At 40.5% G+C, this 57,671-nt stretch carries 52 protein-coding genes, 1 pseudogene and 1 other annotated feature (2 of these 54 cut by a window edge); of the genes and pseudogenes, 34 read left to right on the top strand and 19 right to left on the bottom strand.

Annotated features, from left to right (window positions below; translation table 11 throughout):
* The 3 genes from AAGU76_RS11750 to AAGU76_RS11740 form a co-directional block, all read left to right on the top strand.
* On the top strand, window positions 1–368 hold the 3' portion of the coding sequence (locus AAGU76_RS11750) for an Imm26 family immunity protein (RefSeq protein ID WP_342485678.1). 82 nt of this gene lie to the left of the window's left edge; only the last 368 of its 450 coding nucleotides appear in the window; its start codon lies beyond the left edge, outside the window; the stop codon is at window positions 366–368.
* A gap of 355 nt (window positions 369–723) precedes the next feature.
* A complete protein-coding gene (locus AAGU76_RS11745; protein ID WP_342485677.1) occupies window positions 724–1,689 on the top strand; it encodes an RHS repeat-associated core domain-containing protein in 966 nt (321 codons plus the stop codon).
* Window positions 1,690–2,259: a hypothetical protein gene (locus AAGU76_RS11740; protein ID WP_342485676.1), complete on the top strand. Its 570-nt coding sequence runs from the start codon at window positions 1,690–1,692 to the stop codon at window positions 2,257–2,259.
* 35 nt (window positions 2,260–2,294) lie between these two features.
* Here AAGU76_RS11740 and AAGU76_RS11735 read toward each other — a convergent pair whose 3' ends face one another.
* Window positions 2,295–3,464, bottom strand: a complete 1,170-nt coding sequence (locus AAGU76_RS11735) for a S8 family peptidase (RefSeq protein WP_342485675.1) — start codon at window positions 3,462–3,464, stop codon at window positions 2,295–2,297.
* A gap of 165 nt (window positions 3,465–3,629) precedes the next feature.
* Here AAGU76_RS11735 and AAGU76_RS11730 point away from each other — a divergent pair, with 165 nt between their 5' ends.
* From AAGU76_RS11730 to AAGU76_RS11675, 12 genes are all read left to right on the top strand, one after another.
* A complete protein-coding gene (locus AAGU76_RS11730; RefSeq protein WP_342485674.1) occupies window positions 3,630–4,313 on the top strand; it encodes a response regulator in 684 nt (227 codons plus the stop codon).
* A 94-nt stretch (window positions 4,314–4,407) separates the two neighbouring features.
* A complete protein-coding gene (locus tag AAGU76_RS11725; protein WP_342485673.1) occupies window positions 4,408–6,162 on the top strand; it encodes an ATP-binding protein in 1,755 nt (584 codons plus the stop codon).
* Between the two features lie 16 nt (window positions 6,163–6,178).
* Window positions 6,179–7,567, top strand: coding sequence for a hypothetical protein (locus AAGU76_RS11720; RefSeq protein ID WP_342485672.1), 1,389 nt, complete (start codon window positions 6,179–6,181; stop codon window positions 7,565–7,567).
* A 20-nt stretch (window positions 7,568–7,587) separates the two neighbouring features.
* Window positions 7,588–8,421, top strand: coding sequence for a two-component system regulatory protein YycI (gene yycI, locus AAGU76_RS11715; protein ID WP_342485671.1), 834 nt, complete (start codon window positions 7,588–7,590; stop codon window positions 8,419–8,421).
* Between the two features lie 161 nt (window positions 8,422–8,582).
* The gene (locus AAGU76_RS11710; protein ID WP_342485670.1) at window positions 8,583–9,848 is read left to right on the top strand and encodes a UDP-N-acetylglucosamine 1-carboxyvinyltransferase; all 1,266 of its coding nucleotides are present in this window, start codon (window positions 8,583–8,585) and stop codon (window positions 9,846–9,848) included.
* Between the two features lie 40 nt (window positions 9,849–9,888).
* Window positions 9,889–10,179 carry a zinc-ribbon domain-containing protein gene (locus AAGU76_RS11705; protein WP_342485669.1) on the top strand — a complete coding sequence of 97 codons (291 nt, stop codon included), beginning with the start codon at window positions 9,889–9,891 and terminating at the stop codon, window positions 10,177–10,179.
* Window positions 10,180–10,241: 62 nt separating this feature from the next.
* The gene (locus AAGU76_RS11700; RefSeq protein WP_342485668.1) at window positions 10,242–11,597 is read left to right on the top strand and encodes a transglutaminase domain-containing protein; all 1,356 of its coding nucleotides are present in this window, start codon (window positions 10,242–10,244) and stop codon (window positions 11,595–11,597) included.
* A 114-nt stretch (window positions 11,598–11,711) separates the two neighbouring features.
* Window positions 11,712–13,577 carry a sigma 54-interacting transcriptional regulator gene (locus tag AAGU76_RS11695; protein WP_342485667.1) on the top strand — a complete coding sequence of 622 codons (1,866 nt, stop codon included), beginning with the start codon at window positions 11,712–11,714 and terminating at the stop codon, window positions 13,575–13,577.
* 514 nt (window positions 13,578–14,091) lie between these two features.
* Window positions 14,092–15,390: a diaminopimelate decarboxylase gene (gene lysA, locus AAGU76_RS11690; RefSeq protein WP_342485666.1), complete on the top strand. Its 1,299-nt coding sequence runs from the start codon at window positions 14,092–14,094 to the stop codon at window positions 15,388–15,390.
* A gap of 10 nt (window positions 15,391–15,400) precedes the next feature.
* Window positions 15,401–16,240 carry a diaminopimelate epimerase gene (dapF, locus tag AAGU76_RS11685; protein WP_342485665.1) on the top strand — a complete coding sequence of 280 codons (840 nt, stop codon included), beginning with the start codon at window positions 15,401–15,403 and terminating at the stop codon, window positions 16,238–16,240.
* A 786-nt stretch (window positions 16,241–17,026) separates the two neighbouring features.
* Window positions 17,027–17,818: a hypothetical protein gene (locus AAGU76_RS11680; RefSeq protein ID WP_342485664.1), complete on the top strand. Its 792-nt coding sequence runs from the start codon at window positions 17,027–17,029 to the stop codon at window positions 17,816–17,818.
* 84 nt (window positions 17,819–17,902) lie between these two features.
* Window positions 17,903–18,454: a hypothetical protein gene (locus AAGU76_RS11675; RefSeq protein WP_342485663.1), complete on the top strand. Its 552-nt coding sequence runs from the start codon at window positions 17,903–17,905 to the stop codon at window positions 18,452–18,454.
* Between the two features lie 253 nt (window positions 18,455–18,707).
* Here the strand turns inward: AAGU76_RS11675 and AAGU76_RS11670 are convergent.
* Window positions 18,708–19,863 (bottom strand): annotated as a pseudogene (locus AAGU76_RS11670) (transposase).
* Window positions 19,864–20,029: 166 nt separating this feature from the next.
* Between AAGU76_RS11670 and AAGU76_RS11665 the strand changes: the two are divergent.
* Window positions 20,030–20,269 (top strand): hypothetical protein, encoded by a 240-nt coding sequence (locus AAGU76_RS11665; protein ID WP_342485662.1) that lies wholly within the window; start codon window positions 20,030–20,032, stop codon window positions 20,267–20,269.
* A 363-nt stretch (window positions 20,270–20,632) separates the two neighbouring features.
* Here AAGU76_RS11665 and AAGU76_RS11660 read toward each other — a convergent pair whose 3' ends face one another.
* The 4 genes from AAGU76_RS11660 to AAGU76_RS11645 all read right to left on the bottom strand — a co-directional run bounded on the left by AAGU76_RS11660 (window position 20,633) and on the right by AAGU76_RS11645 (window position 23,864).
* Window positions 20,633–21,055 (bottom strand): hypothetical protein, encoded by a 423-nt coding sequence (locus AAGU76_RS11660; protein WP_342485661.1) that lies wholly within the window; start codon window positions 21,053–21,055, stop codon window positions 20,633–20,635.
* Between the two features lie 58 nt (window positions 21,056–21,113).
* Window positions 21,114–21,818 (bottom strand): DUF4367 domain-containing protein, encoded by a 705-nt coding sequence (locus AAGU76_RS11655; RefSeq protein ID WP_342485660.1) that lies wholly within the window; start codon window positions 21,816–21,818, stop codon window positions 21,114–21,116.
* On the bottom strand, window positions 21,811–22,371 hold the full coding sequence (locus tag AAGU76_RS11650; protein WP_342485659.1) for a sigma-70 family RNA polymerase sigma factor: 561 nt from the start codon (window positions 22,369–22,371) through the stop codon (window positions 21,811–21,813). Before AAGU76_RS11650 ends, AAGU76_RS11655 begins: the two co-directional genes overlap by 8 nt.
* Window positions 22,372–22,943: 572 nt before the next feature.
* A complete protein-coding gene (locus tag AAGU76_RS11645) occupies window positions 22,944–23,864 on the bottom strand; it encodes a LysR family transcriptional regulator (RefSeq protein ID WP_342485658.1) in 921 nt (306 codons plus the stop codon).
* A 100-nt stretch (window positions 23,865–23,964) separates the two neighbouring features.
* Here AAGU76_RS11645 and AAGU76_RS11640 point away from each other — a divergent pair, with 100 nt between their 5' ends.
* Window positions 23,965–25,347, top strand: coding sequence for an MFS transporter (locus AAGU76_RS11640; RefSeq protein ID WP_342485657.1), 1,383 nt, complete (start codon window positions 23,965–23,967; stop codon window positions 25,345–25,347).
* A gap of 35 nt (window positions 25,348–25,382) precedes the next feature.
* On the top strand, window positions 25,383–26,969 hold the full coding sequence (locus AAGU76_RS11635) for a D-aminoacylase (protein ID WP_342485656.1): 1,587 nt from the start codon (window positions 25,383–25,385) through the stop codon (window positions 26,967–26,969).
* A gap of 95 nt (window positions 26,970–27,064) precedes the next feature.
* Here the strand turns inward: AAGU76_RS11635 and AAGU76_RS11630 are convergent, their stop codons facing one another.
* From AAGU76_RS11630 to AAGU76_RS11590, 9 genes are all read right to left on the bottom strand, one after another.
* Window positions 27,065–28,426, bottom strand: coding sequence for a cobalamin-dependent protein (locus AAGU76_RS11630; protein ID WP_342485655.1), 1,362 nt, complete (start codon window positions 28,424–28,426; stop codon window positions 27,065–27,067).
* 11 nt (window positions 28,427–28,437) lie between these two features.
* Window positions 28,438–29,760, bottom strand: coding sequence for a radical SAM protein (locus AAGU76_RS11625; RefSeq protein WP_342485654.1), 1,323 nt, complete (start codon window positions 29,758–29,760; stop codon window positions 28,438–28,440).
* A complete protein-coding gene (locus AAGU76_RS11620; protein WP_342485653.1) occupies window positions 29,760–31,124 on the bottom strand; it encodes a radical SAM protein in 1,365 nt (454 codons plus the stop codon). The genes AAGU76_RS11625 and AAGU76_RS11620 overlap by 1 nt, the downstream gene beginning before the upstream one ends.
* Window positions 31,121–31,741, bottom strand: a complete 621-nt coding sequence (locus tag AAGU76_RS11615) for a class I SAM-dependent methyltransferase (RefSeq protein WP_342485652.1) — start codon at window positions 31,739–31,741, stop codon at window positions 31,121–31,123. Before AAGU76_RS11615 ends, AAGU76_RS11620 begins: the two co-directional genes overlap by 4 nt.
* 8 nt (window positions 31,742–31,749) lie before the next feature.
* Window positions 31,750–33,039: a radical SAM protein gene (locus AAGU76_RS11610; protein WP_342485651.1), complete on the bottom strand. Its 1,290-nt coding sequence runs from the start codon at window positions 33,037–33,039 to the stop codon at window positions 31,750–31,752.
* An 8-nt stretch (window positions 33,040–33,047) separates the two neighbouring features.
* Complete coding sequence (locus AAGU76_RS11605) at window positions 33,048–34,037, bottom strand: hypothetical protein (RefSeq protein WP_342485650.1); 990 nt, start codon at window positions 34,035–34,037, stop codon at window positions 33,048–33,050.
* Complete coding sequence (locus tag AAGU76_RS11600; protein ID WP_342485649.1) at window positions 34,024–35,115, bottom strand: hypothetical protein; 1,092 nt, start codon at window positions 35,113–35,115, stop codon at window positions 34,024–34,026. The genes AAGU76_RS11605 and AAGU76_RS11600 overlap by 14 nt, the downstream gene beginning before the upstream one ends.
* Before the next feature lie 168 nt (window positions 35,116–35,283).
* Entirely contained in the window at window positions 35,284–36,219 is a 936-nt protein-coding gene (locus AAGU76_RS11595; protein WP_342485648.1) for an EamA family transporter, read from the bottom strand.
* 147 nt (window positions 36,220–36,366) lie between these two features.
* Window positions 36,367–37,620 carry an L-serine ammonia-lyase, iron-sulfur-dependent, subunit alpha gene (locus AAGU76_RS11590; RefSeq protein WP_342485647.1) on the bottom strand — a complete coding sequence of 418 codons (1,254 nt, stop codon included), beginning with the start codon at window positions 37,618–37,620 and terminating at the stop codon, window positions 36,367–36,369.
* Window positions 37,621–37,784: 164 nt separating this feature from the next.
* Here AAGU76_RS11590 and AAGU76_RS11585 point away from each other — a divergent pair, with 164 nt between their 5' ends.
* From AAGU76_RS11585 to AAGU76_RS11550, 8 genes are all read left to right on the top strand, one after another.
* On the top strand, window positions 37,785–39,554 hold the full coding sequence (locus tag AAGU76_RS11585) for a sigma 54-interacting transcriptional regulator (protein ID WP_342485646.1): 1,770 nt from the start codon (window positions 37,785–37,787) through the stop codon (window positions 39,552–39,554).
* 346 nt (window positions 39,555–39,900) lie between these two features.
* Complete coding sequence (locus AAGU76_RS11580) at window positions 39,901–41,196, top strand: hypothetical protein (protein WP_342485645.1); 1,296 nt, start codon at window positions 39,901–39,903, stop codon at window positions 41,194–41,196.
* Between the two features lie 30 nt (window positions 41,197–41,226).
* Complete coding sequence (locus tag AAGU76_RS11575; protein WP_342485644.1) at window positions 41,227–41,733, top strand: L-2-amino-thiazoline-4-carboxylic acid hydrolase; 507 nt, start codon at window positions 41,227–41,229, stop codon at window positions 41,731–41,733.
* 335 nt (window positions 41,734–42,068) lie between these two features.
* Window positions 42,069–44,030, top strand: coding sequence for a DNA gyrase subunit B (locus AAGU76_RS11570; protein ID WP_342485643.1), 1,962 nt, complete (start codon window positions 42,069–42,071; stop codon window positions 44,028–44,030).
* A 10-nt stretch (window positions 44,031–44,040) separates the two neighbouring features.
* Window positions 44,041–46,167 carry a DNA gyrase subunit A gene (locus tag AAGU76_RS11565; RefSeq protein WP_342485642.1) on the top strand — a complete coding sequence of 709 codons (2,127 nt, stop codon included), beginning with the start codon at window positions 44,041–44,043 and terminating at the stop codon, window positions 46,165–46,167.
* 140 nt (window positions 46,168–46,307) lie between these two features.
* The gene (locus AAGU76_RS11560; RefSeq protein ID WP_342485641.1) at window positions 46,308–47,144 is read left to right on the top strand and encodes a potassium channel family protein; all 837 of its coding nucleotides are present in this window, start codon (window positions 46,308–46,310) and stop codon (window positions 47,142–47,144) included.
* A gap of 77 nt (window positions 47,145–47,221) precedes the next feature.
* The gene (locus tag AAGU76_RS11555) at window positions 47,222–48,169 is read left to right on the top strand and encodes an aldo/keto reductase (RefSeq protein WP_342485640.1); all 948 of its coding nucleotides are present in this window, start codon (window positions 47,222–47,224) and stop codon (window positions 48,167–48,169) included.
* 12 nt (window positions 48,170–48,181) lie between these two features.
* The gene (locus AAGU76_RS11550; protein ID WP_342485639.1) at window positions 48,182–48,562 is read left to right on the top strand and encodes a zinc ribbon domain-containing protein; all 381 of its coding nucleotides are present in this window, start codon (window positions 48,182–48,184) and stop codon (window positions 48,560–48,562) included.
* 35 nt (window positions 48,563–48,597) lie between these two features.
* Here AAGU76_RS11550 and ilvN read toward each other — a convergent pair whose 3' ends face one another.
* From ilvN to AAGU76_RS11535, 3 genes are all read right to left on the bottom strand, one after another.
* A complete protein-coding gene (ilvN, locus tag AAGU76_RS11545; protein ID WP_342485638.1) occupies window positions 48,598–49,083 on the bottom strand; it encodes an acetolactate synthase small subunit in 486 nt (161 codons plus the stop codon).
* Window positions 49,080–50,723, bottom strand: a complete 1,644-nt coding sequence (gene ilvB / locus AAGU76_RS11540) for a biosynthetic-type acetolactate synthase large subunit (RefSeq protein ID WP_342485637.1) — start codon at window positions 50,721–50,723, stop codon at window positions 49,080–49,082. Before ilvB ends, ilvN begins: the two co-directional genes overlap by 4 nt.
* A gap of 94 nt (window positions 50,724–50,817) precedes the next feature.
* Window positions 50,818–51,025, bottom strand: a binding site (T-box leader).
* A gap of 412 nt (window positions 51,026–51,437) precedes the next feature.
* Window positions 51,438–51,626, bottom strand: a complete 189-nt coding sequence (locus AAGU76_RS11535) for a small, acid-soluble spore protein, alpha/beta type (protein ID WP_342485636.1) — start codon at window positions 51,624–51,626, stop codon at window positions 51,438–51,440.
* Window positions 51,627–51,859: 233 nt separating this feature from the next.
* On the opposite strand from AAGU76_RS11535, the gene AAGU76_RS11530 reads away from it, so the two are divergent.
* Complete coding sequence (locus AAGU76_RS11530) at window positions 51,860–52,276, top strand: DUF533 domain-containing protein (RefSeq protein WP_342485635.1); 417 nt, start codon at window positions 51,860–51,862, stop codon at window positions 52,274–52,276.
* A 44-nt stretch (window positions 52,277–52,320) separates the two neighbouring features.
* On the opposite strand, the gene AAGU76_RS11525 is transcribed toward AAGU76_RS11530, so the two are convergent.
* Window positions 52,321–52,653 carry a LysM peptidoglycan-binding domain-containing protein gene (locus tag AAGU76_RS11525; protein WP_342485634.1) on the bottom strand — a complete coding sequence of 111 codons (333 nt, stop codon included), beginning with the start codon at window positions 52,651–52,653 and terminating at the stop codon, window positions 52,321–52,323.
* Window positions 52,654–52,820: 167 nt separating this feature from the next.
* Here AAGU76_RS11525 and AAGU76_RS11520 point away from each other — a divergent pair, with 167 nt between their 5' ends.
* The 7 genes from AAGU76_RS11520 to AAGU76_RS11490 all read left to right on the top strand — a co-directional run.
* A complete protein-coding gene (locus AAGU76_RS11520) occupies window positions 52,821–53,894 on the top strand; it encodes a hypothetical protein (RefSeq protein WP_342485633.1) in 1,074 nt (357 codons plus the stop codon).
* Window positions 53,895–53,997: 103 nt separating this feature from the next.
* A complete protein-coding gene (locus tag AAGU76_RS11515; protein ID WP_342485632.1) occupies window positions 53,998–54,402 on the top strand; it encodes a TerB family tellurite resistance protein in 405 nt (134 codons plus the stop codon).
* Window positions 54,403–54,406: 4 nt separating this feature from the next.
* Complete coding sequence (locus tag AAGU76_RS11510) at window positions 54,407–54,910, top strand: hypothetical protein (protein WP_342485631.1); 504 nt, start codon at window positions 54,407–54,409, stop codon at window positions 54,908–54,910.
* Between the two features lie 5 nt (window positions 54,911–54,915).
* Entirely contained in the window at window positions 54,916–56,253 is a 1,338-nt protein-coding gene (locus AAGU76_RS11505) for a hypothetical protein (RefSeq protein ID WP_342485630.1), read from the top strand.
* Between the two features lie 266 nt (window positions 56,254–56,519).
* Entirely contained in the window at window positions 56,520–56,972 is a 453-nt protein-coding gene (locus AAGU76_RS11500; RefSeq protein WP_342485629.1) for a DUF2975 domain-containing protein, read from the top strand.
* Between the two features lie 9 nt (window positions 56,973–56,981).
* Window positions 56,982–57,188 carry a helix-turn-helix transcriptional regulator gene (locus AAGU76_RS11495; protein WP_342485628.1) on the top strand — a complete coding sequence of 69 codons (207 nt, stop codon included), beginning with the start codon at window positions 56,982–56,984 and terminating at the stop codon, window positions 57,186–57,188.
* Window positions 57,189–57,191: 3 nt separating this feature from the next.
* Window positions 57,192–57,671, top strand: the 5' portion of a protein-coding gene (locus AAGU76_RS11490) for a DUF4173 domain-containing protein (protein ID WP_342485627.1). 1,014 nt of this gene lie beyond the right edge of the window; 480 of the gene's 1,494 nt are visible here — the first part of the coding sequence; the start codon lies at window positions 57,192–57,194; its stop codon lies off the right edge, out of view.

The raw sequence follows: 57,671 nt of genomic DNA, 5'->3' as shown, positions 1-57,671 counted from the left end.
TACTCAAGCTAGATAATCCCTCGATATTTGTAGAACTATTTGAACTGCACCCTTCACAAGACAGTAAAGAGCTAGCAACAATAAGAGAATTTAACACACTATTCTCTGTTTGGTGTACAGATAATGGTTTGAAAAATGGGGTATGGAATGTAATTGGTAATATTCCAGCAATCGGAGAAGTAACCATACCCGATTTTTGGACAACTGATGCATTTACAGACAAAATACTTTTGGTTAGAGGAGAAGAGAGAATAGAAATTTCAAAGGAGCAAATTGGTGACCTTCTGGCAGCAGGAATATACGGGCATGAAGCCGTTAGGCTTACATATATTCAACAACTCGTGAAGAAGGGATTATACCATAAGTAAGTAGTAAGAGCCAACAGACTTACTCCGTTGGCTTCTTTTATCTAAAATTCACTGACTTACTTTGTATCAATTGAGTATTTGCAATTATTTAGGACAATATTTATTATAAAATCCTCTAATGAATCTGTGTAGATTTTCCACTTCCCCCCTATACGAAATGCTTAATTGCTCCGGAGCTTAATAATTTATGTAATGGATAAGAGCTATGTATTCACAAATCAAATAGAAAAGTATGAGTTTGGACGTATGTGGGATGTGAACCTAGTGCGGGTATTTTTAAAAATTAGGCTTCACCTATACCTGTGCTGGTAATCTAATTGAGGAGAAGGTCAACTAAATAAGGCTGTACTACCACATGGATTACCTGGGTACGGCAGATTATCTGACAAGTCCTATGACCGAAAAAGTAGAAAGCTGGACTCACTACAACGAATGGGGAGAAATAACCCACAATGCAGTACTAAAGTGCGGACAGCGAGAGCTTGATTTGGTGAAGCGCTACGCAACCCATGATTATGACAGCGTGCTTAGTATGTACTATGCAAAAGCAAGGTTCTATGATGCGCAAAACAGAAGGTTTGATTCAACTGATCAGATCTTGGATGGCAGTGTCTATGACATTACAGACTATGCTAAAGACCCTGTTCAGCTTATACAGTATCTGTATGTAAATAATAATCCGGTTATTTACATAGACCCAGATGGACTACGTCCTGTAATAGATGACTTAGATCTTTTTGCATCATATGAGGAAAAAGACTACGATCCTGTTGGAATGCCTTCGGTATATGATAGGTATATTGAAGAACAGCTTGGTGTGAGTTATATGGATGCGCTCGTGTGGTCATTCAAACAGGAACAAATGGAAGCAGAAAAGCTTGCAAAATTGATTGACGATCAGGGCTGGGAAAGATACGAAGGAAAAACAGATGATGAGATATATTACCTAAACATGTCTCCTATGACAGATGGGATAAACAGTGGTATGTATCAAAGCGAAGACTTAATAGACCGGTATCCACGACAGGAGCATAAACGGCTTTATCAGAAGGGTGTACGGACTTCAGGTGCGATACAGATGTACGTATTTGCATTTGTTTCAGTTGCAGATTATTATAAGAGTCCACCAAAATGTGTTAATAAAGCTAAGATCATAGATGAACTTAATTCCAGTTCTGCTGAGGGAACGAGTAACGCTAATCCTCTGGAAAATATTAAGTTTACAGATAAGGTTAAAGCACAAATGAAACAAGGAGATTATCATAGTTTCCCAGGAAGCGTTGAAGGCTTTGGAGCGAATGGTGAGGGCAGCTTGCGGTAGATGGCGAAGGAAGATGTGATATATATGACTTCATCAATAAAAAAATATTGGTTAGTAGCATGCATATTTTGCTGTTTAGAAATTATAGCTCTAAAATATAATTCTGATGGTTGTGCTATAGCCTGTATGGGAGTTGTTTGGGTTATAATGGTTATAGGATATGGAATACAAGTCATGAGGATTACAGATTATTACAAAGAGCATTACTGGGATGAGTATAATAAGATGCTTCATGAGAGTAGAGGTATGAGAAATGGATTAAAGGCACAACTAACTTTTGATCCGGGAGATAGAAAATTAAAAATACTTCAACAACGATTAATAAATTATTTTAGGTTTAGTGGCGGCTCCTTCGATGATATTACTGATTTTTGGATGATTATTAGACTGACAAAGAGGAAGGCATATTACACGAAAGAACAAGTAAAAACCATTTACCGACAATGGGACGGAGATGTTGATATGATTAATGCAACAACAACTACATCTTCTTTTATATTTATAGAAGGATATGACAACAATGGCAACAACACCCGGACCTATGAAACTATGCAAGGCAAGGTTCTATGAATAAAAGGGAATGTGAGGCATTCCCTTTTGTTATCCTAGGAAAAGATGCGGCTGATGTCAAGTATTCCGGCACCCTGTTCCAGTGACGACGCCTTGATTTTGGTGCATGCGTTCAGCAGCTTTCTTTTGATATCGTAGTGGGTGTAGTTTGGGTTTTCGTTTAATAATAGTGCCGCAGCCCCTGAAACCATGGGAGCTGACATGGAAGTTCCGCTTAGCGTGGTATATCCGGTCATGTTCTTGTTTGACAGCGACATGATGTTCACCCCGGGTGCAATCAGGTCCGGTTTTCTGATTCTGTCAAGCGTGGGTCCGCGGCTTGAGAATTCTGCAATGGCACTGTTGCTTTCTTCATCTGCTCTTCCGTCATCCAGTGCTCCTACGGAAATCACAAGACGGCTCGTTGCAGGGGACAGTATGGTGTTTCTCATGGGGCCGCTGTTCCCAACTGCAGCAATTACTATTAAGTTGTTGTCTATGGCATGGTTGGCTGCCTTAACCAACGGATCTCTCCTTTCTCTATACTGGGCTATGGCTCCCAGTGAAAAATTGATTATTCTTGTCTTGTACGCATCTTTTGTTTCTATTATCCACTGAACCGTGGACAGGATGTCTGAAGTGTTGCCGTTTCCGTTTTCATCCAGAACCTTTATGGGCAGTATGTTTGCCTCCGGAGCTATCCCTTTGTACTTTCCCCTGGAGGAATAGCCGTTGCCCGCCAGTATGCCCGCGCAGTGCGTTCCGTGACCGTTGTCGTCGTAGGGTTTCTTTTCGTCGTTGACAAAATCCTTGAATCCGACGATTCTGCTTACGGGGTACACCAGGTCAGCATGGGGAGAGATTCCCGTGTCTATTATGGCTACCGTCACATCCTTTCCCGTGTATCCCGTATTTAGGACCAAGTCGGCACCTACTACGTCTCTTGCAATGTCCATAAGGGCGAAAACCTTTGCGTCATAGCTGACGAATTCAACGTCCGGATCGGAAGTTATCTCGATGATGGACTGTATGCTCATGTCACAGGCGCATCCGTTTACGATGGGAAGGTTGTAGTTTAATTTATTTGATAATGAAGAAATTTGCCCTTCTTTAACTTTTTTGTCATTTTTATAGGTTATAATTACAGGTATAACTTTGTTGCTGCTTGAATTGACCTGCCCCTGCACGATTGGACAGAGCTTGTTGTAATTTATATGATTTTTCATTATTTTCACCACCTAAATTAATTTATGCTTTTAAATAAAGATGGTGTTCATTTTTAAAAAACATGGTATAATATAATAATTAAAAATTTATACAATCGCTAATAATTATTAATCAAGTGCAAAAAATGATAAGACAAATAGAAAGTAATTTTCATGGAGGAATTTATGCCAAAAATTTTAGTTGTGGATGACGAGAGACCTATTGCGGAAATAATCAAGTACAACCTCCAAAAAGAAGGTTTTGAGGTGCAGACTGTATACGACGGTGAAGATGCACTCAAGATGGTTCATAAAATGAATCCCGAGCTGGTTATCCTTGACATAATGCTGCCAAAGAAAAACGGATTTGAAGTACTCAAGGAAATAAGAATGGAATATGTGATGCCGGTCATAATGCTCACGGCAAAGGAAGAAGAAAATGACAAGATTACCGGATTGGAGCTTGGTGCAGATGACTACATCACAAAGCCCTTCAGCAACAAGGAGCTTGTGGCAAGGGTGAGGGCTAACCTGAGAAGGGTTAAGCTTTCCAACGTCAGCGAGGAGATGAAGTCCAAGATCATTAACGTAGGAAGTCTGACCATCGATATGAACACCTATGAAGTGAGCAGGGACAACAGCATAATTGACCTGACCAACAGGGAGTTTGATCTTCTTAAGTACCTGTTCCAGAACTCGGACAGGGTTTTCAACAGGGAGCATCTTCTGAAGGAAGTGTGGGGCTATGAATTCGGCGACCTGAGAACTGTGGACGTTACCGTAAGAAGGCTGAGAGAAAAAATTGAAACCGATGATGACAAGTATATAATTACCAAAAGAGGAACGGGATACTACTTCAAAAGCAGATAGGATGAGGACCGATAACCATTTCAAATTAATTTTGACATGTTTATCGGTCCTGTAGGGTATAATTATGTTTAAGAGTATAAGATGGAGATTTATATTGATTTATTTTTTGCTGGTTTTCCTGGCCATGTCCATAGTGGGCATCTACATTGTTGACCAGCTTGAACAGATTCAGCTGGATATGAACGCCACAAATATGGATTCCAGAGTCGGGTTTATTATAGCATCGTCAGACCCGCTTAAATCAGACAACTGGAGCGAAAATACCGACGAAATCCAAAAAAGCATCAACAACATGCAGATTGGATACAACGAGGACCTGTATGTCATATTGAACGATGAAAAAAAGACCATCATAGCCGGCAGCGTGGAGGAAGTAATAGGACAAAGTGCCTTTAACACCAACAAGATTAACAACTACATCCTCACAAAGTCAATGAACGGAAGCCCTGCCTACATAGCTCCCCCGGATGAATTTGATGGAGGGGAAAGCTCAAGCTACTACCATATGTCATATCCCGTGTACCTTGATGGAAGCATCAAGGGCTACATTTATTTTGTAAACAACATCGAATATATTTATGACACTGTCCATGAGTCACGAGACATCATGTCCAAGGCCACGGTCATAGCGCTGGCCATAACAATACTTTTGGGGCTCATTCTATCCACCAGCATAACGGGACCGATCAAGGACCTGACTGCCAAGGCAAAGCAAATGTCCCAGGGAGACTTCGACCACAAGGTTGATGTAAAGTCAAACGATGAAATAGGACAGCTTGGTTACACCTTTAACTTTCTCATTGACGAGCTTAAAACGACCATGTCAAACCTTCAGCAGGAAAAAAGCAAGATGGAGACGACATTCAAGTACATGGCAGACGGTGTTGTAACCGTTGACACAGAAGGCAACATAATCCATGCGAACCCTGTGGCTGAAAAATTACTGAATTTGAGCAAAAATGACAGTTATGACTCTGCAATCATCAAGGTGAAGGACAACATGCTCTTGAAGCACTTGAAGAAAAACAACTTCCACGGCACCGATATTTTGGAACAGAACGGAGAAACATATAATGTGGATTACGCACCGTTCATGAACAACAAAAATGAAATAGGCGGCGTAATTATTGTGTTCAAGAACATTACTGAACAGTACAAGATTGACAAGCTGCAGAAGGAATTTGTAGCTAATGTTTCCCACGAACTGAAGACACCGATCACAACCATAAAAAGCTATACTGAGACGCTGCTTGACGGCGCCCTGGAGGATAGGCAGATTTCAGAGGACTTTTTAAACGTAATCAATTCGGAAAGCGACCGCATGTCAAGGCTTGTAAGCGACCTGCTGAAGCTGTCCAGAATGGATTATTCCCAGACCAAGTGGAAGAAGGAAAAGATAAGTATAGGCGAAATGGTGGCACAGACCTTGAAGAAGCTTCAGATGCACGCGAAAAACAAGGGCATCAGCCTGCAATCAGGCGAGATTCCCCAGGACATGTTTGTTATGTTTGACAGGGACGGATTGGAGCAGATAATGCTCAATGTTGCAGGAAATGCCATAAAATATACTCCTGAAAACGGAAACGTGCGGATATCCGCCAAAAGGGAAAACGGCAGCGTCGTTTTGAGCATAAAGGATGACGGTATCGGAATTCCTGAAGAGGATCAGGCAAGAGTGTTTGAGAGATTCTATCGTGTAGATAAGGCAAGGTCCAGGGAAATGGGCGGAACCGGACTGGGGCTATCCATTGCAAAGCAGATTTCAGACGCCCATGACAGCACCATTGCCGTTAGAAGTGAACTAAACAAAGGAACTGAAATTATATTAACTATACCCGAGTTCCGTTAAAACTCAAGAGGCATGTATGATACGTAGTAAGATAAAGAATGTAATATTGTTTGCGGTGGTCATAGTATGCGTTTATTTAAGCAGCAAAGTATGGCTTCAGCTTCCTGATTTTTTAAACTACGACACAGACGCCGGCGAAACCGACGGCAAGAATGAAGTTGTTTATGCCGATATATGGGAAGTTGTCAGACCCGTGAAAAATATAATAAAATATAACGAAATGTACACAGTCACATATTCCGACCAGTACGACATGTGGGGAAAGACGGTCCACATCATAAACGATGCTTTTTCTGATTACGATGAGAGCACCGTTACGGAATCTGCGGCTTTTCCGTCGGAGTACCTGAAATTTGATTTCAGCACCGGTATTCCGACAGAAATATTCACCAGTCACATGAAAATCGACAACAGCAAGATCAACAGCACCATACGCAGCATCAAGAATGTCATAATAGACTTGGAGAACACGGATTCCATCTATTTCTACACCGGTGAGACTACAGTGAAGATAAAAGGCGGTGCTGTGGACACGGGCGAGCTGTTGGATCTGGTAAGCCAGTTTGACTTTGAAGGACAGACCAAGTATTCCTTTGACCAGAAAATCGGAAATGAAACGGTACAGGTGCCTGTTCCCATGGAACAGACGGCTTTGAACCCCGTCTTTGTTCAGTCTGAACTTGATGTGTTTGATACAGCCACAATCAATGAGATAGCAAAGGAATACTTCAAGAAAAACTACGATTACGTCAGAAAATCTGTAGAAGTAAGCGGAAACCTGGTTTATACGTACAGAACCGAAAAGGTGCTTAAAATAAACGATGAAGGACTTCTGGACCTCTATGATTCTGCCTTCGAGCCCAGCAACGTGACAGACATATATGACAGTCTTGCTGCGGCTGTGAATTTCACCAAGGAGTTTCTGGGATTTCCAGGCAGCGTTTATCTCAGCAATGTGGAAAGCATTCAGCATGAAGGGAACTACGGATACAGATACACATTTTCATACAAAATAATGGAAAGACCCATACTGTTCAGCAGGGTAAGAGAAAATTCAGCCCTGCAGATAGACGTTGTGGGAAAAAGCGTTGTGTCATACAAAAGGTTCATTAGAAACATCGACAATTCACAGATGGATAAAATGAACCAGACTCAGATACTTCCAGCGGCAGATGTAATAAACAAAAACCTTGATACCGGAGAAGTTTCGCCTGACGGAACCGTATCTGAAATAAAACCTCTGAAACCTGAAATGATAAAGGACATAAGCAACATATATCTCGGCTACTTCGACCTGGCAAGAATTTCAAAGGAACAGATGCTGAGAGTGGTGTGGGTTGTGGAGGTAAAGGACAAAAGCTACATCTTCAACGCCATTACGGGAACGCTGATTGAGGAGTGGTAAACTGAAATGAGGGCTATAAGATGGATTGGAACAAGTCAAACACTATTCTCATAATTGCATTTGTTGTTTTGAACATAATATTGTTGGTGTCCTACTTCGGCAATACCAATTCAAAAGAATACGACGTCATGAGCGACAGTCAGTTTATGGAAAGTGTGGAAGGGATGCTTAAACAAAAGAACATAGAAATAACCGGCAGCATACCCAGGGAAACATATACCCTTCCGCTGCTTGAAACCGAGTATGAAATAATTACTGCTGACAACCAGCTGGTTCAAAATTATCTGGGAGCCGGTGTGGAAGCCGTGGATGAAGTTTATGAATACTACAACAATCTGGGTGAGAAACTTGAAATCACCGACGGCAAAAAACTCATATACACTGCAAGAGAACAGCTGTCTGGAAAAGCACCGGATGAAGAAAGCATGATAAGGTTCATTAACGATTTTGTAGCTGGAAAGAACATTGATGTTGAAGGCTATTCCGAAAACCGACGCTTTGTTTCAGATGAAATGTTCATCTTGTCATACACACAGAAATACAAGGATTATTCCATGGATAACTCCTACATGTATTTTTATGCTGATTCAAAAGGAATTTTTAAATTCGAGATGCAGCGCATAAATTCAGTAAAGGAAATACCTGAAAAGGTGCGCACTGTTACGGCCGTGGAAGCTTTGGTGAGACTTCTTACTTACGATGACGTGAAGGACAAAAAAATCTCTGAAATAGAAATGACATATTACAGCACAGAAGATGAGAATTGGCAGTACATCACAAGAATAAATTCTGATCCCACGTGGAAAGTTATATTTACCGACGGCTCTCAAAAGCACCTTACAAGTGTAGACTAGCCGATAGATACCGAAATATTTTTATGACGTAATTTTATTATATTGAAATAAAACAAAAAATATTATATCATTATATGATGAAATGTAATATAATTGTAACATTGATTATACCATTGCCAGTCAATTTGAAATACATAAAAAACAGAATTGAGGAATTGTTTATGTCTAAATTTGTAATAGAAGGCGGAACAAAGCTAAAGGGAAAAGTAAACATCGGAGGATTCAAAAATGCCGCAGTTGCCATAATTCCCGCAACTCTGCTGTGCGCAGGCAAGTGCACGATTCAGAATGTTCCTAAAATAGAAGATGTGAATGTGTTCATAGACATATTGAAAGAGCTAGGGGCAGACGCAAATTATATAGACGATACGTCCATATATGTGGATGCGTCACAGGTAGATGAATGTTACCTGAAAAACGGACTTTCCAAGAAGATGAGGGCATCCTACTATCTTCTGGGATCAGGTCTTGGAAGATTCAAGAAGGCTTCCTCACTGCTTCCGGGCGGATGTGACATAGGAGACAGGCCCATCGACCAGCACATAAAGGGCTTCGAGGCCCTGGGAGCAACCGTGGACATAACACCGGAAGGAAGAGTGAATGTACAAGCCGACAAGCTTGTGGGAGCAAAGATTTACCTGGATGTGGTAAGTGTGGGAGCCACAATCAACATCATGCTGGCAGCGGTTTATGCCGAAGGGAGAACCATAATAGAAAATGCTGCAAAAGAACCCCACATAGTGGATACCGCAAACTTTTTGAACTCCATGGGAGCTGACATAAAGGGAGCCGGAACAGACGTCATAAGAATAAACGGAGTGAAGGAACTCACCGGCTGCACATACAAGGTTATACCGGATCAGATAGAGGCTGGAACCTACATGATTGCCGCAGCAGCCACAAAGGGAGACATAATCATAGATGATATAATTCCAAAGCACCTTGAGCCGGTTACGGCAAAACTCAAGGAAATGGGAGTGGGTATAGAGGAATACGGAGATTCCATGAGGGTGTTCTACGAAAAGGAGCTTACTCCCGTAAACATACAGACACTTCCGTACCCGGGCTTTCCCACAGACCTTCAGCAGCCCATGACAGTGCTTCTGTCGTCTCTTAACGGAGAAAGCATGGTGGTTGAAGGGGTATCCGAGGACCGCTTCAAGTATGTGAACGAGATAAAGAAGATGGGAGCGGACATTGAATTCACCAAGAAACAGGCAAAGATAAAAGGAACACCGGAACTGAAGGGAACGGTTGTACAAGCCACCGACTTAAGAGCCGGAGCGGCTCTGATAATAGCCGGACTTGTTGCATCAGGCCTTACTGAAGTTACTGACATTTTCCATATAGACAGGGGATATGAGCACATAGAGAACAAGTTCATGAACCTGGGAGCAAAAATTAAAAGAGTAAAAGATGAAGAATGACATAATATAATATATTAAAAATATAAAAGAAGATGGTGCTATGTTTCTGTTCAATATACGCGTTGAACGCGAAGAGATGGATTTCTACCAGCCGATTCTGTGCAGCTGCTGCGAAAAATACGGCAGGTATGAAGCGTACATTGAATACCACATATTGAGGCTTTTCTTCATACCTCTGTTTACAGTCAGAAAGAAGTTTTATGCAGTATCCACGTGCTGCAACAATCTCTATTTGATAAAAAACAGGGAAAAAGGCTTCATGATCAAGAGAAAACAAGGACATAACGTATTTTTATTCGACAGGGATCTGGAACTTGTATCTAAACGATAATGAAAGTAATAGGGAGGGTAAAACCCTCCCATAATTCATTACAAAATAAATTGGGGGATATTATGTTTGAAGATTTGAAGTATTTGAAGGTTAACCTTCCGGAAGACATTCTCAAACTGAAATGCAGCGGAGATTTCAAAGGTGCTATGAGGCTTATTGATTTGCGGCTTGAAAAAAATATTCCGCTGGCCATGAGAAAGAGGCTTGAACTGGAAAAGGAAATTATTCGCACCATCAAGGGTGAATATCCCTACTCCTTTGAACAGGCGCTCAAGAAGATGCAGGACAACGTCACAGACTTCACAAAAGAGGAGCTCACAGAGCTTCAGGAAAGCTCACAGGCTGACTGGATTCTGGTGGACGGAAAAGTTATGTTCAACGACAGCTTCTACGGTTCTCTGATAACGACAAGGCTGGACCTTGAAGCAAGGCTCAGGAACAAGGACGGTTCAAATGACGACAGAGGGCAGTTCCTGAACGACAACATCAGGGATATGAAGGAACACGGCAAGGCAGCTTACTTCATAAGGCTCAGAACATACGTCAGGGTAAAGAAGGAAGCCGAAAGGCCAGGAAAAACTATGAGGGTTCACATGCCGCTGCCCATTGAGTGCCAGCAGTCAGACATACACCTTTTAAGGACGACGCCTGAAATGAAGTGTGCATCTTCAGTTGATTATCCTCAGAGAACAGCATTCTTTGAGACATACCTTCGGGAAGGGCAGGAGTTTTCCCTTGAATATTCGTATGTGAGCACATTGAAGTACAACAACCCTGACCCGTCTAAAGTATCAGAAAATCAGCCGTCATTTTTTACCCATGAACAGGAGCCCCACATAATGTTTACGCCGTACATAAAGGAACTTGCTGCTGAAATAGTGGGGGATGAAAAGAATCCTCTCATTAAGGCAAGAAAGATATACGACTACATAACACAAAACGTCAGGTACTCATACATGAGGGCATACTCCACAATCATAAACATTCCCGAATATGCAGCCTTAAACCTTAAGGGTGACTGCGGCGTGCAGGGCCTTTTGTTCATAACGTTGTGCAGGTGCGTCGGCATTCCCGCCAGATGGCAGTCGGGTCTTGCAGTGACTCCGTACAGTGTGGGTCCACATGACTGGGCGCAGTTTTATGTTGAGCCTTTCGGATGGCTTTTTGCAGACCCGTCCTTCGGAGGAGGGGCTTACAGAAAAGGCAACACGGAAAAATGGAACTTCTATTTCGGAAACCTTGACCCTTTCAGGATGGTTGCAAATTCAGAATTTCAGCATGAATTTGATCCTCCTAAATCGTACTTAAGACACGATCCCTACGACAACCAGGTGGGAGAATGCGAATATGAGGACAGAGGCTTGCGCAGAGAAGAATATACGGTGGGCTACAAGCTCGTGGATTTGAAAAAGCTATAACCATGGAACCTGATTCGTCAAGAATCAGGTTATTTTTATGTACAGTTGAACTGAGCCCAAAATAGTGATATTATTAACAATATGGAAGTTACTTAAATTGATGGATGGGAAATTATGTTTGAAAAAGACAGTTTTGAAAGACAATTTACCGATATGATGAATGACGGTTTCATTTTCATTGACAGCAGGGGAATCATCCAGATATACAACAGCAAGGCAAAAGAAATATTCGGCATAGAATATAAGCCGGAGTACAGCCACGGTTCCGGTAAAATTGAAAAAGGAGACATAGTGATCATTGCTGACAGCTGCCTGGGAAAAGATGACGGAGGGCTTCTGCCGGAATCGCTTAAGTGCATAGGCATAAGAAACGGCAGTATCAGGTGCGGCGATGCAGTGGTTGCAGTCGGAAGCTACAAAGATGACAGACATCATGTTCCAAGGTATGTATACCGCACCGGCGGCAATCTGCACGACAAGCTGAGCCTTGACTGCCGGTACCAGGGAATACGGATTGCGTCATCAATTGATTTTAACAACGGCACTGTTGCCATAACTGCAGACGAGGAAACTTACAGGGTTGAGTTTGCCAAATCCATAGGACATATGGTTGTTTTGGATGCAGACACGAAGAAAATGAAGTTCTATCAGGCAAAGGGATACACGGCAAGAGGCGAAGACGTAAACGCCCTTTTAAGCGGCAAGGAATTCAGATCCAAAGGCAGTGATTCGGAACTGTTCAACGTGATTGGTAAAAATGTATTTGAAATACACAATAACAATTCAACCATAAAAGAATTTTATGACGTCGCAGTTGGAAATGATATAAGGTACTCTGATGAATACAAGGAAATTAACGGCAGACCAACCATATGCTCCTTGTTTCCTGTGGATAAGGGCGGCAGCAGGTCAGGTGCTGTGTTGATAATCAAGGACGTATCAGAAATAAAGAAGATCATCAGGGAACGTGACGAGGCTCTGCAAAACCTTTACAAAATGGAAAGAAAACTCAGTGACGAGGAAGCAACTGATAAGCTGCTGCCTGATCTGGCAGGCGACAGCAAGGAAATAACCAATGTGAAAAAACTGGCTCTGAAAGCTGCCAAATCAAATTCGACAGTGCTCATACTGGGTGAGAGCGGAACAGGAAAGAGTATGCTGGCAAAAGCCATTCATGAGAACAGCAGTTATTCCGGAAATCCATTCATAGCTGTAAACTGCAGCTCCATACCGGAAACGCTCCTTGAAAGTGAATTGTTCGGATATGAAGGAGGAGCTTTCACCGGAGCTAAGACAGGAGGAAAAGCAGGCTTGTTTGAGGCTGCTCAGGGCGGTACGCTATTCCTGGATGAAATCGGCGAAATTTCAATGTCTCTTCAGTCAAAACTGCTTCAGGTCCTTCAGGATAAGTCATATTACAAGGTTGGTGGCAAGGACATTAAGAAGCTTGATGCCAGAATAATAGTAGCCACTAACAAAAACCTGGAGGAAGAGGTGCAGAGGGGACGCTTTAGGGAAGATTTGTACTACAGGATAAATGTTTTTCCCATATGGATGCCTCCACTCAGAGAAAGAAAGGAAGATATTTATACCCTTGTGAGCATGATACTTCCAAGGGTGTGCCAGCGGACAGGGTGTGGGGAAAAAGGAGTTTCCGGAGAAGCCTTGAGGCTTTTGTCTTCCTACGATTATCCAGGCAATGTGAGGGAACTGGAGAACATCTTGGAAAGGGCAGTAAATCTGGCAGAAGGAAAAACAATTTTTTCAAGGCATCTGGCAATGAACAGGAACAGAAAAAACTACAGGCAGGATGATGAGCGGTCAAGAACCTTGAAGGAAATACTCAGCGAGGCCGAGAAGGAAGCCATTGAAGAAGCAATAGCCACAAACAAAGGTGACTATAAGGCAGCCATGAATGTCCTTGACATAAGCAAGACAGCCTTTTACGAAAAGGTTAGGAAGCACCGCATGGAACTTTAACCATTCCGCAATTCAGGAAAATTTCCTGTTTTGCGGAATTTTATTATTTTATTGAAAAATAAATTACTTAATTGAAAATTTTGCAAGTCTATAATTTATTCATTCCGCAAATGCGGAAAAACGGTGTGTGGCAGTAAACCAAACAGGAAGATTAAAGTTGACAAAAAAATATTAACATTGAAATTTAAAGGAAATCAAGTAATGGATTTTTTTGTTTTCAAACATGAATGTTGGTATGCAAATTGCTATATATTTCGACAGTTAAAATTAATCAAATATTGTTCAAGATTCACTCGCAGTAATTATAACAAATATAGTTTTTTAATTGACAGAGCGAAGGTAGGTAAAACCTGAAAGGGTTTTACCTATACATTTTATTCAGTACATTTACAATAAAAAACAGTTGAGAATATATTAATTACTTGGTATAATAATTGCATTTATATTGAAGTTAAGTTATACTGATTAAAACTGTAAACAACTCCATAAATAAATGAAAAGGAGATAATGATATATGGAAAAAGTTATTAAAAACAACACTTTGTATTTTGACGGATGCAATACGGTAGAACTGGCAAAAGAGTACGGAACACCGCTCTATGTTATAAGCGAAACAGCCATAGTTGAAAAGTGCAGCGAAATTAAGGAAACATTTCTCAATAGATATGAAAGAACAAGGGCTGCCTACGCTTCAAAGGCATTTTTGACGCTGTCCATGTGCAAGATAATCGAGAGGGAAGGCCTCTGCATGGACGTTGTTTCCGGAGGAGAGCTTTACACAGCCATGAAGGCCGGTTTTCCTGCCGAAAGAATTGAACTGAACGGCAACAACAAGTCCGTAGAGGAGCTGGAGCTTGCGGTTGAATACGGTATCGGAAGAATCATTGTGGACGGTCTGGATGAGCTGGAAATTATCGAAGCAATATGCAGGGAGAAGGGCAAAAAGGCAGATATACTGTACAGGGTTACACCGGGAGTGAAAAGTGACTCTCATGACTACATCGTCACAGGTAAAAAAGACTCCAAGTTCGGAATCCCGCTGGACGATGAGGTAATATTCCCGGCAGTGGAAAAGGCAATAAATTCAGAATACGTAAATTTCCTGGGATTCCATTTCCACGTGGGTTCACAGCTGCATGACAACGAGTCGCATCTTAAAGCATTGGACATCGTGCTGAAGCTTATAAAGGACACAAAGGAGAAATACGGCTTCGCAACACCGGAGCTCAACATAGGAGGCGGGTTTGGAATTAAGTACACAGATGCTGACAACAGCAAGCCATACGCGTACTTCCTGGACCCCATGATGGAAAAGATACAGCAGTTTTCAAAGGACCTGGGCATCACAAGGCCGGAAATAGTCATTGAACCGGGAAGAAGCATAATAGGAGAAGCGGGAATAACGCTGTACACTGTTGGAACCATCAAGGACATCAAGGGAGTAAGAAAGTATGTTTCTGTGGACGGCGGAATGACAGACAACATAAGACCGGCTCTGTACCAGGCCAAGTATGAGGGGCTTGCTGCAAATAAGGCTGATGAGCCAAAAACAGATATGGTTACCATATGCGGCAAGTGCTGCGAATCAGGAGATGTGCTTATTCGCGATGCACAGGTAACCCAGCTGAAAAGGGGAGATATTTTTGCAGTATTCTCCACAGGCGCATACGGTTACGCCATGGCAAGCAACTACAACAAGAACCCTTTGCCTGCCACGGTGCTTGTGAAAAACGGAAAGGCAGAACTCATAGTGAAAAGACAAAGCTACGAGCACATGATTGAAAATGAGTTGATACCAGATTCTTTGAAGTAGAGGTGATACCATGGAATTTACAAAGATGCAGGGAGCAGGTAACGATTTTATCATAATAAACAACATGGAGCTGAAGATACCGGTTGAAAAGCTACCGGCCATAGCAAGAAAAATCTGTCAGCGCAAAGTTTCAGTGGGCGCAGATGGATTCATGGTGGTGGATTATCCTGAGGGAGAAGCTGATTTCAAGATGCGCTTTTACAATTCCGACGGAAGTATAGGAGAAATGTGCGGAAACGGAGCTAGGTGCATTTCACGCTATGCGTATTTGAACAACATCGCAGGCAGAAAAATGAAGTTTGAAACAGGAGCAGGGATTGTGGAATCCGAGGTTCTTGAGGGCAGACAGGTCAAGGTTCTTCTTAACAAACCGGAGTTGGTGAAGCTCGACAGTGATCTGGACATAGACGGCGAAAAGTATGAATGCTCATACATTGAGCTTGGAAATCCGGGGCTGCCCCATGCGGTTGTGAAATACGAAGGACTTCAGAATGCCAGGTACGAAGATATTTTCGCCAAAGGGAAAAAAATAAGGTTCTACAAGGGATTCCCCAAGGGAGCCAATGTAAACTTCTATGAGATAATAAATGATGAAACGGCTCTCGTCAAGACATACGAGAGAGGTGTGGAGGACCTGACGCTGGCATGCGGCACGGGCTCAGCGTCGGCAGCAGTGGCCCTCATACTGAAAGGATATCTGAAAAAGGACACAGTCAAAATCATTGTTCCCGGAGGAGAGCTTTTCATAGAGGTTGAGAGGGATGGCAACAAGGTTGAAAAACTTTACCTCATAGGTGACACCAACATTGTGGCAAAAGGCACAATAACAGACGAAGACCTGACTTACTGACAAGGAGACGGGGTTGTTGTCATCTGTCGCCAGTTATATGATACGCATTGTTACAAATTGAATAGTCTGTCCAAATAAAGCAATCGGCTTATAAATGAACCGATTGCTTTTTTGTGAATTATTATATTGATTTTTGCAGATCTTCAATCATCCCTATATATTCCATGGCCAGTTCCGAAACATGATTCCAGCCGTTCTATATTTATTGTGCAAAACTGTCAAATCATAATTTGTTTTTATCAACATAATGTACAGTTGAATAAAAAACAAGGTTATGATTAAAGCAATTACTATTTCTTCATAAGAAAATTCATCATATACATATCTATATACTAAGATAGATTTAGATATGTGTTTCTGACTATGCTCATTAAGTATGATTTCATTTTATAGCTATGTATTTTCTTTACTGGTTCTATTTTCTCTATTACCTTTAAATATGTTGTGGGGACTAAGTTGCTTGCTGTTTCATTACTATTTGATAGTTTGAATGCGTATTTCAATAAGGTTTTGCCATAGATTATCCTCCTTCATGCAGTGTGTTAATCAATTATATCATTTTGTCATAAAATAATAAAATAAAAATGTTACGTTTTCATTTTTTATATTGTCTATATAGTAAGAGGTAAAATAGATTCTGAAGTATTCATTTTGAATAAAAGGAGGGGATTCCGTTGGGATAATTAAGTTGTTTTAGAGTTTTTAAGAAAATAGAATTTATAGAACTATTTTGCTTCTTAATTAATGATGCGTAAGAATAAATAAAATATACGGAGGAAGAAAGATATGAAAAAAAAGTTTATAGGTAGCTTATTACTATTAATTCTATTAATTTCTTCTGTAACGACAGCTAATGCAGCTCCCATGAAGGATGCGGAGTGGGAAAATAGGAAAGCTTATATAGAAGAAAATATAATAGCGCTAGGGAGTCAAGACTTTGAAACAGTAGAAAACTGGTTATTCTTAAATGGATTTCAGGATGTTGAAGTTGCCCAGAATAAAGATGGCTTGATCCAACCTCTATCAACAAATGCAAATGTTTCGATAACTAGCTTTGATGCTTATTATGATACTAGGTCTAGCAGGTATTTAATTAAGGGCTGGTGGATATGGAAAGGTACCTCTTATTTAGATGTTAGCGCGGGTGCTGTTGATGGTGTAATGTTAGCAATGTATAACTCTAACTTTGCCCCAGTGTCAGGATATGAATATACTAGCTCGAATCCAACAGGTATTGCTGTATATGATCAAAATGGAACCCATTATCCAAATGTGGGCGGGCTCGAAGATGTATCTGGTTCTGGATTAGTTTGGACATTCCAAGACTATTATGATTGGAATAATTATGTAGGTTTCAAAGGTCAGGTATGGGCGTGGTTAGATAAAAAACCAACTGATAGCACTGTTTATTTAAAATTAGATTATCGTCATACATATTCAAGTGCTACCTTTAATTCAGGAACTATATCATGGAGTTCTGGTACTAAAGCTCCTTCAATATCATTAAGTTTTAGCGTAGCGCCACAAGCGTGGACGGCTACAAATATTTATAAGATACTTAGCTGGCCAAATAACTAATTAGTTTCTGTTGCTCTTAAATAAATGAGTAGTTATTTTATGACTACTCATTTATAATAAAAGGTAGAGTAGGAGGGGAGTATTATGAAAACTAGAATACAAATATGTTTGATTTTGCTCTTGCTATTAACAGCCTGTAAAGACAACTCAGCGGAATTGACAAAAGATGAAAAAGCTGATATTTATTATAATGATATCTGCAATAGTTTAGACAAAAATTCTTCAAGTGAGGTTAAGATAATAATGACTAAAGAAGGAGGACGAAATGAGGAACTAATACTTTACACGTATTATAGTAATAGTTTCAGGAGTATAATTATGGGTGTAAAAGCTGCGAATTGGAATCGTGAAGGTGTCGAATTTGTTAGTTTGGCTGAACAAAAGAGTCAGTCTCTACCTATTTCTTTTGGAAGTGTATTACAAGAAAATGGTAGCGGAGGTCGAATAATTACATATGGAACTATTAATGATAATAGTATTGAGGGTATTAAGTTAATGTATGCTGATAAACTTAGTGTTGAAGAAAAGCATAGTGGTGGTTTTATAGTAATAAGAAATGGTTTTTTAGAAGGTGTAAGCCAGATTAACGCGTATGATAAGGACTTAAATGAAGTGTACAAATTCCCGGGGAACTAAACATTTATTAGTTAATTGCGAAACAATTTCAAAAAAATGAACTAAGGAAAAATAAAACATGCATTTGAGAGGGTCAGGTTCCTGCAGACGATAATTTTCATGTTTTGTTATTTGTAAACATAAAAAAGGGTACAAAAAACAAAGACATGAAAAATCTGTGAAATCTAAGCAATTAACGGTTTTAAGCTTCTAATGTATTGATGCTTATGAATTTTATCAGCGAGAACAACTGTAATTAACTGAGTAATACCAGCTAAAAGCAAATCAGCATGAAGAGTTTTTTCGTTTTGAGTCTTACGTCCAGAAATACAGAAGCTATCTTTAAAATGGTTTATTGATTGTTCTACAACAGACCGTATTTTATAGACTTCTTCCCATTCATTAGTACCTCGAATGTGCCAGGATAAGCACGAAGATCATTTTCTGGATAGATATAAGTCATCCTGCCGCAAGAAGAACTGGTACAGGGATTTTCCACAATAACATTGGCGCTTATACTTCTTTTTTTCCTGTTTTACAAATTTGACTTTTGGGCAGGAAAATTTGAAACGAACCAACCCATTTTTTCGTTTAGAAATACCTTCTGGTTTCATAGGAAGAGAATGATCATGAGGACAGCATGGGATACCATCATCATTTATGGGGCACTCTTCATTCTTCAGTTTAGAACGGGAGTTAAGAGGAATATAGGCTTTTGAAAATTTAATGTCCTGCAATAAAGATTTGTAGATAACAGCACTGTCAAAAGCGGCATCCCCAATAAAAATATCGGGTTTAATAAGTGGATGCTTTTCAAAAAAATCTTTCAAAACAGGGATAACAGCTTTAGCATCATGAAGAGACTTATCTTCATCCGGAGAATCGGATTTCTTATCAATGATAATATCAGGATGGGCATTGAGAAAGTCTTTATTAAAAAAAGAAATGTTTCTGACAATGCAAAGACCATTAGTCACCATACCAAATTTATATACGTAGCAAAAGTGAAGCTTTAGCTTAATCAATTTGTTGGCATATCGGTTCAGTAATATCAACAAGATTATCGAACATAGATACAAGTCCAAAATGAAATCTTGCTTAAAGCGAGTAAATTTAGAAGCATCAGGAACCTTATCAAAACCACAGAAATCCCTTAATTCTTTTGAATATTTAAGGAAGATGATTAAAAGGGAATCTGTAGGAATAGAAAAAATACGTTGCAGCAGTAATGCCCAAAGCATTGCGATAAGCGGATATTCACGAGGTCTTCCTGTTGATGCATAAAAATGATTTCGAAAAGAAATAGGTATAAACTTACTGAGATTAATGGTATTTTCCAACAAGGAAAGAAATTGATATTTGTCGTTTTCAAATTTTTCTTGGCTATCAGAAAAAATATCTGCCAAAGAAAGCTGTTTATGTGGTATCATATACATGTAACTCCTTTCGGGATTATGGTGGATTTGTTTCTTGACAATTCAATTTTACCATAAATCAGTGAGGGGTTACACTTTTTTTACACAAAAAAGTCCCGTGATTTCACGGGTTTCGGCGTTTCGCAAACGCCTAAAACATTTATTAGTTGGAGGAACTGTTATGAGTAAAAATTCAAAATTGCTCTATAGTATTTTAGGCTGTTTTATACTTGCCTTATTAAACAATCCAATTTTCGAAAGCTCTAGACTTGGAATATTTGAATATGCTAGGGATCTCGCTTTTGTTGTGATATATCAAATATTTAATATTCTTATAAATGTATTATCATTTACTGGATTTGTTTTATTAATTGTTTTTTCTGTTAGATTGATAATCAGTAATGTAGGTAAAGATAAATAAAATTGGATATTTTATTTTGTTAATACTAATTGTACTTGCGAGAGTGCCTTTCACCAAAATCCACTAGAAGTGATAAGGGGACGGGTTATCAGCACAACTTCAGAGATACAAGGTAGCATTTTTTGCCAAATAGTCTGTTCAAATAAAAAGCAAAGCAATCAGCTTTTAAATGAACCGATTGCTTTTTATTATATTGATTTCTGCAGATCTTCAATCATCCCGATATATTGGGAAGTTTCGAAACATGATTCCAGCCGTTCTATATTTATTGTGCAAAACTTCAAATCATAAATTGTTTTTATCAGCATAATGTACAGTTGAATAAAAAACAAGGTTTCAATTTTGATAGCCTTGTTTTTTTACTTAATAAGTAACGATAATTGAATATACTGATTGCGTTTCAGAGAGATTTCTTAGACTATCATAAACTTTACCGGTTACTGCAACTCTGTATGTGCCTCTTGAGACTGCTCTGTATTGATAATTTGAGCATTTTGTTAAACCTTCTGCTGTCCAGGTCGCTATCGTACTCCAGCTTTTATCAGTGTTTAATTTTTGTAACTTCATAGTTAATTCGCATGAGCCATCGTTTAACCTATGTGTTAAAATTCCTTCACATGTAGCTATTCCTAGGCTGCTGATTTCAAGGGATGCACCAATACTTGCTATGTTTGTGTACATAGGTGTGATGATGGAAGCAACATCTCCGTTAATAGCAGCTAATGACTGTGTACTGAATGATAGTACGAAAGTTAATACAATGATTAATACAATTATCTTTTTCATTCTAATCTCCTTATAGTTTTATATATAAGACAATTTAATCAATCAGAATGTAACATTTTTATTTAATCGAATCCGCAATTTTTATTAATTCTTCGTTAGTTAAGGAATCGTTAGTGCTGGTTATTACTATTGAATTTTCATGAAATTTAAAGATTAATATGGTTGAACCGGGTTTTCTGTATATATAGCCATTTTTGTTATTTACAGTAATATTATATTTTTCACAATTTTCTATGTCTACATTAAAAGATGATTTGCTATCATATAATGTAACATCAATCAAATAATTCTCTTTGTTGTAGTAAGTTAAAGAATAGAAACTTGGTGTTTTAATTTCGTCATTTTCTAAATAACCTTCAGGAATATAACCTACTTTAAAATCATTAAAAGGACTTTCTTCTTTAGGCATAAAGGATGCATGACTATCAAAATTTTCAATATAGAAGTTTATAATTTTTTCTCTAAATGCATCAACAGTAATAAATGGAATGGCAAAACCTGATGTTAGCAGTAAAACAAGTATCGCAACTTTTGATATTAACTTTTTAAATTTCTTTTGTTTTATCAATTTGGTGGTTTTTTCACCTAGGCGTTCATTGATCATCGAGTATATTTTTTTATCTAATTCATCCTGACTTGGATTTATTATTGTATCGTCCTTATCCAATAGGTCAAACATTTCATTGTCTTTTTCGACAAGTGATAGTGCGGCTTTTTTTATGAGAAAGTCGTCATTAAAGTTATCTGTATGATTTCTATTCATATGACTTTTTACCACCTTTCAATCTTTGTTTTAACATATCTAAGGCCCTTTTTTTATACACTCTGATATTTTTCACATTTATGTTTAAAGCGATTGCTATTTCTTCATAAGAAAATTCATCGTATACATATCTATATACTAAGATAGACTTATATGGTTCCGGTAAATGGCTTAGAGCTTCTTCTATTTCTGAAACACCAATTTTTTCTGTAAAATCATTAACTGAATTACATAAACTGTACTCTGAAATATTGTCGATGTCAATAATCGATTTTTCCTTGTTAAGATAATTAAGATATGTGTTTTTGACTATGCTCATTAAGTATGATTTCATTTTGTAGCTATGTATTTTCTTTATTGTTTCTATTTTTTCTATTACCTTTAAATATGTAGTCGAGACTAAGTCGCTTGCTGTTTCATTACTTTTTGATAGTTTGAATGCGTATTTCCATAAAGTTTTTCCATACCTTTCGTATAAGGTAGTTACAAAGTCGTAATTATTTATTTCGATATCTGTCTCATCAAAATCTGGTACTGTAAACAAAAGAAACATTTATGCTCTCCCCTCTCTTATGCTTGCATGATTATTATACCATGTGTACTTCAATTATTAATAAAAATGTTTTCTTTTTTAAAGATTAAAGGGTATATTTTTATTTTTCAAAATTAATGTTACGTTTTTGATTTTTTGATTGTCTATATAGTGAAGGTAAAAAATATATTGGGGTGAATATTGTGGAAAATGAAAAAATATATGTTTATAGAATTGTTGCCGGGATTGTCTTATGGGTTTCTAATAATGAATTCACATGGGAAATAATTAATTATTTCGCTAATATGAATGACAGTCCTAATGTGGAAATGATAGTTTTTTTTAGAAATATATTTATCTTAATATCATTGGCGGGGTTAATCATCACATTACTAAGTGCCGTTTTATTGCTCAAATGGACACAGCTAAAAAAGAAGGCATAGATCCTTTGTGTCGAGATTAGTTGCGAAAAGGTGCAGTAAATCATTTAAATTTTAGTTGCCAATAATGAGGTGACAAGGGGACGTTGTTGAAACAACTTCAAAAAAGCAATCGGCTTATAAATGAACTGATTGCTTTTTAATTGCAAACTATTATATTGATTTCTGCAGATCTTCAATCATCCCTATATATTCCATGGCCATTTCCGAAACGGGGTGACTCAGGTTGCTTATCCACCCAAGCTCCACTGAAAATCTGTCGTCAAGCAGCTCCAAAGCCCTGATGCTGTCATAATACTCAACTTTCTTGTAGGCGTTGGTATATGCAGCTATGGAATAGGCATCGGTGTTTACCAGCACCTCGTGCATGGTGCTTCGGTCAGACACTATTATGCGGTTTTTACGCTTGTATATTTTCATGTCCTCCAGTTCCGAAGAAAAGTTGAAGTTGGTGTCCTGATACATGACGATGGGGAACTCATCCAGCATGTCCAGGGTTACTCCGGGACGGTCCAGGCTGTACAGAGGATTGTTCTTACCCACAGTTACTGAAGCAGGACAGGCCAGAATGGGATGGTATGACAGACCCCGGGATTTAAGCAGCTGCTGTGTTATTTTTTTCTGACTTTGAGACATTATGAGCACACCGATTTCTGCCCTGTGGGAGCACACGTTGTTTACTATTTCTAAAAATGAACATTCCAAAAAGGAAAACTCTGTGTGGTGCTTAGAGTACTTTTCGCAAAGCTGCATGAACAACAGGTGGGCAAAGCGCATGTACTGGCAGGCAACGGAGAACGTCACAGTGGGATATTTTCCGTAGGACGAGCAAAATTCCCTGGTAAGACGAAACTGGCTGTAGGTGGCCATGGCATGGTTCAGGAACTCGCAGCCGAAGTCTGTCAGTTCCACTCCCTTGGCAGTCCGGTTGAAAATGGATTTACCCACCTCATTCTCCAGACTTTTAATTGACTGTGACAGGTTTGACTGAGACAGGTACAGGCTCTTTGCCGCCTTGTTGAAAGAACCGCATTCGGCAATCTTGATTACATGTTCAATCTGATCTAAACGCATGGCGCCTCCTTATATAAGTGCTGCTTATAACTTCTAATTAAAAATATATATTATCTGTTTATAGGTGTCAAGTGCTATAATGATTTAAGGAGGGATGAATATGAACAATCAAAAAATAAGCCTGGCGGAAAAGCTCGGCTACGGTTCTTTTTCAATTTCATGCAACATAGTTGTTCAGTTTGTAAGCACATTTATTTTATTTTACTATACGAACGTATTCGGGCTGTCTCCGGTCGTTGCCGGAGCTATAGTGAGCTTCGGCGTAATCTGGGATGGCATAAACGATCCATTGATAGCACATTTTTCAGACAATCACAGATTCAAAAACGGAGAACGCGTCAGGCCATACATGCTGTATATCTGCATTCCTTTGGCCATAACCACTGTTTTTATGTTTGTTCCCTTTGATATGGCACAGTGGATGAAGCCTCTTTACGGGATATTCATGTATGTGATTTTTTATTCCTTTACAACATTCCTGAGGCTTCCGTCCTATGCCATGCCCATACTTTCAACATCAGACAGCCAGGAACGCATCAGCATAAACACATACACCTCCGGAGGGGCGAGCCTGGGTGGTGTTCTGGCAAGCGTACTGTGCTGGCCCTTGGTAAGAATTTTTTCAGGAGTGGATGAAAGCGGGTCTTTAATTGATCCTAAGAGGGGTTTCCCCATGGCTGCTGCGATAATCGGCTGCATAGTGATTTTCGGGGCGCTGCTTTCTTATTTTACATCCCGTGAACGTGTTAAACCTCTCAATGAAAATGAGGAGAAGCTGTCGCTGATCAGTTCCTTCAAAATAGTTACAGGCAATTACAATTTTCGGTGGAATACTGCTTTCTCTACCTTATATTTTGTAAATAACGCACTGCTTACAACAACCATTGTGTACTACTGCACTTATGTGTTCAATGACTCAGGGCTTACAACAACTGTTATGGCTGCTTTTGCTGTTGGTTCCATCATAGCTTTGCCGTTTATTAAGCGCCTGGACAGGGCAATGGGAAGGAGAAGGGCAATGATGCTTGGAGCCGCGCTCATATTCATAAGCAAGGTGCCGTTTCTGATTTTGCCCACGAACGTTTCTGCAATGTATGCAAATGCCTTCATCATGGGGTTGTCCGTAGCCTTGAACATTGTAACGTTCAGCACTACCAGAGCCGAAGTTGCCGACCATGTGGAGCATGAGAACAACAGAAGAATCGACAGCATGGTAATAAATTTCATGGGCTTCTTAAACAAATGCGGAACATCCCTGACTACCCTTTTCATAGGCATATCTCTGCAGATGGCAGGATACAATGCCCAGCTTAAAATTCAGCCCCAGGCAGTTACTCAGACACTGATTTTTCTTATAGGATGGACTTCTCTGGCTATGGCGGTGGCAATGTTCTACTGCGCTTCAAAAATTACCATAGAAGAAACCGTGCAGCAGATGAACATGGAAAAGGCTGTTGCCGCAGAAGGTCAGCCTGCTGCCTGAGACGAAAATTAATGATGTATTTTTAAGGAGCAGTTATGATAGATATTTTAATAAAAAACGCAAAAATAGTTGACGGATCCGGCAATACAGCCTATATGGGAGATGTAGCGGTAAAAGAAAACAAGATTGCTGCTGTGGGACAGGTGGAAGAGGATGCCGTAAAAGTAATTGACGCTCAGGGTTTGGTGATCTCCCCAGGCTTCATCGACGTGCACGGACATTCAGACATGTTTGCCTTTGTGGATCCGGAAAGATCATCAAAGCTGTGTCAGGGCATAACAACTGAGATATGCGGTCAATGCGGACTTGGCCCTGCTCCCGTCGGGCGGGAATATATAAATCAATACATGGCATATTTCAAGAATCAGGGGGCTCCTGTCTATCCTCAGGCAAACTCATTTGACACCTTTGGGAAATATCTTGATTTTATGAACAATCTGCCGTTAGGTATCAATATGGCTTACTTCATTCCCCATGGAACCGTAAGAATGGCAGTTATGGGACTGTCACCCGAAAAGCCCACCAGGGAGCAGCTTGACAAAATGTCGGAATTGGTTGACGAAGGTATGTCAAGCGGTGCTCTGGGGCTGTCCAGCGGACTCATGTATGCTCCGGGTATGTTTGCTGACAGGGAGGAACTTGAAACATTGTGCAGAACAGTCGGTAGGTATGGAGGCATCTACACATCCCACATTCGAGACCAAGGAGCACGGCTTGAAGAAAGCGTTGCGGAAACCATCAGCATTGCTCAGGCTGCCGGTGCCAGGGCAAACATCTCACACCATAAGGCCAGCGGTAAAAACAACTGGGGCAAAGTCAACAAAACCTGCAGAATGATTCATGAGGCGGAAATTTCCGCGACCCATGATGTCTATCCCTATGCCGCCAGTTCAACAATGATACGGTCGGTACTGCCTCCAAAGGTGCAGAAAATGGAACCTGCAGATATAATTTCGTATCTGAAGGATGTGCGAAACCACAGTTATATTGAAGAAGCCATGCTTAATCCTGAAGAAAGCTTTGAAAGTCCCCTTAGCTCCTGCGGATATGACGGGATACTGATTTTTGACGCTGTGAAGACCAAGGATGCAATAGGTAAGACTGTGGCTCAATATGCCGACAGCAATGGTGTTTCACCATTTGACGGCCTCATGAGGCTGTTGACTGAAAATTCCCTGGGAGCCGGCTACATAGGCTTTTCCATGTGGGAAGACGATGTGGAAACGCTGGTTGCAGATTCCCTGTGCATGTTCGGAACGGACGGTTTGTTTGTTCCCGGAATGCCCATGACCCATCCAAGAGCCATCGGAACTTTCCCCAGAATATTGGGAAGGTATGTCAGGGAAAAAAATATCCTCACCCTGGAAGAAGCCATACGGAAAATGACTTCACTTCCCGCAGAATTTTACGGCCTTGAAGGCAAGGGCTTAATAAAGGCAGGCATGGATGCGGATTTGGTTCTTTTCGATGCTGAAAAAATTATAGACCATTCGGATTACAAACAGCCGCTTCTTAAAAACGAGGGCATTCGTGTGGTTATTGTAAACGGAAAGATTGCCGTTGAAGACGACAAGTCCCTGGGAGTAAAAAACGGTAGCACGCTAAAGGCAATAAAAAGATAATAATTTGACAAGGGAATTTGCAAGGGGACGTGTTAGTGACATAAAGATGACAACAACCCCGTCCCCTTGTCATCCGTCCCCTTGTCATCTTGTCATCAATTTTCAATCATTAAAGCTACATACTTTTTAGCAGCCTTTATTGAACCGATAAAAATCCTGAAAATGTTTCTGATGCCGAATTTTTTTATCATTTCAGTGTTTTTGTTTATAAATATGTTTACGTACAAATTGGTCTTTAAAAGTTCATAATAATATGTTCTTAAGCTTACCTGAGAAGGCTTGATCATAACCTGACCAAAGCTCCATTTCTCATAATCATCTGATTTGTATATAAGCCTGTTTTTATACTGCTCATACATCGGCAAATTAGGGAATGGCGTCAGGGGACTTATGGAGGTTATTTGGGGTTTTAACCCTTTAATATAAGATCTGAACAATATAAAATCATTTTTGCTCCAATCGGGGTGAGCCATGAAAGAAGCCCATACATCAATTCCTAAGTCTCTTAATATTTTAGCTGCTTCATGATTATCTGTTGTAGTAGACTGTTTATGATACCTGACCAGCTCATTGTCATTATGTGTCTCATAGCCAACCAATAAAGCCTTTAAACCCAGTCCTGCAAGTTCGCCTACCAATTCCTTGAATTCTATTATCCCTTTTACTGAGCCGTACATTATATAGTTCTTTTTTAAGTTAAGCTCTTTAATGAGGTTAATAAAAGTTCTTATTTTCTCCTCACTGCCAAAAAAATCATTATCCATAAACATTATGGTAGGTTCTTTTATGCTTGCTAAATCTTTTTTTGTCAGTTCCGGATCAATTAACTTTTCTTTTACGCCTTCAATTCTCCACCTGAGACAAAAGTCGCATACTTTTTCACAGCCTGTTCCAAATTCCATAATAGCAGCAGGTCTGTACCCAAAATAAGAATAATTGCTTCGGTATTTCTCCGTAGATGACCTGTCAGGGAGCAGGTACTCGTTGCGTCCTTTTTTTCCGGTTGATTCATATCCCAGCGCTTTTGACCTGATGCCGTCTATTAATTCCACATTTCCAATTGATATGGAACTATAAAATTTCCTTAGATTTTCTGTACATGTATATTCAAAAACATGGTCCACTGATTCATGAAAAAAAGCCTCAGGATTGAGATATGTTTGCGTACCTCCTACAACGGTAATTATGTCAGGATTTACTTTCTTGGTTTCAGCACACAGTCCAACAACCTTGTTGACATCAATACATAAACTTGTCAGTCCTACAATGCGGGGGTTATAGTCCTCTATTTTCTTTGACAAGCTCACAGTTTCTATCATCATATCAAAGATTTCCACATCGTAATCTTCTTTTAATACACCATAAACCATTTCCAGCCCGATAGGTTCTGAAAACATAAAATCGCTCAATGTTATTGCTTGTTTAATCCTGGGAGGTCTTACTAAAAGTATTCTCATATATACCTGCCTTAAAATATATTAGGTGTTATTCTTTGCTTGATTTGATACCTGTAATACAAATTGACCAAACAATAAAACAAATATTTTCCAGGTTTTCTTAAGAACTCTTTTCTCAAAATATTTCTTATAAAAATAGATTTTAAAGTAAACAATGATTCATATAATTCCCAATAAGCATTTGTTAATTCATCACTGGTGATATTTTTAGGCATATGAACTGCCTCGGTGCCGTCAAAGGCATATATGTCATCCTTAATCAACCTGTTTTCAGCTGTTATATCTTTAAAAAACTTAGTGCCGGGAATAGGAGTTAAAATATAAAAACGAGGGACAGAAATTTTGTTATCCTCTATAAAATCCTTAGTCATTCTAATGGACTCTAAAGTGTCTCCATCGCCGCCCACAACCATTTCTGTTGAAACATCAATTCCATGGGATTGAATGTTGCTTATTAATTGGGGATACTTTAAAGGATCAGCCCAACCCTTGTTCATGCCAACTAAACTTTCCCGGGAAATACTTTCAAGTCCGAAACTAAGGGTGGTGCAGCCGCTTTCTGCCAATGCTTTCAACAGTCCACTTTCCTTTCCTATTCGAATATCGCATTGGCTCATCCATTCCATATTCAAGTTTTTTATTTCTCTCAGTAATTCATTTAAATATTCTCTGTCAGAAAAAATATTGTCATCCAAAAGCAAAAACTTTTTAAATCCTAAGTTTTTAACTTGTTTAATGTCCCTTACAACTTCTTCAAGAGGTTTTTTAATATAATGACCTTTGTACAAACAAGCGACGGAACAAAAGCTGCATGTGTTAGGACAGCCCCTTCCGGCTTGTACAGGTAAAAAATCTCCTATGTTTTTGTGGATAATTAAATCAAAACGAGGGCTGGGTGTTGACAACATTCCGCTTTTAAGATTTTTCTCGTAAATTTTCTTTAATTGGCCATTTTCAAAATCCTCTAATAATTGCTTCCAAACAAGCTCTGCATCTCCAACTACTACAGCATCACAATATTTAGCTGCTTCTTCTGCCATAATGCTGGCCATGTAGCCGCCAAGAACAACCGTCTTGCCTCTTTTCCGAAATTCTTTTGCAATATCAATGGTTCTGATTACACCATGACCCATGGAGCTGATACCTATTAAATCGGCATCAGTATCAAAAGGTATGTCTTCCAATATTTCAAGTATTATTTCTGCTTCCCAGCCTTCAGGCATCATGGCAGCTAAAAGCGGCATAGCCAGTCCAACAAAATACAATTTGTTTTTCTTTATGGGTTTATGGTTTTGATCATAAGGACTTGGTTGTATCAGCAATATTTTTTTCATTAACGTCCCCTCACAATCTTATGAATGTATTGCAAACTTACAAGACTGCTCCCAACGAGCATTTTCAAATTAGCTTTTATGCCGTATTTCTTAATCAAAGCAGCTAAATGCTTTGGCCTCATAATAACTCTGTAATATGCGATCAATAATTCCGTATAAAAAGCTCTTATACTCATGAACTCCGGTTTTAAAACTACGTGAGCCATATCCCACACTTCATAATTTTCTCTTTCAACCAATAAATCAGATAAGTATGAATGGAAAATTTCTGTTCCCGGTAATGGAGTAAGAGGCTGAAGGTTTACAAATTTAACATCTGAATTTTTTAACCACCCTGTCAATTCTCTGAAATCTTGTTTCGTAAAGTCCAGGGGAATGATCAATGTGGCATAAAGTTCTATGTCTAATGATTTTAATGTTTTAATGCATTCTTCATTGACTTTTTTAGTTGTTTTCTTATTGTAAGCCTGCAGGTCCTTTGTTCTGACCGATTCTATTCCTACTATGACCGCCTGCAACCCAACGCCCTTAAGTTCAAGCATAATATCCTTGTTTTCAGAAATAAAATCAGCTCTCCCGTAAACTAAAAATTTCTTTTTTATATTTTTTTTCTTGAGATTATCTATAAATTCCCTGAGCTTGTCCTTATTAAAGAGAAAGTCATCATCAACTATATATATTTCTTCTTCTTCAATTGTTTCTAACTCGCCGATTATGTCTGCCATATCTCTTGAGAAGTATTTACCGCCGGTAATCTCTTTGCAAAAACAAAAGCTGCAGCTGTATGGACACCCAAAGGAAGTTTTTATTAAGGCGCAAGGGCTGTGAAACATGTAATAATAATGCTTCCTGTATTTAGATACAGCATTTCTGTCAGGGTACCTATAATTGAAATTATTGTTTTTAGGAGGTGATTTAACAAGGGCTTCATTGATGCCATCAATACCACTGCCCTTTAACAATTCCTTTAAAGTAAAATTGAAACCATCAATTCCATTTCTATCGTAAATAAAATCAATGAACTGAGATTTGAAATCTTCCGGTACAACCTCTGTATGAACTCCGCCGACGCCAGTTTTAACATATGAGAACATTTCTTTGGCAGTGCGTGCCATGTCCTTTATTATTCCAACATGAGTTATATATCCTGTATATAAAACAAAATCAGGCTTTTCCTCAGACAAAATTTCTTTATAACCCTTCTTTTCCACAATTAAATCAATTATTTTAATTTGAATAGCATGTTTTATTTCTTCAGGTACATTGGATACGAGGTATTCAAACTCCAAAGGTTCACATATCATTACATGCTGAAGTCCGATGGTTTCCTTGTGTGGTTTTGGCCGAATCAAAAGAACTTTCATATGCTAGCCTTCTTTAGCGTATAAACTGCAATCCTTGGCATATACAGCTTTTCTTTAATTATTTTTAAGTTTTCGATTTGAAAATAATCATGAACCAATTGCTTAAACTTCTCATGAGAAGGATAATTGGCAGGGCCGGTTGTCAATTTTACAAAACTCAATGCAAATTTATCATAATAATTATTGCCGCTGGCAAAACCAATGAAAATTTTGCCATTGTCCTTTAATAACCTGTTTAACTCTTTCATTACATTTTCAGGATGTTTGTAATATGGCAAGGAATGAGTACATACAATTACATCGAATTTATCCCGCAATTTATACAGCTCAGCCACATCCATTTTAATGTGCTCAGCTTCAGGATTTTTTCTCCTTGAAACTTCAAGCATTCCTTCTGAAAAGTCTATTCCTGTAACGTGAAGGTTATCAAAATTGTTTTCAAGCTCCCGAATTAATTCTCCGGGGCCGCAGCCTAAATCCAATACTTTCATGTTATCATCCCTTGCAATATTTGAAACAGCACTTAAAATATAATTTCTTGTAGGTTTTAAAGAATACTTCTGAACCCATAGTTTGTCATATTTGTTTGCCCAAAAATTCCATATGTCAGATTTCATAAATACTCCTATTTGTTTAAAATATATTTCCAAACTCTTTTGGATGTTAACAGCTGCAGATGAATGCCGTAAAACAAAGCATAAAACAACCACTTTGGTAATTTTGGCTTAAGCACTAAATGTAGGAAGTCAAATTTTTCAGGATTCTTAGTAATTAAATCATTTTTTAACAATTCATAATCCTCAGTGCTTTTAACAGGTGTCAAAATTGATACAGTGAACACATCAATATTATTTTGCTTCACAAATTTATTTAAATTCTTAAAGTCGCCTGTACCATAATCGGGTTGAACCATGAAAAGGGCTGTTAAATGGATGCCGTGTTCTTTAAGCAAAGAAATGACTTTTGGATAATCAAGCGCATTTGTAGTTTTTTCATATCCTTTAAGCTCGTCGTTATTAGTTGCTTCAAATCCCACGATTACTTCCGTGAGTCCTGCTCCTTTTAACTTTCCCAGCAAATCTTTTTCTCTTAAAATAAAATCAGCTCTTAAATATCCGATGATCTTTAACTTAACATTCCTGCTCCTTACAATATCTATAAATTCCAGGGCGTCACTTCTTTGAGAGAAAAGAACATCGTCAACAATCCAGAAGTAGTCAGCCTCAATACTTTCCATTTCATGAACCATTTCAGCATAGTCAGCTTTTACATAATGATTGGAATTCAATTGTCTGCAGTAACAATAGGAGCAATTAAACGGGCATCCGATGCTGCTTTTAATTAAAGCAACGTTCTTTTTTTCCAGGTAATGAAGCTTGTTGGATTTTTGTTTGAAAATACTTCTGTCAGCTAATATATTTTCATTGCCATAAATTATTTCTTTTTTACCGATACTCCAGTACGCTTCCGCGGATTCTTCCCCATTTATCAGAAAATCTACACCGTCAATGGCAGTCTTTTCATCCATGCTTATTATTTTTTCAATCAATAGTTTAAAAGTGTTTAAACTTTGTGTGTGACACACATAATCAATGTCTTTAACATGAAAGTCATGGGAATTACCCTGAATGTGGACTCCGCCAACAATGATTTTTACATGGGGATACTTCATCTTGTATAAGTGAGCTTCTCTGATGATTTCCTGTTCAGCAACATTGTATCCTGTGAGCACAACAATATCAGGAGTAATATCTTTTGGTTGAGTTAATCCCAATAATTCATCAATTAAATAATTTTCAACACTCATGCTGTTTAAAACAGCTTTTAAATAGCATAGCTCCAGGGGCTCTGTTACTACCGGCTCAAAGGCAGAAAAAACAGTTTTTACCCTGACTTTATTTAAAAATACAATCATGGCTAACCTCAATCCCTTTTGGAATCTTTGAATACGTGATGCTTTATGTTGTAGGTTTTATACGAAAATAAAGGCACTAAATGCTGAATAAAAAAATTTAGCACAGGGTTGCTGTGATGAACATATAAATATTTGCATTTTTCTCTGCAGCCAATTTTCAACTTGCTTTCCTCTGCAGTCTGACCAAATTCTATTGTTTTAACTTGCTTTTCTATACCGGTTTCAATTATTTTCAAGAGCATATTGTAATAAATATCGTATGCTTCATTATCTTCCTTTCTAAATCCACCAAACAAGAAATAAAGCGTATCATTTTTATCCTTGATTTCCTTTAACTGAATAAAAGCTAAAACATCTTTTGTTTTAATATTAATAAACTCATACAATTCAGCTTCATAACTGGTAAAAAATTCAATAGGAAGTGTTTCCAACGGATTATCGGTTCTGTCCATAATGCTCAAATAAAGCTTGTAATGGTTTTCATTGAAATCTTCCCTGTTAATTTTTCTTACTTCAATGCTATCCCTATGCTTAAGAGCTTGATTTATCCGCCTTCTGTAAGGGCTCCTCAAAGCATCCAAATATTCATCAAATGAAGAATATTTGTTTTCAAATACAAAAGTTGATAAGGTTTTTCCGCCGCCTTTAAAAGGGGTATCTCCATTCAGCAGAACTTTTAACCCTTTTCTTTGCTGAATGACATTTTCTATAGAAGCAGCTTCACCCCAGTAACCTTTTTCGCATACAGATACAGGCAGTCCTATAATTTGAACCTTTGCTCTTAAAGGGAAAATATTTTTAAAATTAAATAAATTCAGCTTCAATGAGTATGAAATGATGATATTGTCATCAATCAGCTCGTATTCCTGATCACATGGGTTTACTTTTTCCAGTAATTCCAAAAGAGGAATCATTTCATATAAATTTTCATATGACTTTAAAGCAGACATGCTTTCCAATTGATTCTTTAGATTGTTGATTGATTTATACTTGCTCATCGCTTAATTCCTTAATGTAAGCCTTGTAATGCTTGGATTCGCAATCAGCCCATTTGATGCCGAAATTTTTCGACTTGGTATTTTCAGATAAAATCCAGCCGGATTCAAAATTATGAAATTTTCCCTTCGTGCATTTAAAACAATAATCAAACAAGGCCAAAATGGCGCCTTTGTTCCTTTCACCTGGAATAACCCCCATTTCAACAATTTTAAACTGATTGATTTTACCGGAGAATAGTTTGTTTTTGATGACAGTTCTCAGTCCCACAGTTTCAGAGGGCTTCATCAGCTGGTTGAAATCAGGATACCAAAGCATGAACCCGACAGGAATTCCATCCTTCTCTGCAAATAAAAGGTTTTCCGGTTTTAGCAGAAATTTAAGGTCTTTAAACAATTCATAATCTTCTTCTTTTTTTCTTGGATAATAAAATAAGTGATCACCGAATGATTGATTGTTAACATCAGTATAAATGCTGCATTCATGTTTTAAATTGCTTAAATCAGCCGGCCTAACATTATATCGTGTCTCCAGTCTTTTTCTAACATCACTGCTTAATAGTTCATCCACATTCTTCATATCTTTTTTGTAGCTTACCATTTCTATTGCTTTAAACCCGTTAAGTTCAAAGTATTTGTGGATGAATTCCGGATTGTGCGCCATGCCGAAGCTTTGTTTTTTATCATAATCACCGGCTAAAAATCCCAATCCATAATTAACATGAATGTTCAAGGAGGCAGATATCTTAGAGGCTCCTTTTTGTCTTGCCATTTTTTCAGCCCTGTCCATTATGAGCTTAAATGCATCCATATTAAGTTCTTCTGATTCGAAAAAACCTATTTGAATGTAATCAGACATCCTGTATGCAAAAGCCAACATGCAAATCATAACAATTTTATCGTCATCCACAACCATTAAAGGTTCTAAATCAACAGATTTACAAAGCTCGGATTTCCCGTATATCAACCCTTTAACCAGCCCAGACAAGGAATCTCTCTTTAAAGGATCATTTAAATATTGCTTTTTATAAAAATTTACAAAGGCTCTTCTGTTTTTATTATCAACATGTACTAGTTTCATGCTCGTCTCCAAATTTTCTTGCTTTAATTATAACATCGCAGCAAGTCCGACACAACAATATATAACATACATTGCAGGGTAATATAGACAATAGCGTAAAGGTTATAAAATTGTTGATTGATAAAGCAAAAGCCCGGCAAGCAATGCCGGGCTATTTTACGTTTTTTGTTACTCATTTATTTCTGCTGAATTTTTCGTGAACAATCCCTTTACAGTTTCGAAATTAACGTTAGTAATAACTAGTCCTGAAAGTATAATCATTGCACCGATCCATTGAGCAGAGGTCAGCTTTTCAGACAGTATGATTCTTGCAGTCAATAATCCTGTTATGGGAACCATCAGCGACAATGGCGCAACCTTTCCCATTGGATATTTCACAATGAGCTTGCTCCAGAAGCCGTAGCCGAAAAGCGTTGCTCCGAAGGCCAGGTAAAGCACTGCAAATACGGACATGCCGTTAAGGTTTGAAATTGCGCCTGCAATCTCCTGGGGAGTGTTTAAAACCAGGGCAAATATAAACATGGGTACCGGCGGTATAAGTCCAGACCACACCACAAGGCTGAACATGTCAAGCTTTTTGCCTTCTGAAGCAGCCTTCTCAGAGGCAATTCTTGAGATTATGTTGGATGCTGCCCAGAAAATGGGTGCGCATGCCGTCAGAAGTATTGCCGGAAGAGGTATGGCAGAAATTCCGCCTGATATGGCGGCAGTAGCTATTATTGCCAGACCTGCCATAGCAATCAGGGAACCCACAATTTGTTTTGTTTTTATCTTTTCCTTCAGAAATACCAATGCCATAATCGGTGAAATGAAAGCCTGAAACTGCAGCACTATGGAAGCAAGCCCGGCAGGCATTCCTATTTCCATGGCGTAAAACAGGCAGGAAAACTGAAGTACGCCCACAAACAACCCGTAAAGAATTATGTACTTCCACTGCGTTTCAGGTTTCTTCACTATAAACACAGCCGGAAATGCCGTTATCAGGTATCGTAAAGCAACGAGAAGCATGGATGGCACTCCCGCCAGACCAAGCTTTATGACCGTGAAATTAGCTCCCCAGATTATTACTACCAGCAATGCAATCAACATATCTTTTTTCTTCATATTCCACCTCTAACCAATCATGATTCATACTTATCTGTACTCATTATACACAGCCGCATTTTCGTTGGCAATAGAGCAGGTGAAGTTATTAATTTAACAAAAGCCGGGCTGTTTCCAAACTGCCCGGCTCATAAGTTTTGTGGTCTTCTAGCTTATCATCAGGTTGATAATTTCTATGTCCGTTTCCTTCATTCCATCCTTACCCATTTTGCAGATGCTGTCGATTGTATCTTCGATGTCATCCTTCACCAGTCCCTCGCCGCAGGCAAAGGTGTTGCCGTTTATGGCCATGTGGTATCCCATTATGGCAGCATCAACAGAAGAAGCAATTTTTGCTGCACAGGATGGCTTAGCACCGTCGCATACTATTCCTGATACGTTGGCAATGGTGTTTGTAATGGTTCTTGTTATGATTTCAAAGGATTCGCCGTGAAGGTATGCTATGCCGGCTCCTGCTCCGCATGCTGCGCTTACGGCTCCGCAGTAAGCAGAAAGCTTTCCGAGACCTTTTTTCTGGTGGATAGCAATAAGATTGCTCAATGTCAATGCCCTGTAAAGTTTTTCACTTCCCACGTTCAGATGTTTTGCGTACACGATGATGGGAATTGAAACTGTAATACCCTGGTTGCCGCTGCCTGAGTTTATAACAACAGGAAGTGTGCAGCCGCTCATTCTGGCGTCAGAGCCTGCAGCAGCATAAGCCTTGGCAAGAACCTTCACATCGTCTCCGTAGTATTTGAGCAGAGATTCTCCAACGTTGGCGCCGTACTTGTTCTTCAGACCTTCCTCAGCAATTCTTGTGTTGTATTCAATCTGCTTGTCCAGCACGTCTTTCAAAAGATTAACGTCAACAGTTTCTGCAAACTCGTAGATGTTTTTGATGTTGAGATTTGACTTGTCAATCTTTGATTCCTGAACATCTGTGTCGTTGTTTTCCAGAAGAACTATGCCGTCCTTCATGATTTTTACTATGTTTGTGTGGCCGTTTGATATGGTGACGGAGGATTCGTGTCCCTGGCTTTCAAGTATCACGTTGATGTACAGGTTTTCAACGTTCTTTATGTGTTTTATCCTGCATATGCCAGAATTGACCAGTTCCTTGGTTTTTTCAACGTCATCTGCAGTCACTTCCGTAAGCACTTCAAGTTTTTTTGAAGCATTTCCTCCAACGGCCCCCAGCACGGCACTGACGTCGATGCCTTTTAAGTTGTTAGTGGCCGGAACAGTAACGCCTTTCACATTCTTTATTATGTTGCCGCTGCATTCAACAGTTATTTTTTCAGGAAACTCACCCAGAACTTCCTTTGCCTTTGCAGCAGCATAAGCTATGGCTATGGGTTCAGTGCAGCCCAGGGCAGGCACCAGCTCTTCTTTAAGAATATCGATAAAATTTTCAAACATATTGCACCTCTCGTAAAAATATTTTGGTATCCTTCAAGCAAAAACCGTGCCAATAAATTTTAAGCCATGGACATGTCTGTCTAATATTGACGGTTTTCTATTAAATGATATATAATAATGATAAACAAATTTTGATTTCACTAATAAAGAAGGGAAGAATCATATTGAAGCTATCCGATATACGCAAGGAAGTTCAAAAAATTTCCGAAGCAATAGCAAGCGTTTTGAATATGGACGTAATCATCTCCGACAATGAGTTCAAGAAGATCGGAGATACCAAAAAACACTTTGATGAAGAAGTGAAGATCATCAAGGATTCATATGTCATCGGAAAGGTTGTAAAAACCGGTCAACCGGTTGTAATTGCCGGCATGGAGGACAGTGAGAACTGCATTGCATGCGACGAAAAGGGCAAGTGCAAGCTGAAAGCCATGATATGCAACCCCATAAGGCTTGGAAATCAAACCATCGGTGCAATTGGGCTCATTGCAATTTCTGAAGAGTACAAGAAGACTCTTCTGGAAAACCAGGCAAATCTCATTGAGTTTCTGGACAGGATGGGAGATCTGATAGTTAGCAAACTGCTGGAAAGGGAAGCTTCAAACAAGCTGGAGGTCATGAAGAACCAGCTCATATCCATAATGGACTCCATAGACGAAGGAGTCATCGCAGCAGATGAAAACGGCTATGTTGTTTATGCAAATTCAGTCATTGACAAGATTCTGCACACAACCCAGGAAGGTACAATGAAAAAAAGGGTCTACGAGATACTTCTGCAGCCATATATCAAGAAGCTTGTGAAGGAAAACAAGCAGTTCAGCAATATTGAAATAACCATAAACAGGGACGGCAATGAATTTCATGCCCTCATCTCCGGCAAGACGGTGCAGCTGGGAGGAAAAAGCGCAGGATCCATACTTACCTTCAAGAAAATGGATGACATCTACAGGGTCATCAATGAAATCTCCCTGAGCCACGTTTCAACATCCTTTGACGACATAGTGGGAAACAGTCAGGAGATTGTGCAGGTAAAGGAAAAGGCCAAAATGGTTGCAAACAGCAACTCCACAATTTTGATACTGGGTGAAAGCGGAACAGGCAAGGAGCTTTTTGCCAGAGCAATCCATGAAAGCAGCAACAGGAGAAACAAGCCGTTCATAGCGTTCAACTGTGCGGCCATACCTGAAAATCTCATTGAAAGCGAGCTGTTCGGATATGAGGAGGGAGCCTTCACCGGTGCAGTCAGGGGAGGCAAGGCAGGCAAGTTCCAGCTGGCCCACGGGGGAACAATATTTCTCGATGAAATAGGGGATATGCCCATTCACCTTCAGACCAAGCTGCTTAGGGTTCTGCAGGAAAAATCCGTTGAAAAAATCGGAGGACACAAGAGCATACCCATTGACACCAGGGTAATAGCAGCCACGAACAAGGAACTGGACAAAATGGCGGAGACAGGAGAATTCCGAGAGGACCTGTACTATAGGCTCAACGTCATTCCCATAAATATTCCGCCGCTGAGGGAAAGAAAAGGAGACATAAAGATAATCCTTGAACATTTCCTGAAGGTATACAACAAGAAGCTTAACAAAAACATCAAGGGATTCTCTGCAAATGTTGAAAGCGTGCTGCTGAACAACAAGTGGAAGGGCAACGTCAGGGAGCTTGAAAACGTGGTGGAATATTCGGTCAACATGGAAACTACATCATATATAACAATGAACAGCATTCCGCAAAAAATGAGGGAATCTGAAGGCGCATCAATGGACGGTTCCGGCATTGTTCCTCTCCAGGAAATGGAGAAAAATCTCATAAGTCAGGCTTTGTCATTCTACGGAGACAGCGTCACAGGCAAGGCAGCGGCTGCTGAGGCACTTAATATAAGCATGGCTACGCTGTACAGAAAAATAAAGGAATACAATATTCAAATAATCTGACCTATTATTTCTCAATATGAGAAACGGACTTTGTTTGAAAAAACACAATATTTAAAATTAAGCTGGTTTCGTTTATCAAAATGAGAAACTCGTAAATGGACATACGTGCTATAATTTATCAAAATGAGAAATGCACATCACACAAAAGCGTGGGTGTGTATTTTTTTTATAGCATTAAAGAGACTATGGGTGTGAGCATTATACGGAAACGTTGATTTTATCAGCATAAAAAAATTTTTTTGAAAATTTTAAAATGTGGCACAGTAATTGCTTTAATTGTTGCATGAAAAGAGGCAAGGTTTTGGGAGAGCCAAGCCTCAGCAAATAAAAATACGGAGGTAAAGTAATGGATTCAAAATTAGGTTCAAAAAAAATTACGATGGCTGTCATAGTGGGTCTTCTGATGGTTCTAGCCATAGGATACTTCACAATCTACAAACCAATGACAGGCGCATCAGAGCTTACCACACAGGATGCCTTCATGCTTATGCTTGTTGCACTGGCGCTTGGAGAAATAGTTTCAATAAAGACTAAAGCACTCATACCGTCAATTTTCGTTTCAGCAGCTTTGTTCATAGTGGGCTTCTGGACGCTGTTTCCTCAGGACATCCTTACAAGGGCAGGCATTGCTCCAAATATGCCGGGGCTGTTTGTAATGATAATGGTAACGCACTTGGGAACCATGCTTGACAAGGATGAGCTCATAGCACAGTGGAAGACTGTAGTTGTTACATTTGCAGGTATGGCAGGAATTGTTCTTATGGTAATGACTGTGGGAAGAGCGATTGTGGGAACTGAGATTGCAGCCGTGGCAACACCGCCGCTGACAGGCGGTCTGGTGTCTGCAATAGTTATGCAGGGAGCAGTAAAAGACAATGAGTTTCTGTTCATCATAGCCATGGCCATGTATGTGCTTCAGGGGTTTGTTGGTTTCCCGCTAATAAACTACTGCCTGAAGGTTGAAGGACAAAACGTTCTTAAGAAGTACAGAGCAGGAGAGCTTGACATGAGCCAGTTCACAACAAAGACTGCAGCTTCTTCTCAGGGTAAGTACCGCATATTCCCTGAAACTCCGAAAGAATACCAGACAGAGGCCATCGTCCTTCTTAAAACACTGATTCTCGTAATCATCTCGGGATACCTGGAAACATTGACAAAAGGAGCCGTATCCAAGTTTGTGTTCTGCCTGCTGATAGGAGTAATCGCAACCGAAATAGGATTCATCGAGAAAAAGCCTTTGGAAATTTCAAGAAGCTTCGGTTTGTTCATTACAATCATCATGATGTTTGTGTTCGCAGGATTGAAGAGCGTTACGCCTGAAGTCCTCAAATCAATAGCATTTACGTTTGCAGTGCTCATCTCTTTGGCAACAGCCGGAATAGCTTTGCTGTCAATTCCTATTGGAAAGGCTCTGGGCCTGAGCAAGGCGATGTCATTTGCAATCGGTCTGGGCTCCATTGCCGGAGGTTTCCCTGCAAGCTATGTTTTGAGCAATGAATCTGCAAAACTTCAGGGGCAAAATGAAGAAGAGTTCAAGCTTCTGCTGGATCACTTCCTGCCTAAGACGCTGGTATCAGGATTTGTCAGCGCCACATCAGGATCCGTAATAATAGCGGGTATATTTGCAAGCATGTTTTTTTAAATAAAATATAAAAAATTAAGGAGATTTCAAATGTGCATAATTAAAAACGAACCAAAAAATACTGATAACCAGGAAATAAACAAAATAAGAGGCGCTATCGTTCACAGAGGACTCTGGATGGGACTCATACTCAAAGAGGCCATGGACAGAGGACTTGACTGGGAAACTATCGGAAGAGAAGCAATATACAAAACAGGCCTCATCCACGGACAGGGAATCAAGGATAGAATGGATGTTCCTGGAAGCCTTGTTTCCTTCGGAAACACATTCTTCACTGATGACATAAAGAAAATATTTGAAATAGAAGTAAAGGAAATTTCAGAAGAAGTATTGAAGCTTGAATACAACTACTGTCCTCTTCTGACAGCATGGCAGATGATTGGCCTTGAAGGAGAAGTCCTGGCAAAGGTATGCGACATAGCTATGTGCGGAGACAGAGGCATTGACAGCAAGTTTGACGAATTCCAGTTCGAACTGGGCAAGACTTTGGCAGAAGGAAACGACGTCTGCGAAGTAAGCTTCTACAGAAAAAAATAACCAACTGAGGGACAACCTCTTAGTCTGATACCTTCCATAATTGGGCTGTTGTATTAAGTATATTTCTGTCATCCTGAGCGCTGACGAAAGATCTCATATGTTGAAATGATGAGATTCTTTGGCTAAAGCTCTCAGAATGACACGATAATAATCACTGATGCAACAGTCCTGTTTTTATTTGCCTTTTTATATACTTTTTATCTGAATTTCAACATTTCCCTGGAAATAATCAGCAATTTGTGGTACTATTAGTTGAATTGTGTGATAAAACAAAATGAATTGCCGATATATAATACGAATACAAAAATAGTACAAGGCAAACACCAGATAGATTTTTGAAAGGACTGAAAATTTTGGTTAAAGAATACAATGCGAAAAGCATTACCGTTTTGGAAGGTCTTGCACCCGTAAGGGTAAGGCCCGGCATGTACATAGGCAGCACAGGCTCAAAGGGGCTGCATCATCTCATATGGGAAATCATAGACAACTCGGTGGATGAACACCTGGCCGGTGTCTGTACTGACATCACCATAACATTAAACAGTGACGGCTCCGTTTCCGTTGAAGACAACGGCAGGGGCATGCCAACAGAACTTCACGATAACACGCTGGAGTATCCTAAGACAGCTTATCCCAGGGGAGTCAGCGCTGAAAGAATACTTCTGACAGTGCTTCACAGCGGCGGCAAGTTCAACAACGAAAACTACATTTACTCCGGCGGCCTGCATGGTGTCGGGGTTTCTGTTGTAAACGCCCTTTCATCCTACATGAAGGTTGAGGTGTTCAAGGACAGCAAGCATTATGTGGACGAGTACGAAAACGGAGGCAGCGCCATAACAGAGCTTGACGACGGCGAGCTGAAGTCTGTGGGCTTCACCAGAAAAAGGGGCACAAAAATAACCTTCAAGCCTGACAGCTTAATATTTGAGAATACCGCGTTTCAAAAGCCCATAATAGTAAAGAAGCTTATGGAAGTTGCATATCTGAACAAGGGCCTGACTCTGACGCTTGTAGACAAGACCGTCAACCCTGCCGCAGAAGAGGTGTTCCACGAAGAGGAAGGCCTTGTGGGTTACATAAAGGACATAACCAAAAACAAGGACCTGCTGTACGAAAATCCCATCAGCATTACGGCTGAAGGTGAAGACTGCTACCTGGAGTTTGCCATGCAGCACACTCAGGATTTCAACGAGGTTATAGTGAGCTTCTGCAACAACATAAACACCATCGAAGGCGGAACCCACGTAACCGGCATGAAATCAGCACTTACTAAAATAATCAACAAATTTGCACTCCAGTTAAGCATGCTAAAGAAAAACACCACCATGGACGGCAAGGACATAAGGACAGGACTGAATGCCGTCATAAGCGTAAAGATAAAGAATCCGCAGTTTGACGGGCAGACAAAGTCAAAGCTGGGAAACCTTTTTGTGAAAACTTCAGTTGAAAATCTGCTGGCCAGGGAGCTGGAAACATATTTTGACAGGGATCTGGACCTGGTGAAAACAATAATAGAGCAGTCTCTCAAGTTTGAAAAAATACGGGTGTCGGAAAATAAAAGCAAGGAATCTGCCCTGAAGAAGCCTTCTGTTGGAAACAAGAAGCTTGCATCCTGCCAACAGTCCTACAACAAAGCAAAAGGAATCCTCACAGAGCTTTACCTTGTGGAAGGAGACTCTGCAGGGGGCTCTGCAAAGGAAGGCAGGGACAGGAAGTATCAGGCCATATTCAGCATGTTCGGGAAATCACTAAACGTTGAGAAGGTTTCAGAGGAAAAGGCTGCAACAAACCAGAAACTGCTGCCAATTGCCAATGCCATAGGTGTTCCCATAGGCGCAGAGGACATTTCAGGCCTCAAGTACGACAAGATCATAATGATGACGGACGCCGATGTTGACGGCGCCCACATAAGGACGCTGCTTCTGACGTTCTTCTACCGCTATATGAGGCAGCTCATAGACGAGGGACACGTGTACATGGCCATGCCGCCGCTGTACAAGGCATCAAAGGGAAAGACAATCAACTATTTCTACGACGACTCGGATTTCGGCAAGTGGCTCAGGGCGCAGAAAAATCCTGAAAGCTACACAATCCAGAGATACAAAGGACTGGGAGAAATGAACCCGGAACAGCTCTGGGAAACAACAATGAATCCGGCAACAAGAAAGCTCAAGAGGGTTTCCATAGAGGATGCCATGGAGGCAGAAAAGCTCACCACAACGCTCATGGGCGACAAGGTTCCACCCAGAAGGCAGTTCATTGAGGAAAACTACGACAGAGCCATATTGGATTTATAAGGAGTAATATATGGATGAAATCATAAATGTAAGTTACGAAGACGAAATATCGCAGTCATATCTGGACTATGCCATGACGGTAATAGTCAGCAGGGCACTGCCTGACATAAGGGACGGCCTTAAGCCTGTTCACAGGAGAATCCTGTTTTCAGCCGACCAGCTGGGATGCTCGCCAAAAGCAGCCTACAAGAAAAGCGCCCGTATAGTGGGAGACATAATGGGAAAGTACCACCCCCACGGAGACGCCTCCATATACGATGCCATGGTCAGACTGGCCCAGACATTCAACTACAACCACCCGCTCATAGAAGGTCACGGAAACTTCGGTTCCATCGACGGAGACAGCGCTGCTGCCATGAGGTACACGGAAGCCAGGCTGTCGCCTATCAGCAGGCTGTACCTAGAGGATCTGAAGTACAACATAGTTCCCATGACAAAAAATTTCGATGAGACGCTGTACGAACCAGTGGTACTACCGGTCCAGATACCCGCTCTTCTGGCAAACGGCACGTCCGGAATCGCAGTAGGGATGACCAGCTATGTTCCTCCCCACAACCTGACGGAACTTCTGGATACGGTAGTACACAAGATAGAAAACCCAAATGCAACAATCGAAGAAATGCTTGAGATACTTCATGGCCCGGACTTTCCCACAGGTGCCATAATCACGAACAAAAGCGAACTGCTGGACATATACACCACCGGCAAGGGTTCCTTGAAAATTAGGAGCAGGTACCACACAGAGGAGCTTAAAAACGGCAAGAAGCAGATAGTGGTGACGGAGATTCCGTATTCCGTCAGCGGAAGCAAGGAAAATCTCATAAACAAGCTCATAGACACGGCCAATGAGAAAAAGGAGCTGAACATTACAGACTTAAGGGATGAAAGCTCCAAGGAAGGCATCAGGATAGTCATTGAGCTTAAGAAGGACACGGATGAAAAATATGTAATAAACTACCTGTTCAAACATACGAAGCTTCAGGACAACATATCCGTATTTTTGCTGGCAATACTCAACAACGAGCCTAAGACATTCAACCTTGAGGAATATATAAACATATTTTTGAAGTACCAGAACGAGCTTTATGTTAAAAAGCACAGACAGATACTTCAGAGCGGGGAGCTTCAGGTAGAAAAGTACAACGGCCTTCTTTTCGGAAAGGCAAATCTGCGCCTCATATACGAAATAACCACCAAGGCTCCTGGCAACACAGAGGCCGAAGCAGAAAGGCACATGATGAACGCTCTCATGTTCGGAGATACCACAAATTATGAGGACATTTCCACAAAAGACAGGGAGCTCATTTCAAAGTTCAGATGCTCGGAAATCCAGGCTGACATAATACTAGACACAAAGCTCAGGAAGCTTTCAAAAATAAACACCATGAGAATCCAGGAGGAATGCGACGCACTCAGAAAAGAAAATGAGCGCATCAGCGACATACTGTCATCGGAGAAAAAGATTCTCAATGAAATCAAGAAGCAGCTTAAGTCTATAAGAAAGGAATTCCCAGAGCACAGGAAAACTGAAATAACAGACATCAGGACCGAGTTCGTGGAACAGAAGAAAACCTACAACGTGTTTGTGGATGAAAACTTCTACATCAAGACCACAAGGACAAAGCTGAATGAACCGGGCCTCATCAATCAGGAGCTTTTAGAAACTGACAGGATTGCTGTCATAACAAACCTGGGTGAATGCATACTCATCAAGCCGGGAGCCCTGACTCAGGGAGACGCCAAGTTCAAGGGAATTGCCATTGAAAACTACCTACCGCTTAAGAACAGCATAATGCACGTGTTCATCCAGGGCAAGGAAGGGGAACTTTTGTTCATTTCAAAGGACGGCTACGGGAAGCTTGGGGGATATGACCAGTTCATGACCTCAAGAAGCTCCAAGCCATATCTGACGGAAGACAATGAGCTCATCCTGGTGAAAGAGGTTTACGAGAAGGACACCATAGTCTACAAAACCTTAAGAGGCAAGGAAAAGACCATAAATATCTACAAGAATCTGATGCCTCTGGCAAAAAGAACAGCCAAGGGCAAGAAAATTTTCACCAACAAGGATGATTTCGACTCCATCGAAATAATCCACAAGGAAGTGCCGGAATCAGAACAGATTTCGCTGCTTTAAAAGATACAGAGCAGAGCCACAACGGTTCTGCTTTTTTGTTTGCTTTTAATATCCTATGCATGAAATTTTTAAATTGCGCAAGAATAACTTTCCCGGGGACATAATATTAAGGCTGAAACTACAGACTTGGGAGGTGAAGCATGAAAAAAGCATATCCGCGAAAAGAAAATCTCGGATGGGTGAGCAGTATGAGAAACCAGCCCATTTTTTTGGTGCTGTCCAAAATGCTTGGCATATATGTGGCCGTAAATCTGATTTTTTCGGTCATCTATTTTAATTTCAGGATTCTGCGCTCATCAACTCCGTTTTTTGATTATGTGTATTTTTCTTTTGTCACGTCCCTGTCCATAGGATACGGTGACCTGGTGCCGGTAACAAATCTGGGGAAGTTTCTTGTCATACTGCAGTCCTGCACCACCGCCCTTTATTTTGCCCTCATGATTTCTGTGCTGTCCATAAAGCTGCTGTATCCCAGAAACCTCATAAGATTTACCGAGAAAATCATATACAACGCGGAAACCGACACCTTGATTTTCAGGGTAATAAACACCAACAAGGAACCGCTCATCAACCCGGAAATAAGAATAAGCGTGTCGGAGCACAACTGCGGTGATTCCATTCCTTCAATTTACTGCATGGCAGCAGACAACAACATCACATATCTGGGCAAGCTTGATTTTTCATACACCTTCAAAAACACATTCGAAAACCTCAACGTGTATGAAGAATCTCAAAAGGCTGCAGAGTTCAACAGCCAGAACACTGAACTGGAAAGTCGTTTCAGGATTCACATATCCCTGACGGGAAGCTACGGGATGCACCAGAACGCCACATACAAGAAGTATTACGCAGGGGACATCATATGCGGCAGGCAGTTCATGCCCATAACCTACAGCAGGGATGTATACATAAAAAAGGAAATAACCTACAGCAAAATACAAAATTTCTGGGAGGATTTCGAGGTCGTGGTGAAGTGACAGATAATAAACTTAATATGGCAAAGTGACGTAAGTTATGCTATCATTAATGAAAAATCATATGAGCGGAGGACGTTATGAAAAAAGTCATATTAGGGAACACAGGATTCGAAGTTACTGAAATTTGTTTTGGATGTCTGCCCTTCGGGCCACTCCAAAAAAATCTGTCTGTGGAGGAAGCTGCGGATGTTTTGTCCTTGGGATTGGATATGGGAATAAACTTCATCGATACGGCACAGATGTACAAGACCTATGAACACATTAAGCTGGCCTTTTCAAAAAGAAGCGACAGACCCATAATAGCCACAAAGTCGGCAGCATCCACATACGAGGACATGGACAAGGCAGTGAAGGAAGCACTGGATGGCATGGGAATTGATCACATAGACATATTCCACCTGCATTCCGCAAAAATGGGGACAGACCTTTTTGAAGTGAGAAAGGGAGCATTGGATTGCCTGAAGGATTACAAGGAAAAGGGAATAATAAAAACCATCGGAGTTTCAACCCACAATGTGAAGCTGGTAGAGCTTTGTGCCGAAAGAGATGACATAGACGTGGTGTTTCCGCTCATTAACAAGGCAGGGAGAGGAATAATAAACGGCAGCATCGATGACATGAAAGAAGCAATAGAAAAATGCAAAAACAAAGGTAAGGGCATCTACCTGATGAAGGCTTTAGGCGGAGGCACACTCATTGACGATTACGATGAAAGCATGAAATTTGCCAGAAACTTAAGCGACAACTACTCCATAGCCATTGGGATGATCAGCAGGGAAGAAGTAAAGTACAACGTGAATTACTTCAACGGAGAAACAGACCTTGAGGATATAATAATAATCAAAAACAAGAAGCAGGTAGTGGTTACAAGTATAGTGTGCGTCGGATGCGGCACATGCATTGAAAACTGCCATAGCGAAGCCATAAGCATGAAGGACGGCAAAGCGTTCATAGACCAGTCCAAATGCATCCAGTGCGGTTACTGCATCGCATCATGTCCGCACTTCGCCATAAGAATGATATAGGCAGGTGATAATATGTTTTTTATGGCAGGAGTATTCCCGCAGAAAAAGGAACTGAACTACAACAGGACAATGCTGTGCAGCTGCTGTCAGAGGTATGGACGTTACCAATCATACATGGAAAGCAGCGTGCTTAATTTGTTCTTCATTCCGGTTTTCAAATTTAACAAGAAGGTTTACATCAAGACAACTTGCTGCAACAGCATTTACCTGGTGATTAACAAGGAAAAGGCATCATTGCTGGAACACGGACAAGGGGAGGACATTTACCTGGGGCCTGAAGACCTGCAGCCTGTATATACGGGAAACTGCTCGGCGGAAAGGTGCCCAAGCTGCGGATTCGAAGCGGACCGGTCATACAAGTTCTGTCCAAATTGCGGAACACCGCTGAAATGACATTAGCACCCTCTGCAATGCAGAGGGTGTTGTTTTTATCCTCTCTCCAGGGCTGTGGGGCCTGTTCTTGTCATCTCAACGATGCCGAAGGGCTTCATGAGCTCCAGAAACGCATTGTTTTTTTCCTCGTCCCCGGTGATTGAAACAATAAGGCTCTTGTGGCCCACATCTATGATGTTTGCCTTGAAGATGTTTACAATCTGAATGATTTCAGAACGCTTTGCTCCTTCGGAATTCACCTTTATCATCATGAGCTCCCGTTGAACAGAAGATTCATCGCTTAAAATAGTGATCTTGATAACGTTGATGAGCTTGTGAAGCTGCTTTGTAATCTGTTCTATGACGTAGCTGTCGCCGGTTACGGCAACGGTAATCCTTGAAAGCTTAGGGTCCTGGGTTTCGGCAACGTTGAGGCTGTCGATGTTGTAACCCCTTCTGGTGAACAATCCAGCAACCTTGCTGAGCGTTCCTGCGTAGTTTTCCACAAGTATGGATAATAATATTTTCTTGTCTTCTCTCATGATCTGCCTCCTAAGTGCGGAACTGAAGGTATGTCCGGATCTACGATGCATTCGAGGATGAAGGGCTCATCATCTGCGAACATTTCATCTATGGCAAAGTCGATTTCCTCATTCTTTGTTATTCTTATAGCTTTGAAATCATAAGCTTCTGCTATTTTCAGAAAATCCGGGTTGAATCCAAATTCTATTCCGAAGTAGGACTTGCTGTCGTAGGAATTTTTCTGAAGTTCCCGCACCATTCCCAGTTTGCCGTTGTTGAACAGTACGAACTTAACGCCTGCGTTGTGTTCCCTGGCAGTAGCTATATCGCTCATGAGCATCTGGAATCCTCCGTCTCCCATGGACGCCACAACCTTAGTGTCAGGAGACGCAAGCTTTGCCCCGATGGAAGCAGGAAGGCTGTATCCCATGGTTCCCAGACCGCCGGATGTGAAGAATTTCTTTGAACTGCTGGCGCAGTAGCTGTGTGCTGCCCACATCTGGTTGAGACCAACATCTGCAACCCATATTCCGGTTTTCCCCAGTCTGTCTGAAATCTTTTTAATGAGGAACCTGGGGTTGAGCTGAGTATCCAGAGCAAAAAGCCTGTCCATGTAATTTTGGCGCTTGTGCTGTACAGCTTCAACCCAGTCGTCGTCCTTTATGTCATAATCGTACTTGAGCAGGTCTGAAAGAACATCCTTGGCGTTTCCAACGATGGGAATCTTTGTCTCAAAGTTCTTGCCTATTTCGGCAGGGTCTATGTCAACGTGGATTATGTTTCTGCTGCCTGAGTTCTTCATCATGGAAGTGGACCTGTCGGCAAAACGTGCTCCGATAACTATCAAAAGATCAGCATCGTTCATCATCCTGTTTACGAACGGATATCCGTGGGAACCTATGAGCCCTGCAAAGTACGGGCTGTAGTTAGGATAGGAATCCACACCCATAAGCGTGCACACAACCGGTATCTTTGTTATTTCAACAAACCGTATAAGTTCATCGCAGGCATCGGCAGCGCTTATTCCTCCACCAACGCAGATAACGGGGCGTTCTGACTTGTTTATGAGCTCCACAGCCTTCTTGATTTGCTTCGTGTTGCCCGTGATGGTGGGTTTGTATCCTCTGATGCTTACGGTTTCGGGATACTCGAATTCAATGATATCCTCCTGAATGTCTCTGGGGATGTCAATGAGAACCGGACCTTTTCTGCCTGTGGAGGCAATGTGAAATGCCTCCTTGAGAATCCTCGGCAGTTCCTTTGCGTCCTTAACCAGGTAGCTGTTCTTGGTGAAGCAAAGTGTGGCTCCGATGATGTCTGCTTCCTGAAACATGTCCCTTCCGATGAGAGAAGAGTTTACCTGACCAGTTATAACCACCAGGGGTATGGAATCCATGTAAGCAGTTGCGATACCCGTTATGAGGTTGGTGGCCCCCGGTCCTGAGGTTGCGATGCATACGCCCACCTTGTTAAGGGCACGGCCGTAGCCGCTGGCCATGTGAGCTGCAGACTGCTCCTGCCTCACAAGAATGTGTTGTATGTCTGATTTCCGGAGGGCTTCGTAAAGAGGTAGGACGGCTCCTCCGGGGTATCCGAATACCATGTTTGTGTTTTCTGCTTCAAGACATTTTACAATTGCTTCTGCTGCTTTAATTTTCATATGTACCTCTTCTTTCTTTTAATATTTGGGACATTCCCATGTTGATGCTGCGCAAGACAGATGATTTTTTGTAAACAAAAAGCGGGTATTCTCATAAAAGGACGAGAATACCCGCGGTACCACCTGATTTCCGTAAACGGCTCTTGACAATATAACGGTATGACCGTTCAATCCTACTGCTATTTCGGATCAAATGCTCCAAAGCTACCTTCGGCACAAATTTAAATGTGAAACCTCCCAGCCTGTCGAGCTTCACTCTCTGCAAGTATTTTGCGCCTACTCCTCTTTATCACTGCATCAATATAAATTTATCCCATATTATTAGAAAAAAAGCTGCTTGTCAACAATTATTTTAAAAATTGTGCGTGAATTTTTTGCATTGAAACGTATAACCGCACGGAGTTTCAATTAAAAAAAATTCAGGAACCGACTGTGATTAGCTGGAAATCTCTGCTTATTAAAGCTCTAAACAGGACAGAGGAAAAATAAGGATTTTTATCTTCATAAATAAATCAACTTGCCACCATATTTTCAACGCAAACGGGCTGTATATTATGAGTATGAAATGTAAGAAACCGATGAAGACAGAATAGGTTAAAAACGACGAATAATAAAACTACAGTATGTAAATAATAAAGCAAACAACTAAATACTGATGATATAGATAATTCTCCCTCCAAGAAAAGCACCCATGCAGCTGCATGGGTGCTTTTGTCAGTAAATATCATGGTTGTGAAGCTCGTTGTCAAGGCTGTTGCCGCCATTCAAACGGTTCATATTCACCGGATATTCGCTTTTGCTCATGTTGTTGTGGGTTTGGATGCCAAGCTCATCTGACATTTCCATCTTGAAGTCAATGAGAGCCTGACGCGCTTCCGGTGCTATTGAATTTTTTTCTGTCATATTAAATCCTTCCTTTGCTGATATATGTTTATTGTTTTCAGGCACACCGTATTTATGCATTACAAATAAAAGACAGTGGAGATGTTGAAATCTGTTCATAGAAAAAGTACAAAATGGAAAAAGTTAACATAAAAATATCTCGTTAATCATGTGTTTTTAGCTGAAAATGGTAAATAAAGTGCCGATATTAAGGTAGTAGTCATATGACTAATTTCACTCAGCGGAGAAAACTTATGAAGTTGCAGAATAAGGAAAAACAGAGCTACTTGCAGGCATTCATGTTTATCGCCTCCAGTGACGGCATTATCACGGTTGAAGAGATAACAGCCCTGAAAAACATTGCAGACAGTATGGGCTTCAACAAGGAAAAGATCAACTATCTGGCCGAAGAGGTGAAAAAGGGCAAGAAGCTTAAGGACATCCTTGCTAAGATCAAAAACAGGCAGTCAAAGCTGCTGCTCATATATGAGCTGATTCTTCTGTGCCATGCAGACGGAAAATACTCGGACAGTGAAAAATCATCAATGAAAGAGCTGACTGCCCTCCTGAATGTGGAAACGGAAAAACTGGTTCAGATTGAAAATCTGGTTGATGAACACATTGATCTGAAAGAAAAGCTGAATCTTGTTCTGGAATCAAACGAATTTTAACGGCAAAAACCCATGGAAGCATGGGTTTTTTGTTTGAAACTGTGTTACCTGAGCGATGCGGTGACTACCAGCTGTTGCCCCGGATAAATAATATACGGAGGGGTCAGGTAGTTGAACCTGATTAGGTTGTTGATGGAAGTACCATATCTCAATGCAATATTGTACAGTGCTTCTCCGGGTTTCACCGTATGGATTATTGCTTCAGGTGGAGACATCGGAATAATTATCTGTTGACCGGGATAAATCAGGTTGATGTTCGCTATATTGTTAAACTTCAATATATTTTCAATGGTAGTGTTGTAGTCCTTAGCGATTTTATAGAGACTGTCCCCCGGCATTACGCTGTATGTTAAGGTGCCAAAGTATGCAGGTGGCACAATTATCACTCCTTTCCTTTACAATATATTATGCTGTCCGGGAATGTTTGTTAATTTCCGTCCTAAACATTTATGGAAAACAAATATAATGAGAAATTATTCTTTTCATAATATTAAGTTCAGGCAGATATAATTTAATAAAGTAAATGCATGTAGGGGGGATGGCTTTGCAGCAAGAATACTTGGTAAATTTGAGACAGCATTACCGGGAGTACACCTATGAAAGCACAGTTGTGGAGTGGGGAAGGGATGAATATGATGCATTGGTCAGCGCCATAAAAAAGGCGCTGAAAGATAATGCCAAGGAAGATGAACTACTGTCAAGACTGCACCTGGAGAAGGCTGAATATGACTTTTCCCTGTGCAGACTGAGGCCCACGGGCAGGACCAGGTCCAGTCAGGAAAAAAGCACACCATACTTCGACGCAGAAGTTCGGAGCTACATCAAAGGCTTGATTACCAGATACATGGCAAGGTTCAAGGTGTCGGATACCGTGGAGGAACTGGAGTACTACAAGTCTGAATTCGACCACTACCTTAAGACATACGGCGGGGAATTTCCGGACTTCGTCAGGACAGAGATGTTACGACAGTACACCATCCGAAAGGATTTCATAGCAAGCGGAATAGTAAAGCCCCTGTCCGTAAACCTTGACCCTGGATACATGGAGGCTCATTCAGCTGAGGAATCCTTCAGGTTTTACCTGGAACAAACTCTGCGCATACTTAGAATGTTCGGATTCAGAATATCAAAAAAAGGCGAGGACATATACAAGGTTTACGTTCCGGCCAATTACCTTTCGGTAAGGCATGTGAGAAATGAGAATGCATTTGTCCTTAATTCGGCAGAATTGATAATATACTGGTCAGACATAAAGGATTATGTTAATTGCTATGACAAGGAAAGGTACGGCATCAGGACCAGCAGCGATGTAGTGAAGTTTTTGGGAAGAAATTACAATGATAAGGAAATCGTCAAGTACTGCACTGCATTGATGGAATCATTTATAACGCCATTTTTCTTTGAGGAATTAAATGACCTGGGCTTTGACCTGTATGTGACGGCCAGGGAATACATAGAAGCCGCTGACATAATGAGAAGCATGGAAGCAGACTTTATGGACCCTGAAGACGACTACTATGATCCTGATGACGATGGCGGCAGGTTTTGCCGGATTTGCGGCAGCTGGTTTGACGGTGACGACATAGTCTGTCCGGACTGCAGCAACAATATTGATTAGATTTCCAAGCTAAATTTATTGTGCCAAATGCCGATAACTGTTGTATGGGGATTTACGATTAACAGTTTATTTCATAAGAATCGAACAATAGAGGAGAGATTACATGAATGCAAAAGAAAAGGTATCCTATGTTAAGGCACTGGTAAGCATAGCCACGGCAGATGAACGGATTGAGCCTGAAGAAAGACAATATTTCAGTCAAATTGGGCAGCTTTACGGTATTTCGGAATCAGAGATGGAAGACATCATTGACAGCGTGCTGAACAAAAAGGAAAGCATCGAGGAAATACTGTCATCAATAGGCGAAAGAGGAACGAAGCTGCTGCTGATATATGAACTTCTGGCACTGTGCTACGCAGACAACAAATATTCCATAGCAGAGAAAAACGGTATGAAGAATATCTGCAGAATACTTGGAATAGAAGATGAAAAACTGGCCGCCCTTGAAGGAGCCTTAGAAGAAAGTATAAAAATCCAGGAAAAAATCAATACCATACTGGAGAGGTAGGATTATGAAATTAGGAAAAATTGCAGCCTGCCTTGGAGCAGGAGCTTTATGTGTTGTAACAGGCGGATTGGCAGCGCCGGCCATCGGAGCTGCCGTCGGAGGGGCGTTCATGGGGTTGTCCGGTGCTGCAGCCACTTCGGCAGGGCTTGCAGCCATCGGAGGAGGTTCGCTGGCTGCGGGAGGATTTGGCATGGCCGGAGGCACTGCCGTCATTTCAGCCCTGGCAGGAGGAGTGGGAACAGTAGCCACTGCCGTTGCCACATCAGCAGCTGAAGGAACAAAGGCAAAAAAACAAAACAAGGAATTGAGAGAAGAGCTCAGAAGATCAAATGTGGACAATGCCACAAAGCAAAAAGTAATTTCGCAGCTTCATTCTCAAATTGAAAGGTTAAAGGCTGAATTGGAAGCCGAAAGAAAAAAAGCAGATGCATCTGAAGAAAAAATCAGAATCATGGAGGAGCAGCTGGACGATGTGCTTGAAACCCTGAGAGTGGCTGAGGCTGCCTAGGGAGAATGGACAAAGACAGTGTGATACTCAGATATCTGCAGGCAGAAGTCAAGGATTCGGAACATGAAATGTCTGAACTAAAAAAAGTTAATGAGAGGAACGAAAAATCCCTCGGAAACATAGATGCTAAAATGGATGAAGTTTATGCCCGCCTTAAAATGAATCGAAAAACAGCAGCAATAAAACATGCGGCTGTGAAGACTGACAGCGCAGCAGCCTGTCCGGTTAAGGAACTGTCCTATGACCAGCTGTATCAAAAGGCAAAATCATCCCTTGAATCAAGAGGACTTGACGTGGACTCCATGGATTATCATGATCTGGTTTCCCAAAGGGAGCTTGATGAAATAACTAACCAGCTGAACAAACCCCTTACCCAAAGGGAAAAGTGGGACAAGGGGGATTTTGTTGCCGTGTTCGTGGCAGCTTCCGTGGGAAGTTTGGCAGACATAATATTAAGCAACAGGAACAATAAGCTTACCGGTCAGGATTCGGATTTTTCAAAGTGGCTGGACCAGTTTCACAAGCATGAAGGCGGAGACCCTCTGGACTACCAGGGACCTGGGTTCGGAGGAGGCTATCACAGAGGCCTATCTAAGTCTCATGACGTATTGAGATTCATAGAAGCCATCCTCATGATTAAAAACGGGCGCTTTGAAGGAATCAGATACATGGACGGAATAGGGCAAAAGGTAGTTTCAACGGTGAACCAATACGGAACACCCTACGAGCAGCTTGGATTGATTGAAGCCATATTAAAATATGCAAAACACATGTTTGCTGACCTGTTCTCCACATGCAGCCTGCCATTTCCGGGCAGCTCGTTTCTTGTTGAAAGCAGCAGCAGGGATATTAGAAAACTGGCTGCATCAATGTACCAAAACGGTTTCAACCTGAAAAACATAATGATTCAGTCGCTGTCCACAATTTTAGTGGAAGTGATACTCAGGATTTACTTTGCAGTAAAATCCTATAAAAAATATAAAAATGAATTTGAAATGGAAGATGATTATTCAAATATCGAAGCGGTGAAAAGATTCATAAAGCCTGAAAACAAGGAAAAGCTGAACGAAATGCTTCTCATGGCTCATTCCATCGTTACAGCGGTAAACATAGGAAAGGTTGTTATCAAGAAGAGCCCGTGGGAAATCAATGTGACGGAAATATTCAGCGTAATAAAGTATGCCGCGGCAGTCATAAAGAGCGCAGCCGACCGCAATTCGGAATACGGGAAGCTTATAAGAAATTCCCATGACATACATGAAAGATGGGAACAACTGGCTAGTGAATTTTCACTGGAAGAGTCGGAAAAGGATAGTGCATTAAAAGAACTTGTAATAGGCTGATAATTTATAGTAGGGACTGTTGCATTAGCAATTATTATCGCGTCATTCTGAGGGCTTTAGCCCGAAGAATCTCATAATTCAAACGGATGAGATCCTTCGCAAATGCTCAGGATGACATGAATATGCTGGTGCAGCAGTCCCTCTTTTTCTTAATTTTTGCATTTGGAAATTGAAATCCAATAAATAGTTATCGAAAAACGATAAAAAATTATTGACAATAATGAAAACGGTGATATAATTTAGCTATAAACAACAAGGAGGGTATGATGTATAAAAACAGTCTTGTCCATTATTTAGCTAAATTCAGTGTTGATATTCTTTTCTTTGCAGGTATAGCAAGCTGCCTGTTTGTGCCGTTTTCGAAATCCTGGCTGGTATACTATTTCAATCTGCCGGAAGAAATGATTGTTCCAATGATTCTGGTTCTTTTAATATCCGGCATCTCTTGCGTATATATTTTGTGGCAGCTTAAGGTTATGTTCAAAACGCTGATCGGAGGTAATCCTTTTGTGATGAAAAACGTGGACTGCTTCAGGAAGATGGCGGTGGCATGTGCGGTCATAGCAGTCATCTACTGCATAAAGAGCCTGTTCTGGTTCACCATTTCGACTTTTGTGATCATAATCATATTTGTGATAGGATGCTTGTTCTGTCTCACTCTCAAGGACATCTTCAAGCAAGCGGTGCACTACAAAGATGAAAATGATTTAACAGTGTAGGAGGTAATAATGGCAATTGTAATTCAGTTGGATGTAATGATGGCAAAGAGAAAAATCGGCCTTATGGAACTTGCTGAAAAGGTTAATATTACACCTGCAAATCTGTCCATATTAAAAAACAACAAAGCCAAGGCAATCAGGTTTTCCACCCTGGAGGAAATATGCAGGGCTTTGGACTGTCAGCCGGGAGATATAATAGAATATGTAAAGGAGTAGATCATGGAAAAATCAATGAAGATCAAGCTGTCTGCCTACGGGCTGATTTCTGCCGCAGGTTTTACTTACCTTATGCTTGTGGATTACCCCGGCATAAGCGTTGCTGTATATGCAGTTTTACAGTTTGTTTCGATATTTTATGTAACCAGAAATCGTGAAGAGGTAAAAAACGCAAAGGCACTGTACATGTTTGTTCCCATATTCATCTTGTCGCTTAATTATTACATAAGCGGAAGCTTTTTGTGGGCTCTGCCAAACATGCTGTGCATATTGCTTTTGTACAGCAGCATGATATTGATAATGACGGATAACTTCCCCATCAGGGAGCTCAGTCTGAAATTCATCTTTAATATACTGGAGCATGTATTCGTTCCCCTGAAGAACTTCTCAGTACCTTTCAAGTGGATCGGAAGCTACACAAGAGATGACGATAAAAGGCAGCTTCACAGGCGAATATGGCTTGGGATACTCATATCACTGCCC

This window comes from Sedimentibacter sp. (assembly GCF_038562225.1).
Classification (GTDB): Bacteria; Bacillota; Clostridia; order Tissierellales; family Sedimentibacteraceae; genus Sedimentibacter.
The sequence above is the reverse complement of the archived record's forward strand: the minus strand, read 5'-3'. Positions and strand labels throughout refer to the sequence as shown.

Coding starts and splice junctions, on each gene's coding strand:
- AAGU76_RS11745 (WP_342485677.1), top strand. CDS start 724: ATGGATTACCTGGGTACGGCAGATTATCTGACAAGTCCTATGACCGAA.
- AAGU76_RS11740 (WP_342485676.1), top strand. CDS start 1,690: ATGGCGAAGGAAGATGTGATATATATGACTTCATCAATAAAAAAATAT.
- AAGU76_RS11735 (WP_342485675.1), bottom strand. CDS start 3,464: ATGAAAAATCATATAAATTACAACAAGCTCTGTCCAATCGTGCAGGGG.
- AAGU76_RS11730 (WP_342485674.1), top strand. CDS start 3,630: ATGCCAAAAATTTTAGTTGTGGATGACGAGAGACCTATTGCGGAAATA.
- AAGU76_RS11720 (WP_342485672.1), top strand. CDS start 6,179: ATGATACGTAGTAAGATAAAGAATGTAATATTGTTTGCGGTGGTCATA.
- yycI (WP_342485671.1), top strand. CDS start 7,588: ATGGATTGGAACAAGTCAAACACTATTCTCATAATTGCATTTGTTGTT.
- AAGU76_RS11710 (WP_342485670.1), top strand. CDS start 8,583: ATGTCTAAATTTGTAATAGAAGGCGGAACAAAGCTAAAGGGAAAAGTA.
- AAGU76_RS11705 (WP_342485669.1), top strand. CDS start 9,889: ATGTTTCTGTTCAATATACGCGTTGAACGCGAAGAGATGGATTTCTAC.
- AAGU76_RS11700 (WP_342485668.1), top strand. CDS start 10,242: ATGTTTGAAGATTTGAAGTATTTGAAGGTTAACCTTCCGGAAGACATT.
- AAGU76_RS11695 (WP_342485667.1), top strand. CDS start 11,712: ATGTTTGAAAAAGACAGTTTTGAAAGACAATTTACCGATATGATGAAT.
- lysA (WP_342485666.1), top strand. CDS start 14,092: ATGGAAAAAGTTATTAAAAACAACACTTTGTATTTTGACGGATGCAAT.
- dapF (WP_342485665.1), top strand. CDS start 15,401: ATGGAATTTACAAAGATGCAGGGAGCAGGTAACGATTTTATCATAATA.
- AAGU76_RS11680 (WP_342485664.1), top strand. CDS start 17,027: ATGAAAAAAAAGTTTATAGGTAGCTTATTACTATTAATTCTATTAATT.
- AAGU76_RS11675 (WP_342485663.1), top strand. CDS start 17,903: ATGAAAACTAGAATACAAATATGTTTGATTTTGCTCTTGCTATTAACA.
- AAGU76_RS11665 (WP_342485662.1), top strand. CDS start 20,030: ATGAGTAAAAATTCAAAATTGCTCTATAGTATTTTAGGCTGTTTTATA.
- AAGU76_RS11660 (WP_342485661.1), bottom strand. CDS start 21,055: ATGAAAAAGATAATTGTATTAATCATTGTATTAACTTTCGTACTATCA.
- AAGU76_RS11655 (WP_342485660.1), bottom strand. CDS start 21,818: ATGAATAGAAATCATACAGATAACTTTAATGACGACTTTCTCATAAAA.
- AAGU76_RS11650 (WP_342485659.1), bottom strand. CDS start 22,371: ATGTTTCTTTTGTTTACAGTACCAGATTTTGATGAGACAGATATCGAA.
- AAGU76_RS11645 (WP_342485658.1), bottom strand. CDS start 23,864: ATGCGTTTAGATCAGATTGAACATGTAATCAAGATTGCCGAATGCGGT.
- AAGU76_RS11640 (WP_342485657.1), top strand. CDS start 23,965: ATGAACAATCAAAAAATAAGCCTGGCGGAAAAGCTCGGCTACGGTTCT.
- AAGU76_RS11635 (WP_342485656.1), top strand. CDS start 25,383: ATGATAGATATTTTAATAAAAAACGCAAAAATAGTTGACGGATCCGGC.
- AAGU76_RS11630 (WP_342485655.1), bottom strand. CDS start 28,426: ATGAGAATACTTTTAGTAAGACCTCCCAGGATTAAACAAGCAATAACA.
- AAGU76_RS11625 (WP_342485654.1), bottom strand. CDS start 29,760: ATGAAAAAAATATTGCTGATACAACCAAGTCCTTATGATCAAAACCAT.
- AAGU76_RS11620 (WP_342485653.1), bottom strand. CDS start 31,124: ATGAAAGTTCTTTTGATTCGGCCAAAACCACACAAGGAAACCATCGGA.
- AAGU76_RS11615 (WP_342485652.1), bottom strand. CDS start 31,741: ATGAAATCTGACATATGGAATTTTTGGGCAAACAAATATGACAAACTA.
- AAGU76_RS11610 (WP_342485651.1), bottom strand. CDS start 33,039: ATGATTGTATTTTTAAATAAAGTCAGGGTAAAAACTGTTTTTTCTGCC.
- AAGU76_RS11605 (WP_342485650.1), bottom strand. CDS start 34,037: ATGAGCAAGTATAAATCAATCAACAATCTAAAGAATCAATTGGAAAGC.
- AAGU76_RS11600 (WP_342485649.1), bottom strand. CDS start 35,115: ATGAAACTAGTACATGTTGATAATAAAAACAGAAGAGCCTTTGTAAAT.
- AAGU76_RS11595 (WP_342485648.1), bottom strand. CDS start 36,219: ATGAAGAAAAAAGATATGTTGATTGCATTGCTGGTAGTAATAATCTGG.
- AAGU76_RS11590 (WP_342485647.1), bottom strand. CDS start 37,620: ATGTTTGAAAATTTTATCGATATTCTTAAAGAAGAGCTGGTGCCTGCC.
- AAGU76_RS11580 (WP_342485645.1), top strand. CDS start 39,901: ATGGATTCAAAATTAGGTTCAAAAAAAATTACGATGGCTGTCATAGTG.
- AAGU76_RS11575 (WP_342485644.1), top strand. CDS start 41,227: ATGTGCATAATTAAAAACGAACCAAAAAATACTGATAACCAGGAAATA.
- AAGU76_RS11565 (WP_342485642.1), top strand. CDS start 44,041: ATGGATGAAATCATAAATGTAAGTTACGAAGACGAAATATCGCAGTCA.
- AAGU76_RS11560 (WP_342485641.1), top strand. CDS start 46,308: ATGAAAAAAGCATATCCGCGAAAAGAAAATCTCGGATGGGTGAGCAGT.
- AAGU76_RS11555 (WP_342485640.1), top strand. CDS start 47,222: ATGAAAAAAGTCATATTAGGGAACACAGGATTCGAAGTTACTGAAATT.
- AAGU76_RS11550 (WP_342485639.1), top strand. CDS start 48,182: ATGTTTTTTATGGCAGGAGTATTCCCGCAGAAAAAGGAACTGAACTAC.
- ilvN (WP_342485638.1), bottom strand. CDS start 49,083: ATGAGAGAAGACAAGAAAATATTATTATCCATACTTGTGGAAAACTAC.
- ilvB (WP_342485637.1), bottom strand. CDS start 50,723: ATGAAAATTAAAGCAGCAGAAGCAATTGTAAAATGTCTTGAAGCAGAA.
- AAGU76_RS11535 (WP_342485636.1), bottom strand. CDS start 51,626: ATGACAGAAAAAAATTCAATAGCACCGGAAGCGCGTCAGGCTCTCATT.
- AAGU76_RS11530 (WP_342485635.1), top strand. CDS start 51,860: ATGAAGTTGCAGAATAAGGAAAAACAGAGCTACTTGCAGGCATTCATG.
- AAGU76_RS11515 (WP_342485632.1), top strand. CDS start 53,998: ATGAATGCAAAAGAAAAGGTATCCTATGTTAAGGCACTGGTAAGCATA.
- AAGU76_RS11510 (WP_342485631.1), top strand. CDS start 54,407: ATGAAATTAGGAAAAATTGCAGCCTGCCTTGGAGCAGGAGCTTTATGT.
- AAGU76_RS11505 (WP_342485630.1), top strand. CDS start 54,916: ATGGACAAAGACAGTGTGATACTCAGATATCTGCAGGCAGAAGTCAAG.
- AAGU76_RS11500 (WP_342485629.1), top strand. CDS start 56,520: ATGTATAAAAACAGTCTTGTCCATTATTTAGCTAAATTCAGTGTTGAT.
- AAGU76_RS11495 (WP_342485628.1), top strand. CDS start 56,982: ATGGCAATTGTAATTCAGTTGGATGTAATGATGGCAAAGAGAAAAATC.